At 45.6% G+C, this 41,372-nt stretch carries 36 protein-coding genes (1 of these 36 cut by a window edge); 6 read left to right on the top strand and 30 right to left on the bottom strand.

The window, feature by feature from the left end:
* The first annotated feature begins 206 nt into the window (after nucleotides 1–206).
* The 4 genes from ABVF09_RS09660 to ABVF09_RS09645 all read left to right on the top strand — a co-directional run bounded on the left by ABVF09_RS09660 (nucleotide 207) and on the right by ABVF09_RS09645 (nucleotide 3,818).
* Nucleotides 207–1,244, top strand: a complete 1,038-nt coding sequence (locus tag ABVF09_RS09660) for an aromatic acid exporter family protein (RefSeq protein WP_035427038.1) — start codon at nucleotides 207–209, stop codon at nucleotides 1,242–1,244.
* Between the two features lie 158 nt (nucleotides 1,245–1,402).
* Nucleotides 1,403–2,116 (top strand): 5-oxoprolinase subunit PxpB, encoded by a 714-nt coding sequence (gene pxpB / locus ABVF09_RS09655; protein ID WP_371069091.1) that lies wholly within the window; start codon nucleotides 1,403–1,405, stop codon nucleotides 2,114–2,116.
* Nucleotides 2,107–3,075 carry a 5-oxoprolinase subunit C family protein gene (locus ABVF09_RS09650; RefSeq protein WP_026772231.1) on the top strand — a complete coding sequence of 323 codons (969 nt, stop codon included), beginning with the start codon at nucleotides 2,107–2,109 and terminating at the stop codon, nucleotides 3,073–3,075. Before pxpB ends, ABVF09_RS09650 begins: the two co-directional genes overlap by 10 nt.
* On the top strand, nucleotides 3,072–3,818 hold the full coding sequence (locus ABVF09_RS09645; RefSeq protein WP_026571020.1) for a 5-oxoprolinase subunit PxpA: 747 nt from the start codon (nucleotides 3,072–3,074) through the stop codon (nucleotides 3,816–3,818). Before ABVF09_RS09650 ends, ABVF09_RS09645 begins: the two co-directional genes overlap by 4 nt.
* A 343-nt stretch (nucleotides 3,819–4,161) precedes the next feature.
* Here ABVF09_RS09645 and ABVF09_RS09640 read toward each other — a convergent pair whose 3' ends face one another.
* From ABVF09_RS09640 to xylA, 12 genes are all read right to left on the bottom strand, one after another.
* The gene (locus tag ABVF09_RS09640) at nucleotides 4,162–4,896 is read right to left on the bottom strand and encodes a SurA N-terminal domain-containing protein (RefSeq protein ID WP_026571021.1); all 735 of its coding nucleotides are present in this window, start codon (nucleotides 4,894–4,896) and stop codon (nucleotides 4,162–4,164) included.
* A 203-nt stretch (nucleotides 4,897–5,099) separates the two neighbouring features.
* A complete protein-coding gene (locus ABVF09_RS09635; protein WP_371069090.1) occupies nucleotides 5,100–6,443 on the bottom strand; it encodes a GH1 family beta-glucosidase in 1,344 nt (447 codons plus the stop codon).
* A 129-nt stretch (nucleotides 6,444–6,572) separates the two neighbouring features.
* On the bottom strand, nucleotides 6,573–7,184 hold the full coding sequence (locus tag ABVF09_RS09630) for a YesL family protein (RefSeq protein WP_371069089.1): 612 nt from the start codon (nucleotides 7,182–7,184) through the stop codon (nucleotides 6,573–6,575).
* 18 nt (nucleotides 7,185–7,202) lie between these two features.
* Nucleotides 7,203–8,234 (bottom strand): LacI family DNA-binding transcriptional regulator, encoded by a 1,032-nt coding sequence (locus tag ABVF09_RS09625; RefSeq protein ID WP_371069088.1) that lies wholly within the window; start codon nucleotides 8,232–8,234, stop codon nucleotides 7,203–7,205.
* 34 nt (nucleotides 8,235–8,268) lie between these two features.
* Entirely contained in the window at nucleotides 8,269–9,117 is an 849-nt protein-coding gene (locus ABVF09_RS09620) for a carbohydrate ABC transporter permease (protein WP_371069087.1), read from the bottom strand.
* A gap of 11 nt (nucleotides 9,118–9,128) precedes the next feature.
* Complete coding sequence (locus ABVF09_RS09615; protein WP_026571026.1) at nucleotides 9,129–10,091, bottom strand: carbohydrate ABC transporter permease; 963 nt, start codon at nucleotides 10,089–10,091, stop codon at nucleotides 9,129–9,131.
* A gap of 64 nt (nucleotides 10,092–10,155) precedes the next feature.
* On the bottom strand, nucleotides 10,156–11,445 hold the full coding sequence (locus ABVF09_RS09610) for an ABC transporter substrate-binding protein (RefSeq protein ID WP_371069086.1): 1,290 nt from the start codon (nucleotides 11,443–11,445) through the stop codon (nucleotides 10,156–10,158).
* Nucleotides 11,446–11,993: 548 nt separating this feature from the next.
* Entirely contained in the window at nucleotides 11,994–12,356 is a 363-nt protein-coding gene (locus tag ABVF09_RS09605) for a DUF779 domain-containing protein (protein ID WP_026571028.1), read from the bottom strand.
* 34 nt (nucleotides 12,357–12,390) lie between these two features.
* Nucleotides 12,391–13,911, bottom strand: a complete 1,521-nt coding sequence (gene adh / locus ABVF09_RS09600; RefSeq protein ID WP_371069085.1) for an aldehyde dehydrogenase — start codon at nucleotides 13,909–13,911, stop codon at nucleotides 12,391–12,393.
* A 268-nt stretch (nucleotides 13,912–14,179) separates the two neighbouring features.
* Nucleotides 14,180–14,362, bottom strand: coding sequence for a cold-shock protein (locus tag ABVF09_RS09595; RefSeq protein WP_026571030.1), 183 nt, complete (start codon nucleotides 14,360–14,362; stop codon nucleotides 14,180–14,182).
* Between the two features lie 1,031 nt (nucleotides 14,363–15,393).
* The gene (gene xylB, locus ABVF09_RS09590) at nucleotides 15,394–16,893 is read right to left on the bottom strand and encodes a xylulokinase (RefSeq protein ID WP_371069084.1); all 1,500 of its coding nucleotides are present in this window, start codon (nucleotides 16,891–16,893) and stop codon (nucleotides 15,394–15,396) included.
* Nucleotides 16,894–16,925: 32 nt separating this feature from the next.
* Nucleotides 16,926–18,251 carry a xylose isomerase gene (gene xylA / locus ABVF09_RS09585; RefSeq protein ID WP_026571032.1) on the bottom strand — a complete coding sequence of 442 codons (1,326 nt, stop codon included), beginning with the start codon at nucleotides 18,249–18,251 and terminating at the stop codon, nucleotides 16,926–16,928.
* A 263-nt stretch (nucleotides 18,252–18,514) separates the two neighbouring features.
* On the opposite strand from xylA, the gene ABVF09_RS09580 reads away from it, so the two are divergent.
* A complete protein-coding gene (locus ABVF09_RS09580; protein ID WP_026571033.1) occupies nucleotides 18,515–19,117 on the top strand; it encodes a YesL family protein in 603 nt (200 codons plus the stop codon).
* A 441-nt stretch (nucleotides 19,118–19,558) separates the two neighbouring features.
* Here ABVF09_RS09580 and ABVF09_RS09575 read toward each other — a convergent pair whose 3' ends face one another.
* The 3 genes from ABVF09_RS09575 to ABVF09_RS09565 form a co-directional block, all read right to left on the bottom strand.
* Nucleotides 19,559–20,380, bottom strand: coding sequence for a carbohydrate ABC transporter permease (locus ABVF09_RS09575; protein ID WP_026772227.1), 822 nt, complete (start codon nucleotides 20,378–20,380; stop codon nucleotides 19,559–19,561).
* 20 nt (nucleotides 20,381–20,400) lie between these two features.
* Nucleotides 20,401–21,279, bottom strand: coding sequence for a carbohydrate ABC transporter permease (locus ABVF09_RS09570; protein WP_026571034.1), 879 nt, complete (start codon nucleotides 21,277–21,279; stop codon nucleotides 20,401–20,403).
* Between the two features lie 326 nt (nucleotides 21,280–21,605).
* Complete coding sequence (locus ABVF09_RS09565) at nucleotides 21,606–22,907, bottom strand: extracellular solute-binding protein (protein ID WP_026571035.1); 1,302 nt, start codon at nucleotides 22,905–22,907, stop codon at nucleotides 21,606–21,608.
* A gap of 151 nt (nucleotides 22,908–23,058) precedes the next feature.
* Here ABVF09_RS09565 and ABVF09_RS09560 point away from each other — a divergent pair, with 151 nt between their 5' ends.
* The gene (locus ABVF09_RS09560) at nucleotides 23,059–24,243 is read left to right on the top strand and encodes an ROK family transcriptional regulator (protein WP_371069099.1); all 1,185 of its coding nucleotides are present in this window, start codon (nucleotides 23,059–23,061) and stop codon (nucleotides 24,241–24,243) included.
* Between the two features lie 585 nt (nucleotides 24,244–24,828).
* On the opposite strand, the gene ABVF09_RS09555 is transcribed toward ABVF09_RS09560, so the two are convergent.
* The 15 genes from ABVF09_RS09555 to gntK all read right to left on the bottom strand — a co-directional run.
* Complete coding sequence (locus tag ABVF09_RS09555) at nucleotides 24,829–25,944, bottom strand: Gfo/Idh/MocA family protein (protein ID WP_026571037.1); 1,116 nt, start codon at nucleotides 25,942–25,944, stop codon at nucleotides 24,829–24,831.
* Nucleotides 25,945–25,967: 23 nt separating this feature from the next.
* Nucleotides 25,968–26,618: a ThuA domain-containing protein gene (locus tag ABVF09_RS09550; RefSeq protein ID WP_026772225.1), complete on the bottom strand. Its 651-nt coding sequence runs from the start codon at nucleotides 26,616–26,618 to the stop codon at nucleotides 25,968–25,970.
* 86 nt (nucleotides 26,619–26,704) lie between these two features.
* Nucleotides 26,705–28,285: a glycoside hydrolase family 43 protein gene (locus ABVF09_RS09545; RefSeq protein ID WP_371069098.1), complete on the bottom strand. Its 1,581-nt coding sequence runs from the start codon at nucleotides 28,283–28,285 to the stop codon at nucleotides 26,705–26,707.
* Nucleotides 28,286–28,524: 239 nt separating this feature from the next.
* Nucleotides 28,525–29,373: an SDR family oxidoreductase gene (locus ABVF09_RS09540; protein WP_026571040.1), complete on the bottom strand. Its 849-nt coding sequence runs from the start codon at nucleotides 29,371–29,373 to the stop codon at nucleotides 28,525–28,527.
* A complete protein-coding gene (gene uxuA / locus ABVF09_RS09535; RefSeq protein WP_371069083.1) occupies nucleotides 29,357–30,448 on the bottom strand; it encodes a mannonate dehydratase in 1,092 nt (363 codons plus the stop codon). The genes ABVF09_RS09540 and uxuA overlap by 17 nt, the downstream gene beginning before the upstream one ends.
* Before the next feature lie 20 nt (nucleotides 30,449–30,468).
* Nucleotides 30,469–31,869: a glucuronate isomerase gene (gene uxaC, locus ABVF09_RS09530; protein ID WP_371069082.1), complete on the bottom strand. Its 1,401-nt coding sequence runs from the start codon at nucleotides 31,867–31,869 to the stop codon at nucleotides 30,469–30,471.
* Nucleotides 31,870–31,906: 37 nt separating this feature from the next.
* Entirely contained in the window at nucleotides 31,907–32,995 is a 1,089-nt protein-coding gene (locus tag ABVF09_RS09525; protein ID WP_371069081.1) for a Gfo/Idh/MocA family protein, read from the bottom strand.
* A 35-nt stretch (nucleotides 32,996–33,030) separates the two neighbouring features.
* A complete protein-coding gene (locus tag ABVF09_RS09520; RefSeq protein WP_026571044.1) occupies nucleotides 33,031–34,170 on the bottom strand; it encodes a Gfo/Idh/MocA family protein in 1,140 nt (379 codons plus the stop codon).
* A 191-nt stretch (nucleotides 34,171–34,361) separates the two neighbouring features.
* Complete coding sequence (locus tag ABVF09_RS09515) at nucleotides 34,362–35,039, bottom strand: GntR family transcriptional regulator (protein WP_371069080.1); 678 nt, start codon at nucleotides 35,037–35,039, stop codon at nucleotides 34,362–34,364.
* A 473-nt stretch (nucleotides 35,040–35,512) separates the two neighbouring features.
* Nucleotides 35,513–36,661: a galactonate dehydratase gene (gene dgoD / locus ABVF09_RS09510; protein ID WP_026571046.1), complete on the bottom strand. Its 1,149-nt coding sequence runs from the start codon at nucleotides 36,659–36,661 to the stop codon at nucleotides 35,513–35,515.
* Between the two features lie 22 nt (nucleotides 36,662–36,683).
* Nucleotides 36,684–37,676 carry a 2-dehydro-3-deoxygalactonokinase gene (locus tag ABVF09_RS09505; RefSeq protein ID WP_161993071.1) on the bottom strand — a complete coding sequence of 331 codons (993 nt, stop codon included), beginning with the start codon at nucleotides 37,674–37,676 and terminating at the stop codon, nucleotides 36,684–36,686.
* A gap of 23 nt (nucleotides 37,677–37,699) precedes the next feature.
* Nucleotides 37,700–38,338, bottom strand: coding sequence for a bifunctional 4-hydroxy-2-oxoglutarate aldolase/2-dehydro-3-deoxy-phosphogluconate aldolase (locus ABVF09_RS09500; RefSeq protein ID WP_051382206.1), 639 nt, complete (start codon nucleotides 38,336–38,338; stop codon nucleotides 37,700–37,702).
* Between the two features lie 24 nt (nucleotides 38,339–38,362).
* Nucleotides 38,363–39,259 (bottom strand): phosphogluconate dehydrogenase (NAD(+)-dependent, decarboxylating), encoded by an 897-nt coding sequence (gene gnd / locus ABVF09_RS09495; protein WP_026571049.1) that lies wholly within the window; start codon nucleotides 39,257–39,259, stop codon nucleotides 38,363–38,365.
* A 27-nt stretch (nucleotides 39,260–39,286) separates the two neighbouring features.
* Nucleotides 39,287–40,636, bottom strand: a complete 1,350-nt coding sequence (locus ABVF09_RS09490) for a GntP family permease (protein WP_026772221.1) — start codon at nucleotides 40,634–40,636, stop codon at nucleotides 39,287–39,289.
* 139 nt (nucleotides 40,637–40,775) lie between these two features.
* Nucleotides 40,776–41,372, bottom strand: partial view of a gluconokinase gene (gntK, locus tag ABVF09_RS09485; protein ID WP_026772220.1) — the 3' end only. Its footprint extends 951 nt past the window's final position; the window shows 597 of its 1,548 coding nt (coding positions 952–1,548); its start codon lies off the right edge, out of view; it ends in the stop codon at nucleotides 40,776–40,778.

Genomic DNA, 41,372 nt, shown 5'->3' with positions numbered 1-41,372 from the left:
CTCCTTTGTAGAAGATTTGGGAACTAGTTAGGTCTTCTTCTACAATAGGAGCAATTTTTATTTTTGTAAACAGATTACATATTCTTTCATTAAAGTAAAGATAACCCATTAATGCAACGCTAGTGGGACTGACCCCAACGCCCTTCTTTCTTTTTTTGCAGGTATGCTATAATTTAACTATCATTGGTATTAAGGGTGTATTGTTGATGAAAAGATTCAGATTCTTCGGCGGCCGTATTGTAAAAACGGGGATAGCCGTTTTTTTGACTTCATTGATTTGCCAATGGCTGGATTGGCCTGCTGTTTTTGCTGTTATCACAGCCATTGTCACCATCGAGCCGACTGCCGCCGACTCGATTAGAAAAGGATTGATCCGTTTTCCGGCATCCGCCATCGGATCGGCGTACGCTGTACTGTTCATCTTTCTGTTCGGAAATTCGCCGATTACATACACAGCAGCGGCTGTATGTACTATCGTTACTTGCTTCCGGTTAAAACTGCATTCGGGTTTGCTGGTGGCGACACTGACATCGGTGGCAATGATAGAAGTAATCCATAGCAATTTTCTCATTTCCTTTTTTATCAGGCTGGGGACCACGTCTATCGGTCTGCTGATTTCCACTGCTGTCAATTTGTTCGTGTTTCCGCCCAATTATTCGAAGTTGATTCTCAACAATATCCATTCGATGGCCAGGACAACCGGCATTGAATTGGAAAATATTCTAAAGGCAATTTTGGCGGAAAAAAAGCCGGATTACCAACAAATCCGGGATACGTTTTCACAGCTGAAGAGAAAGTTGGACAAAACAGATATGCTGATCCGATTTCAAAAAGAGGAATCAAAATACCACCGTTTCGACGAGCAGTCCAAGAAGGTTTTTCGCAGTGAGCAGGAGAAGCTAGCTGCATTGCGACTGATTCATTATCATATCGGGAACTTGATCAACACCCCGCTCAATACGCTGTTATGGACGGACCAAGAAAAACAAAAAGTATGCCAGACTGTCGAAAGCCTGGCAACTGCGTTGAAAAACCCAGACAAATTCAGCTCGGAGGCACATCGAAACCAAATCCAGTCTTTGATGACCCAGTTCTGGAAAAGTAAAAAGGATGCAGCCGATCCAAAAGAAAAGGACAGTCCGACCTTTTTCACTGCCGAAATCATCATTTTATATGAGATACTATCTATTTATAACCTTGTCGAAGACCTTCTTGATGAGGAGGATATTTCCCTCCCTGAATAAAGGCTTCTCCTAAATGCTTTCAACATCTTCCAAAAGGGACTATCCCCATATTTTAAGGGACAGTCCCTTTTTTCGTTATCGCCAAGGCTTCTTCCTTAACCTCTCCTCCCCGCCTGCGTTAAACTAGGTGAAAGACATGGAAAAAGAAGGTGACCCGTATGAATCCTACTCAAAAGCAGTTTTCCTTTTTCCCATTGAGTGAATCATCAATATTGATTGATTTCGGAGAGGAAATCTCTATTGAGAAGAATATGTATATCCACCAGTTGACTGAAGTCTTGAACGCTGAACCTTTTCCAGGTTTTACCGAAGCAGTCCCAGCCTACACAACATTAACCGTCTACTATGATCCTCTGGCTGTCGGAAGCTCCAACCCCTTTCAATATGCGTGCACGCGGATCGAGCATGCAGCCAGCACTTTAAGACCCGATAACTCTGAATCTAAAACAGTAGAGCTTCCCGTCTGTTACGATCAGGAATTCGCTCTCGATATCGAGGGAGTCGCTAACCAGAACGGACTATCCGTAAAAGAAGTGATCGAAAAGCATACAGGCCAGCTCTATCATGTGTACTTTATCGGATTTGCGCCTGGTTTCCCTTTTCTTGGTGGATTGGATCCGGAAATCGCAACTCCTAGAAAGCAGTCGCCCCGCCGTAAAACACCCGCAGGATCTGTCGGAATCGCAGGCAAGCAGACAGGTGTTTATCCTATCGATACTCCCGGAGGCTGGCAGATCATCGGCCGAACTCCCAGGCAGCTTTTACGTTTGAATGACCGAAATCCGTCTTTGCTGCAGCCTGGAGACAAGGTGCGTTTTTATCCGATAAGCAAACAGGAATACCTCAGACAGGAGGAAGCGGAATGGCATTGAAAATCATCGAGGAAGGCTTGCAAACATCGATTCAGGATATGGGCCGATATGGTTACAGGGCAGCTGGATTTTCCGTGAGCGGGACAATGGATGCAAAGGCAGCGGCATTGGCCAATATCGCCGTCAATAACGACCTGGGCCAAGCGGTTTTGGAAATGAGCTATGTCGGACCGAGTATTACGTTTGAATCCGATACAGTCATTGCCCTGGCAGGTGCTGACATGGCAGCAAAAATCAATGGCAAGCCCATTCAACTCGGAAAGCCTGTTTCCGTCAAAAAGGCAGATACGCTTCAGCTCCGGACAGCCCGGCGCGGCCTTCACTGTTATCTCGCAGTCAAGGGGGGCTTCGATGTCCCGGATTTCCTCGGCTCCAAAAGTGCCTCCTTGAAAGACCAATTAGGCGGCAGCTTTCATGGCAAGTTAAAAGCAGGGGATACCCTTCCCATTCATTTTTCTACGAAGACGATTGATGTTTCCTGGAGGCTAAGTCCTGAGTTATTTGATTATATCTCTGGAAAACAGACAACCATCCGTTTTTTAGAAGGCAGACAATATCATTGGTTTTCCGGACAATCGTTGTCCGATTTTACATCTACCGACTATACATCGACCCCTCAGTCAAATCGCATGGGCTATCGCCTGCAAGGAATTCCTCTAAAACGCCAAAATCAAGAGGATTTGGTCACTGAAGCTGCAGGATTTGGTACCATTCAAGTACCACCGGACGGTCAGCCCATTGTTTTGATGGCAGAAAGTCAGCCGACTGGTGGATACCCCAAAATCGGACAAGTCATCCAAAGCGACTTGTCAGCTTTAAGTCAAATAAGACCAGGGCAGCCCATTGTTTTTCAAAAGACCACTTTAGAAGATGCCCTGCTGGAAATGAATAATACCATCTCTGAGTTAACCATCTTACAGAGAATTGCGGGCAAAAAATGGAGGGAGTTGGAAACATGAAGTCTGCCGACATCAATTGTGACATGGGGGAAAGTTTCGGTGTCTACACCATCGGAAGCGACCAGGATGTAATTCAAGCGATCACCTCTGCCAATATCGCTTGTGGTTACCATGCCGGAGACCCTGCGACAATGGCGAAAACCGTCCGTCTTTGTATCGAGCACGATGTGAAAATCGGTGCCCACCCGGGGCTCCCCGATTTGAACGGCTTCGGCCGCCGCACGATGCAGATTTCACCAGAGGAGGCTTATCAATTGATCATCTATCAGACTGGTGCATTATCTGGGTTTGTTAAAGCTGCCGGAAGCAGTCTTTCCCACGTCAAACCACACGGCGCTTTATACAACATGGCTGCTAAGGACAAGTCGATTGCAGACGCTATCGCTCAAGCCATTTTCGATTTTGATCCCCGCCTAACACTTTTCGCTTTGTCAGGCAGCGCTCTGGCAAAAGCAGGTGATAAGACTGGATTGATTGTTGCACATGAAGTGTTTGCCGACCGGACCTATCAAGACGATGGAAGCTTGACGCCTAGAAGTGAGGCGAATGCTTTGATTACGGATGAAAAACTGGCCATCGATCAAGTAATTCAAATGCTTGAATTTCAAACGGTCACGACTGTGAGCGGCAATAGTATTCCCATCAAGGCAGATACAATCTGTATCCATGGCGATAGTCCACATGCTCCAGTATTTGCAAAAAAAATCCGGGATCAATTGCGAAAAGAGGGATTTCTGTTATAACGCCATGAAGAAAGGAAGGCACAATCATGAAAATCAATCTGATATTTTTCCTCGCTTCTTCTCAGGAGCCTGAAGCAAGCAACACACGGGTCCTGGCTTCGATTCCGACTTTCACAATGGCTATGAAGTCGTCAAAGTAACACTTGATTATAGCGCTGGACATTGTTGGGTATCCTTGGCCCCACTCCAAGTAGAACGAGAGGAGATGCCATGCCGACTATACAAACAAAAACTGGAAAAACACGGTTGGGAGGCTGTCACAAAAGAGGAAATGCTACACTTATGAAAATCATTGAAAAACCCCTCAAACTGTACATCAGTCTGAGGGGTTGCTTATGCCCTATTATATTTTCGTTTCCACTTCGCTGTTTTCTTTCAATTGAGCAAGCAATTCACTGATTTGTTCATTCTGCTTTTGCTGTACCAACAAATCTTTGATTTGATCTTTCACTTCATCATAATCTTGTATATCTTCCTGCTGGCTGGCCAATTGATCATAATATTCTTTCGCTTCATCGTCGGTTACTTCCGGCTCGGAAATTTCATTTTGCAAGTAAACTTGCATTTTCACTTCCTGAGCAAGAGACTGACGCAAATCTTCTTCCGTGTCACCATTTTCCTCTAAAGAAGCTTGATACTGTTCGTCATCCTCGAACTGAGATTTATACTGTTCCAGTGACTGATCCACTTGTTCCTCAGGAGCTTCAATTTCCTGCTTATCTATTTCCTGCATGACCAATTCCTGGTTGACCAGCATATCAATTGTTTGCTGTTTCACCATTTCCTCATCACTTGTATCCTGTCCGCTTTGCATCAAAGAGGAGAATGTCTGGGGCAGTGCTTCGTTGAAAGCGTCGCCTTTGATTTCTTCACCGTTGACTACGGCGACAAGCGCATCCTCTTCCACTTTCTGAGCCTCCATTTGCTCCTGCTGTTCTTGCTGCTGTTTAGCCAGTTCCTCTTGCGCTTGTTGCTGATCGGCATTTTGATCATTCTCCTGGGCACTGTCCTGATCATCACTGCACGCTGCCAACAAACTTACAAAGAGAGCCATCATTAAAAGTGTGAGTTTCTTCATTTGTCCATGCCTCATTTCTTAAATATTCTTCCCCCTTTATACATGGTTTTCTTTGCCATTGCAAGCGGTAAGGACAAACCGCCATTCCAGAACCCTGTCTATAATGGGCATGAAACAGACTATTACAGTTTATTTACATACCTGAATACGGTGGAGCAGGTATGTAAAAGGGCTGCAGTCTTGCAAAACCGCAGCCGATGACACTATACCTCCAACCAGTGATTGTCCACCAGCTTTTGATACCAATAAAAACTCTCTTTTTTTGTGCGTTCAAGGGTACGGTAATTGACGTGGACGAGACCAAATCGTTTGCTGTAACCTTCTGCCCATTCAAAATTGTCGAGCAGCGACCAAGTAATATACCCTTTTACATTGACTCCCGACTTTATACTGCGGGCCACAGCCGTGACATGCGCTTTTAAGTAGTCGATACGGCGCTGATCATCGACTGTTCCATTTTGCACTCCATCATTGATACAAATCCCGTTTTCCGTTATATAAATCGGGATGCTTCCATATTTATCAGCTATAAAAGTCAGTACTTTGTAAAATCCTTCCGCATTGATATACCAGCCAATATCGGTTTTTTTGTAGCCCATGTCGATTCCCTCTATCTGTAGCATACCGCTATCTTTGTCATGTCTTGCCACGTTGGATTCATAGTAGTTGATACCGATAAAGTCGACCGGCTGTTGAATCCATTCCATGTCTCCTTCTTCGATGGTCAAGGATGCCCCATGCTTGGAGAACCACTCCACCATGAACTCCGGATATTTTCCATTAAAGACTGGATCCAGAAACCAATCGATCATCCATCCCATTCCCCTGCGGCAGGCTTCAGCATCCTCCCCGGTGCGGCTATACGGTTCCAGCCAAGTGACATTTGGGGCAAAACCGATTTTTCCGCCTGTTTTCATTTCATGGAATTTAGCTGTGGCTTTGCCATGGGCAAGCAGCAAGTGGTGAGAGATAGTGACCGCCAATCCGAGATCCCGATTCCCGGGAGCATGCGCGCCGATATAGTTGGATAAAAAAGAGACACACCACGGTTCGTTTATCGTTATCCATGAATCGATTTTCCCCGAGAATTCCCGGAACATCAATTCAGCATAGGAAACAAACGCTTCCACCGTCTCCCGATTATTCCAGCCTCCTTTATCCTGGAGGGTCTGGGGCAAATCCCAATGGTAAAGCGTACACATCGGTTCAATTCCATTGGCCAGCAGTTCATCGACCAGTCGATGGTAATAATCGAGTCCTTCCCGGTTTACTTCTCCCTTACCTTCCGGAAAAATCCTTGGCCAGGATACCGAGAAGCGGTACACATCTACCCCCAGTTCTTTCATCAGTCGGATATCTTCATCAAAACGATGATAGCTATCACAGGCTACATCGCCATTATCTCCGTTAAGTACTTTTCCGGGTGTGTGAGAAAATGTATCCCAAATCGACGGGCCTCTCCCGCCTTCTGTAACAGCTCCCTCAATTTGATATGCAGCTGTTGCCACACCCCACCGGAAATCTTTGCCGAACTCAATAATCGCCATAAAACCTCTCCCTTCCCAATTGATTTAGGAGGGACTGTCCCCTGTCACGCTGCCCCTGTCACGCTAACACTCTACCAAGACGCATCGTTACTTCGGTGAGGGACTGTCCCCGATAATAGTGTCTTTTACTCAAGTTTCGTTTTTTGTTTGCATCCCGATCTGGATGATTAATTTATCAAAGATATGGTACATGATGAACGCCAGCAGACTGCCGATGATTAGTAGAGAAAACGGGAAATAATAGACGATTGCCAATCCAGCTGCAAAGATGATCGCATAGGAAAGCGTATGCAAAATTCTGCTAATCGAAAGCAGTAAAGCATTTTTCATTACATCCAGAATCTTCAATTCATAATTTACCAGCATGAAAAACAGATTGGGCATAATAAGGCCATACAGGATTGCGCCAAACATGGTCATTCCAAACAGGAAGCTGCTCCCCGGAAAAGAATAGTTTAGAAGAATCGAGGCATCGAAATAAAGTATCACTCCTCCCGCTTGCCACAAGAGACCAATAACAAAGCTTTTTCTGAAATTCTCCTTGAATTTGTCTATGTAGTTTTGGAAGACGCCTGACTCCATTCCTTTTTGCTGCCATTGCCGGACGACGGCAAACATGGCTGTTGTTGCCGGAAAAATCGTAAAAACCGGCAGGCAACAGACAAGCCATATGACATTCAACAATAAAAAATGGGTGAAAATATCCATGATACGGTTAAACGTACTTTGCGTTCGCTGCATGGCCCTCACCTCCACCGTTTAAATAGAAAGTTTTTTTGTATCCACTGCAGATGATTCCCTGATCACCAGTTCAGGGTCCACCAATATCGAACTCGGTTCGGTATCTCCGTTGATCAAATCATTTAGCATATAAGCGGCCAATCTGCCCATTTTGTCCTTATCCTGCTTCACGGTACTCAAAGCCGGATCACTATAGCGGCAGGCTTCAATATCATCACAACCTACCAGCTTTATATCCACAGGAATGTTCAATCCGGCATCCTTGATCGCCTTCATCGCTCCCAATGCCATCATATCCGAAGCAGCAAAGACCGCCTGCGGATATGGCCTGTTGGCGAGAATTGACTTCATCGCTTGATAGCCACTTTCCTCGAAGTAATTCCCATATTGGATCCAGTCTGGCTTGACGGTCATTCCAAGCTGATTCATGCTTTGCAGAAATCCTTGTTTACGAATGTCCGAAATAACCGAATCCTCAGGTCCGCCGATAAAGGCAACTTCTTTTATAGAGTGTAAATAAAAATACTCGACTACTTTGGCTGATGCTTTGCTATTGTCGGTTGTCACATAGCTGGAAGATGGTCCTGTCAGTTCAATATCCACTCCCGAACAAGGGACTGAACTTTGATCCAATTCGTAAATAGAGTCTTCTATATAATCCCCTGCTACGATCAAACAACCGTCCAGCTGGAAATGCTTACATCTAGCCAGATAATCCTGATTGCTTTTGCTGAACTGATTGTTCGAAAACACCAATATATCGTAACCCATTTGGCCGATGGTTTTTCGAAAAGCGTTGATTACTTGGTTGAAAAAAGGGTGATTGAAATCGACATCGATTTCTCCCGCATAAATCAAACCGATTAAATTCGATTTTTTCGTGGCCAGCGATTTTGCCGAAAAACTTGGTTGATACCCGGTTTCTTCGATTATTTTCAATACTTTTTCTTTCGTTTTCCAGCCAATGCTGCCGGTGTCATTAATGATTTTAGATACGGTTCCAGGCGAGACGCCTGCCATTTTGGCAATATCTTTGATTGTCAGCTTCATAGGGATCCCTCAGTCTTATTGATATACTATTGTTTTAGCTTTTTACCGCTCCTTGTGTCAAGCTTTGAATGAACATCCGGTTGAATAACAGGAAGATGACAATCAACGGAACCGTAGCCCAGAACGTTCCAGATAAAATCATGCCGTTGTCCCGTACATAATTATCGATCAAATTCCGCAGTGCAATCTGGATGGTATAAGAAGATTCTTCACGCAGGACGACCAGCGGCCATAGAAAATCGTTCCACATATACATGAATTTGATGATCGCCAACGTTGCAAAGGCCGGGATTATCACCGGAACGGCAATGTTCCAATAGATGCGAAAATTGGAACAGCCATCGATTTTCGCTGCATCGATCAACTCATCCGGCACGTTGCTGCTAATGTACTGCCTCATCCAAAAAATGCCGAATGCATCAATCATTCCGGGCACAATGATTGCTTTTAAGTCATTTACCCAATCGAGCTTGGTGATAATGTAATATTGCGGAATCAAACCTAGCTGCGGTGGGACCATCATCGTCACCAGTAAAAAAACAAACAGCAGGTTTTTCCCTTTGAATTGGAATTTCGCAAACGCAAACCCAGCCAGGGAGCAAAGAATCAACACGCCCGCAGTCGTAACTGTGGCCACAATCAACGAATTCCACATGGCTCCAAAAAAGTCGATGTTGCTTAGCACATTTTGAAAGTTCGCCACCAGCTGTTTGCCGGGAATGAATGCAGGCGGTACAGCATTTATCGCACTATTATGGTTCGCTGCCATCACGAACATCCAGTAGAACGGAAACACAGAAAGAATGGCAGCTATGAACAGCAACAAATAGACAAACAGTTTGGAAATGGACACTTTTCTCGTTTTTCCTATGGTATTACTCATCTGCCACACTCCTATCTTCCGATTCGATTAGTAAAGAATACATTGATGCTGGATAATACGATGATGATGATAAACAAAATGATCGCTGTTGCAGAAGCAGTGCCGAAGGCCATATTGGAAAACGCCTCCCGATACAGATACAGGACCACGGTAATGCCTTCTTCTCTAAAACTTCTACCCAGGAACACCAATGGTTCCGTAAACAATTGCATCGCACCGATCGTGGACAAAAAGACGGTCAAAATGATAATCGGCTTCAGCATCGGAATGGTGATGTACTGGATTTGCTGCCGGATACTGGCACCGTCAATCTTGGCAGCCTCATACAAATCATTGGGAATTCCTTGCAGGCCAGCCAGATAAATAATCGTATTGTACCCGACCCAGCGCCAGAAGACCATGGTGGAGATCGCTATTTTCACTCCCCATTCCGAGGTGGACCAGCTGACAGAATCAAATCCCAGCCAGTTGAGCACGACATTCATCAAACCAAAATCCTGGCTGTTGAACATGACGCCGAAAACAATCGCTACTGCCACAGTAGACGTGACATACGGCATAAAAATCGAAACGCGGAAAAAGCTCTTGAACTTAAGCAGTGCAGAATTCAATGCATAAGCAAGGATGATGCCGATAATCAATTGCGGCAGAGTGCCGATGATTCCGATTGCTGCCGTGTTGAACAGCGACTTCCAAAAAATCGGGTCGCTTAATACAAAACGAAAATTTTGTAAACCGACAAATTCCATTTCTCCGAGTCCGTTCCATTTCTGAAAGCCGAGATAGAAGCTGAACAACATTGGAAACAAACCAAAGACAGCAAACAGTACATAAAACGGAGAAATATACAAGTAACCGGACAACGCATCTTTCTTCCTTTCACTTAGATGAAAAAAAGGGCGCTTTTTTCCGGGTGAAGGCTTTGCCGGAACTGGCTTTGTCTCAGTTTGAGGCTGTAATTGCGGTTGGGCCATAACATTATCCCCTTTCATTGGTTAACGGTCCAGGCCGTAATGGCCCCGGACCGTTTGTCATACCTTACTGTCTGGCTAATTGATCTTCTATCCGTTTAACTGCTGCATCCCACTCTTTTTGCGGGTCTGCTCCTTCGACCGCCACGTTGGTCAGTGCCAGAATCAATTCATCCTGGACAATCGAATAATTGACTCCCATATAAATCGGTTTAACAGACTTTGCAGCTTCCGCGAACGTTTTGGCTGTCTCCGCACCGTTGAAGTATTCATCTGTAGTAGCTAAAAACTCTTCATCCTCATATACTTCCGGAGCCGAAGGGAACAACCCGTTATTGTGGAATGATTTCAATTGATTTTCAGGTGATAGAAGCCATTCAATAAATGCATAGGCTTCTTCCGGATGGTCGGACTCTTTCGGAATCGCCATGAAAGATCCTCCCCAGTTTCCGGCACCTTCCGGAATTGTCGTCAAGGACCATTTGCCACCAGCATCTGGTGCATTTCCTTTTACATTGGCAATCATCCAGGCAGGAGCACCGATCAACGTAGCATAGCTGCCATCCGCCATGGCACTTCCCCATTCAGGAGTCCATAGAGCATTTTGTCCGACCAAGCCTTCTTCGATCAACTTCGTCGTGTAATCGTATGCTTCTTTCACATAAGGAGAAGATTCAATGATCAACTCATCATCTTCATTGAAATATTGTTCCGGAGCCTGGTCGCGCAAAGCGGAGAACATTAATTCAGGACTATCGGTGATCGGCTTTCCGGTTTTTTCCTTGATTTGTTTCGCTGCCTCGTAATATGAGTCCCAGTCACTTATTTCTGCTGACAATTCTTGAGGATCAGTCGGTAAACCAGCTTCCTCCATTACATCCGTACGGTAAAACATGGTTGTCGGCCCGATATCAGTAGGAAGGCCTAGTTGAAATTCTCCATCTACACTTTGAGCCTGTTGCCATTTCCAATCTAAGTATTTATCCTGCACATCTTTTGCGCCATAATCGTTCAAATTGTAAAACTGATCCTTCGCCTGCATGAACTTGGCGATTTCACTTACTTCGATCATGGTGATGTCCGGCGCTCCGCTTCCGGCAGAGAGAGACGTGAACAAGTTATTATGAACGTCAGACATTTCTCCCTCATTGAGGTTAATTTTCACGTCGGGATGTTCTTTCATGTATTCATCTACAAATACATCGTACCCCGCACTCCCAAACACCCAAAAATCCAGTTCAACTTTGCCATCGCTTTTCCCTGATCCGCCATCCTCCGAAGCTTTGCTGTCATCACTACATCCTGCCAGTGCTAAAATCAGTGAAAAAAATGCCACCATGTAAAACAGTTTTTTCATTACTTTTTACCCCCGTTTTTTTGATATGGTTTATCCATGCAGCCAGGAAACTAACTTAATTCACCTCCGTTTCCCTGTTAGAAACCGCAAATAGAAAATCAGGAAACCGGTTTCTTAAACTGTCGAAAAAAATACATATAGATTTTCGTAAAAACTATATGTAAACGCTTTCTGATTTGAGTATAGTATGTTACTTAGGCAAAAGCAAGATGTTTTTTTCAGAATTTTTTCCATTTTCTCATACACTGAAGGAAATCGGTTTCACGGATATGAAAATACTGTTCTTGCCGGTATTGAATTTTTAGGGCGACCTACGTGAAGGAAGTTAAAGACTTCTCTCGTGTGAAAATTGTTTCTTTCGTTTCGGCAAGCTTCTCAGAATCCAGCTGAAATTTCATATTTCCAGTTGGCCCAACCTGTTCCTGTGGAAAATGAGGCATTATATCAAAATGGAATAGTCTACCTAAAAAGCAAACCGGACGGGTTCGAAAGCATAGTAATTCGAATTACGTCCGGTTTTCAGCTTTAAGCAAGCAGCCTTTCTATTGTCATACTTCTTCCGCAAGCTGTTTTCGTTCTAAGTCTGTAAAAACTCTGGACCGGGTTAAAAACCGTTTTCCTTCCGGTCCTTCCAACGAAAACATCCCTCCTCTCCCATTAACGACATCAATGATCAGTTGAGTATGTTTCCAATACTCATATTGATCTTTGGAAATATAAAATGGGGTCTCTTCAATGACCCCAAGCCGTACATCCGAACTGCCGACACGAAACTCGTCGCGGGGAAAGCACATAGGAGAACTGCCATCACAGCAGCCACCCGATTGATGGAACATCAATGGACCGTGTCGCCGTTTCAAGCGCTCGATTAAATCAGCTGCTTCCGCGGTTGCAGTAACTTTCTCGACCATGCTTTCACTCCTTTCCTGAGCAATCGTTTGAAGCCTAGAACAAACCCGCCGGATCCGTGCTATAACTCACAAGCAGGTTTTTCGTCTGCTGATAATGGTCGAGCATCATCCGATGATTTTCACGGCCGATACCCGACTTTTTATACCCTCCGAAGGCTGCGTGGGCGGGGTATTGATGATAGCAATTCGTCCATACCCTTCCCGCTTCGATTTCGCGGCCGAACCGGTATGCCGTATTAATATTCCGGGACCAGACACCGGCTCCAAGGCCGTACAGCGTGTCGTTAGCAATCCGGAGGGCTTCTTCATCGTCTTTGAATGTGGTGACCGACAGAACCGGCCCGAAAATTTCCTCCTGGAAAATCCTCATGTCGTTACCGCCTTTAAAGATAGTCGGCTCCACATAGTAACCATTGGCAAGCTCGCCGGACAAACGGTTTTTGTTGCCGCCGACAAGGACTTCTGCCCCTTCCTGCTTTCCGATATCCAGGTAGGAGGTGATTTTCTCCATTTGCTCTAAAGACGCTTGGGCTCCCATCATCGTATCCGTATCCAGTGGATGACCGATTTTGATCTCTTTTACCCGTTTGATCGCCCTCTCCATAAACGGCTCATATATCGATTCATGCACCAGGGCGCGGGATGGGCATGTACAAACTTCTCCTTGATTGAGCGCAAACATCGTAAAGCCTTCAATCGATTTATCGAGAAAGGAATCGTCGGCATCCATTACATCTTTAAAAAAGATGTTCGGACTCTTCCCGCCTAATTCCAATGTAACTGGAATGATGTTTTCGGAAGCGTATTGCATGATTAAACGGCCGGTTGTCGTTTCCCCTGTAAAGGCTATTTTAGCTATTCTGCTGCTGGAAGCCAGTGGTTTTCCGGTTTCCACGCCGAAACCATTGACGATGTTCACCACTCCCGGCGGCAGCAAATCGTGTATTAATTCCATCAAGACGTGAATCGACGCTGGGGTTTGCTCCGCTGGTTTTAAAACGACAGCATTTCCTGCCGCAAGCGCTGGCGCGAGCTTCCACGTCGCCATCAATATCGGGAAATTCCACGGGATGATCTGGCCCACCACCCCTAACGGCTCGTGGAAATGGTAAGCGACCGTATCGTCATCAAGCTGGCTGAGACTGCCTTCTTGGGCACGGATAACACCTGCGAAGTACCGGAAGTGGTCTATCGCAAGGGGAATATCTGCGGCAAGTGTTTCTCTGACAGCTTTCCCATTATCCCATGTCTCGGCGACCGCCAGTTTTTCTAAATTATCTTCCATCCTATCCGCGATTTTATTCAGCACCACTGCCCGTTCTGCAGGAGAAGTTTTCCCCCAGCTATTCTTGGCTGCGTGGGCGGCATCCAATGCAAGTTCGACATCATCCTTCGACGAGCGGGCGATCTGACAAAAAACTTCTCCGGTTACCGGGCTTATGTTATCGAAGTATTCTCCACCGACCGGTTCCTTCCATTCTCCGCCGATGAAATTTCCATACCTTTCCTTAAAATTCACGACTGCTCCCTTTGTATTCGGTGCTTCATACTGCATCGCAAAACCTCCTCGATAATTGTAATCGCTTTCATTTATGAGGTTGGAATCATGGAGATATGACTCTATAATAAAGTATAGCAAATGATTTCATTTTATTACAAATATTCTAATTTCTCTTTCGTCCAAACTTCATAATAAAACAGACTACCGAAAGTGCCAGCAGTCTGTTTCCATTCAGCAAAAGGCTTTCAACAAATCGTGCTCCCCCTGCCTCCTGCCAATTAAATAAACCAGGCTTTCCGTGAATGGTGGTGTCAGCCCGGCATTACTTAATTTGTGGTAATGTTTTTGTTTCTTTTTCCATTTTTGACTGGCACAGCGGACAACTTGGCGTTTCTTCAAAGGTGAAGTCTTCCCTCATCCAGCCTGCACAGTCCTCGCTTGTACAAGACCAAATAGTTGTTTCTACTTCCGGGGCTGGTTCTTTCTTGTTGTTGTAATAAGCCATAATATAATCCCCTTTCTGATTCTATCCTCATTATACCCTATTTAATGGAAAATTAATATAGGACAGAGGTTGCAGCCCCGAACTTTCTATGTTTAAAGCCTTTACCACGCCGGATACACAGAAGGCTGGAACCCTTGCAAAAATCCCTCTCGCAACTTTTTATAAGCTATTTGCAGGACCTTTTTGTTTTCATTTCGTTGCTATTTGATAGATCTGCCGCTTAACTCTTCTGTATTCGCTGAGTGGGGGGGGCATCGCTTCGGAAATACCCTGCGCTTTCCGCGGGCGGCTGGTGAGCTTCCTCGAGCTGACGCTCTGCGGGATCTCACCGAGGCCTTTCCTCCCGCTGGAGTCTCCGGGTATTTTCTTCGCTAGGAACAGATTCCTGTTTAAAAAAGCGTGTACTAGACATTTTTTTATTCATGGTCTCCATCCACCGTATCATCAAATGACAATGCTAGAAAAACAAGCAGAAAGTCCAAGACCAGGAGAAAAGGCGGAAATTCAATCTTTCTTTTTATGAAAAGAAGCACCTATTTCCTGACAAACATTTTTAAAACGGCTTGTTAGGTCTCAAGGAAAAAAGTCTACGCTTCCGTTAATCAGTATGCTCCTTAGCGCAGGGAGCATACGCAGACTCCAGCGGGAACAGCACGAGCTGAAGATTCACTTGGTAAAGCGGTTTTCTTTACCAAGTTAGCTGAAGCCGTGCCCGCGGAAAGCGAAGTATGCTACCGAAGCGGGGTTTCACACTTTACTTGAATAGGTAAATCGAACTTCCCATTTCTGATACTGCATTCTCTGCGTAACAGGCATCTTCTTTTGAAAATCGAATATTAAAATGATCGGGTAACCGGGGATCTCCCTTCTCCCCTGCTTTCGGTTTTTTAGAGTTTGAGATTTCCAGGATAATCTTTACCGTTTTTCTGTCTGGTTATCATGCTCCTAAACCTGAAAGTCTGTGAATACAAAAAGGCCGCCGATAAAATTTCGACAGCCTTCCCAGCTTAAAGTGCCGGTCTTGAAGTTTTTTATTTTCGATAGCGCATCAATACATGATTAATGTCTGCCGTATGTTTGTAAACAGCTTTATACAACTCGAACAATTCCCGATAGCGTTCTACATTTTCAGGTTTCGGCTGATAGGTTGCTGCTTCCTGTAAAAACTGATCGGCACAAGCAGAAAGTGAATCAAACCATCCGCAACCAGTTGCAGCAAGCATCGCCGCTCCCATGCCAGGACCTTGTTCGCTGGTGAGCTTGACGATCGTCGCATCGAATATGTCTGCCTGCATTTGCAGCCACGCCTCGCTCTTTGCTCCACCGCCGATTGAAACAATCGTATCGATTTGCTTGCCATTCTGCCGGAATATTTCAATGGACTCATTCAGTGAGAAAGTGATCCCTTCCATAACAGCCCGAACAAAATCAATGCGTCGATGCGAACTATCCATTCCGATGAAACTGCCACGGATAGACGAATCTGCATGCGGCGTTCTTTCACCGACCAAATAAGGTGTGAACAACAGGCCATTTGCCCCGACAGGGACTGACCCCACTTCCGCAACCAAGTCGTCAAAGTCGACTTGGTTGGCAAAGGTCTCCTTAAACCAGCTCAAACTGTGACCAGCGGACAAGGTGACGCCCATGGTATAATAGGCGTTTTCAGCTCCATGGTTGAAGTAATGGACCTTTCCCTGGAAATCTTTGTCCGGTCCCTGTTCATAGGACAGAACCACTCCTGAAGTACCGATACTGCACAACGTTTTTCCATCTTCCAGAATACCCGAGCCAATAGCACCGCACGCATTGTCAGCCCCACCAGCAAAAACTTTGGTGGCTGGATTCATCCCGGTTCTTTCAGCAAAACTCTCCGAAATTGTCCCCACTTCTGCAGCGGGGGCAACCAGTGGCGGACAAAGCTCCGTGCGAATGCCGACCGCTTCACATATTTCCTTACTCCATTGCTTTTCGGCAATGTTCAAAAGCAGAGTCCCGGCTGCATCGGAATATTCCATATGCAATTCACCGGTCATTTTGTATCGCAAATAATCCTTTGGCAATACAAACGTACTGGCCCGGTCATAAATCTCCGGTTCATTTTCTTTCACCCACAACAGCTTCGGCAGGGTGAATCCTTCCAATGCCGGGTTTTTGGCCAAATCCAACAGCCTATCTTCACCAACTTGCCGATAGATGTTTTCACATTGCTGTGTAGTACGAGTATCGTTCCACAAGATGGCCGGACGCAGCACGTCGTAATGTTCATCAAGAAGGACAAGTCCGTGCATTTGTCCGGAAAAACTTATTCCTTCCACTTCTCTCGCGTCGAGATCTGCTTTCTTCAGGAGATCAGACAACCCTGCGGCTGTCTGATCCACCCACACTTGCGGATCCTGCTCACTATACCCGGTTTTTTCTTGTATCAATGGGTACGATTTAGATACTTCATGTACTACACTTCCCTGCTGGTCTACCAGTAAAATTTTCACCGCACTGGTGCCTAAATCAACTCCGACGACATATTTCATTGATTCCACCTCGATTCGTACATTCAGTCGATTTATTGGTCGGCAAAAGTTTGCAACAAGTACTGGTTGATTGTCGCTTTGATTTTTTCCAAACGACCAGACTGATGCTTGAATTCGGTCTTGTCCAGCACATGCTCTTCAAGCTTATGAAAATCAGTAGCGTCGTTGACAATGTCCTTTCCGATTCCTTCTGTGTAACTCTTATAACGATTCTCCACGACGTCTTCAAGCACTTTGTCATCAAGAAGCTTCTGAGCAACTTTCAAACCAACTGCAAAGCTGTCCATACCTGCAATATGAGCATGGAACAAGTCTTCAGGCTCGAACGATCCTCTTCTTACTTTCGCATCAAAGTTGAGACCGCCTTTACCTAAGCCGCCATTCTTGATAATTTCATACATTGCCAAAGTGGTAGAATACAAGTCTGTCGGAAATTCGTCTGTATCCCAGCCGAGCAACGGATCACCCTGATTGGCATCGACAGAACCAAGCATACCGTTGACCCGGGCATAATGCAGCTCATGCTCGAACGTATGGCCGGCCAATGTTGCATGGTTTGCCTCGATATTGAATTTGAAGTGATCCTGCAAATCATAACGCTGCAAGAAAGCAAAACCGGTCGCTACATCAAAATCATATTGATGGGTGGTAGGTTCTTTCGGTTTCGGCTCGATCAGGAACTGGGCATCGAAGCCAATTTCTTTGGCATAATCGACGGCCATATGGAAGAACCGGCCCAAGTTATCCATTTCCAATTTCATGTCGGTGTTCAACAATGTTTCATAGCCTTCTCTTCCGCCCCAGAATACATAATTCTGGCCACCGAGCTCTTTTCCGATTTCGAGTCCTTTTTTAACCTTTGCCGCTGAAAAAGCGAAAATATCTGCATTGTTGGAGGAAGCAGCTCCATGAATAAACCGCGGATGGGTAAAGTTGTTGGCGGTATTCCATAACAGTTTTGTTTTGCTATCCTTCATGTAATCCTTGATCATCGCAACGATGGTATCAAGGTTTTTGTTCGTTTCTCTCAACGTATTGCCTTCTGGTGCAATGTCGACATCGTGGAAACAGAAGTATGGAACCCCAAGCTTTTCAAAAAATTCAAAAGCGGCTTCTACACGTGCTTTTGCCAGGTCCATTCCACTATATTTATCCCAAGGGCGTACCATGGTACCGGCACCGAATGGGTCGGAGCCATCCATCGTAAAGGTGTGCCAGTATGCCACCGCAAAACGCAAATATTCTTCCATTGTTTTACCGCCTACTACTTCTTCGGGATTGTAGTACTTGAAGGCATATGGATTGGATGACTTTGCCCCTTCAAAACCGATTTTGTTAATGTCCGTAAAATAAGCCATTTCGAAAACCTCCTAATATCATGAATGATAAGGCAACTAGCGGCACTATACGCCTTTGAACCATGGCAGCATAGTTATGTAGCTGTCTCGAAAATGTAACTGCTTTCATCCATTATTATAGCAATCTCTTTTTAGTTTGTCTATTAAATAAACAAAGTTTATAATGAATCTGTACATGCTAAATTGTTAGGAATCTGGGATAATAAACAGGACACGCTCCCCTTTTTTGCAAAATACAAGTATGGAAGATGGAGGAACGATAAATGAATCCAGGCGGTGCCATTTACACTACCTTAGAATGGATTACACGGTTTGCCTATATCAACTTGTTATGGATACTATTCACGCTCACAGGCGGAATCCTTTTTGGCTTTTTTCCGGCGACCATCGCCATGTTCGCTCTTGTACGCCAGTGGCTCCTTGGGAAAAGTTCTCTGCCTGTGATGGCTACATTCTGGTCTTATTATAAAAAAGAGTTTTGGAAATCCAATTTGCTCGGCTTGTTTGTCTGTTTTATTGTCGGATTGATTTACATAGATATCCAGTATATTCAAATGACAGATTTGGAGTGGACCTATATACCGCTATTCGCGTTTATGTTGTTGTTTGTGTTCTATTTGTTTTACCTATTTCCTGTATTCGTCCATTTCGATTTAAAAGTTCCCGGGCTGCTGCGGAATGCTTTTCTGATCATGTTGGTAAATCCGGTCAGCACCTTTTTCATGGTGATATGTCTCGTCTGCACCTTTGTCGTGATGCGATACATCCCCGCCTTGTTTTTCATCTTTGGCGGCAGTATTTATGCCTTCATCACCATGTGGATGAGCATGCATGCATTCCGCAGGATAGCCGGAAAATCACAGTAAAGTTCAGACCCTGACACGCCGTTTTTTAAAACCACCACAAATAGGTAGTTCATAGACTGTGAGTTGTTGCCATAAGCCCACTTCATTACAGGGAATTTCTCTGCAGTGATAGTCCTCATATTAGTTACAGAGTATAACAATACAGGACTCCTCCTCTTTTCAAAATCAAAACACTCTGACTTAGCGAAGGCAAGATGCAGAGACTCCTACGGGATAACCACGTGCTGAAAATCCTGCAAGAAAGCGGTTGGTGCCTTCTGAGGAAGTTGAAGCCGTGTCCGTGGAAAGCGCAGTGATACTTATCAAACAACAGAATATATGGAAGTTCCAGTTAAAGAATTGTCCACTATAAAAAAACCGAACGATTTCGAATGTGTCGTCTTTTCGAATCATCGTTCGGCTTTTGCTTTGGTCACTATGCTTTTGTCCCTGCCTCTCTTCTTACCCTTTTACCGCGCTGGAAGATATCCCTTCGACGACCTTGTTGCTGAAAAAGATGAATGCCAAGAGAATCGGCAGGACGCTTATGATCAGCGTAGCGCCGATCGCACCCCAATCGGTCATATACTGGCCGATGAAATTCTGAATTCCTACCGTAAGCGTTTTATATTTATCTGAACTAATAAACGTATTCACAAACACAAACTCGTTCCAATTGTAAATCATGTTGATGATGACCGTGGTCGACATGATCGGCGTTGTCATCGGCAGGATGATTTGAAAAAACAGCCGGTGAATCGAACTCCCGTCGATGATTGCAGCCTCTTCGATTTCCCGTGGCAACGTGTAATAAAAGCCAAGCAATATCATCATCGTAATCGGAAGATTGTACGCCGTATAGGTGATCACAATCGAAAGCGGATGATCGATCAAATTGACATTAAGAAACATGCTGAAAAGTGGAATCAATGCAGAGTGAATCGGAATCATCAGGCCGACCATGAACAAACCCAATACGAAGCCGCTCAGCTTCCACTTCATTCTCGTAATCGCAAACGTTGCCATGCTTGCAAGCAGCACTGTCAGAATGATAGCCAACCCGGTTATCCATACACTGTTGAAGAAGTAAATGCCGATTCCGCCTTCCCAAACCTTTGCATAGTTTTCCCATTTTAATTCAGATGGAAGTGCAAATGGTGAACCGGAAAATATTTCCCTGTTATCCTTCAGCGAAAACAAGAAAAGCCAGACGATCGGGAATATTTGAAACAAAGCAACCAATCCAAGACAAATATAAAGAACGGTATATCCAATGCGGTTCATCGGTTGTTCCTCCTTTGATTCTAGTATTGTAATTCGTCATCGGAAGCAGTCAGCTTACGAATAATGACCGTGACAATAAGCGTGATGATCAGCAGCAGGAACCCAATTGCACTCCCGTAGCCGAAATCGTTGGTAGAGAACGCCAATTTATACATATAAGAGGCCATTACTTCACTTGCCCCATTCGGCCCTCCGCCTGTCATGACATAAATAAGATCAAAATATTTCAGCGAGCCGACGATTGCCAGTACGATGGTCACTTTGATGACCCCCATGATCAGCGGCAATTTGATTTTATAGGCTATTTGCAGCGGAGTGGCTCCATCGATTTTAGCTGCTTCAATTAACGATTCCGGGATGTTTTTTAATGCAGCATAGTAAATCAAAATGTAAAACCCGGCGTATTGCCATAGAATCGGTATGAAAATGGCATAGAGAACAATCGATGGTTCTGCAAGCCATGCAGGTGGATGCTCCACTCCCAATCCCATCAAAATACTATTCAAAATTCCATTGTTCGGGTTATAGACTTTGATCCATAGTTGGGCAATCGCCACGGAAGACAACAGCATCGGTATCAAATAAATTTTCCGCAAAAGGTCCGCTCCTTTGATTTTAGAAGCAAGAATCAGCGAAATAGCCAAATAAATAACGAGACTAAGCGTAGAAAATACCGCCAACAGGAAAGAATGATAAGCACTCTCCCAAAACTTCGGATCTTGCAGCCCATTTATGTAATTTTCCAGTCCGATAAATTCCATGGTTCCGATCCCGTTCCAATCCATAAGTCCATAGTAACCTGTAAGGATCAACGGAATAAATATCAATATTGCAATCAACAAAAGCGCCGGCAATACATAAAGCGCAATCATCAACTTGTTGGACATCACTTTGTTCATAACATTCAACCCCTACTTTTTATTAGATAGAAAGGAAACATGTCACAGCAGTAAAATACGATCCTTCTCTTTTTTGCAATCATGCCACCCAGATAACGCGGGGAGCGAAATCGCGTGTCCATTCAAATGGTGATTTCCTAGCAAAAAGAGCAGATTGAAATCGCTTACTTTTTGTCGATTTGTGAGGACTACTCTTCCTGTATTCCCTATTAGAATAGCAAACTATCACTCGTTTGTCCAGTGGATGAACAAAGTTTATGGTCATGATTACACTTCTCTTTAAAGAAAAAGCCCCTCCATTGTTGGAGAGGCCATTTCTGTTTTACTTACTCCTCATTGGCAAGTGCTTCTTCATGCTTCTTGGCGAATTCTTCTGGTGACACTTCACCGCCAAACAGCGACTGAATCATATCGAGATGCACTTCCGCGACATCAGGACTCATTTGTACATCCGCAAATAGTGTGATATTCGATGCATTGTTCAATTCATCCAACACATCCAAATACATATCCGGCAGGTCTACTTCGTCAGGATTCACTTTCGTGGCCGGAATAACGCCGGCCTGTGTTACGGATTTTTCACCCCAGTTTTCTGTAAAATATTTCACGAATTCCATTGATTCTTCTTTCACATCCGAATCTTCGGCAACAAACAAACCAACACCAGGTCCTCCGACAAAACTGTTCATGTCGCCTTGTCCATCAACTGTCGGGAAATTGAAGAATCCGACTGAATCACGGAATTCCTGCGGCACATCTTCGTTGGTTGTATAATTCGGCAGATCCCATGTCGCAATCAAATACATGGCAGCCTGTTCGTTCATAAACATGCTCTTCGCTTCTTCATCTGCCAGCCCGTTAAAACCATTGATAAAGGTATCATTGTTTACCAGCTCTTGTACTTTCGCAGCGGCTTCGACCAAGGCGGGATCTTCAAAGCTTCCAGAACGATCGATTGCTTTGTTCAGAACCTCTGCACCGCCGATTCTGTCGGCAAGGTACATGTACCATAACGAACCTGTCCATCTATCTTTGTTGCCCAATGCTACCGGAGCAACGTCATTCTCTATCAAGGTGTCGACCACGTTTTGGAACTCTTCATATGTCTCAGGAGCCTCTAAACCGTATTCTTCAAAAATTGCTTTATTGTAGAAAACGGTTGCAATATTGAGCTCCAGCGGAAGACCGTAAGTACTTCCATCTACTTGGTAAGCTTCCGTCGTACCTGAAACGAATTCATCCTTCAACCCGTCATCAAGGACATCATCAAGCGGAGCAAACATCTCCCCTTCTACATATGGTTCTAAGTAACCTGCAGGCCAGGTCATCCCGACATCCGGCAGTTCCCCGGAAGAGGACAATACTTTGATTTTATCTTTATACTGTTCGTTGCTTAATACTTCCAAATCCACCGTCACATCTGGATGTTCTTCTTCATAGTCGGCAATGATTTCATTTACAATCTCGTAGTGATCCTTTGAACTGCCTTCCGGCCATAAATGCATGAATTCAATCGTCTTTTTATCAGAATCACCACTTGCTGAATCCCCAGACCCTGAACAACCAGCCATCAATAACACCGAAGCAAAAGCAGCAGACAACAATGAAATCGCTTTCTTTTTTACCATCGGTAAACCCCCTCTTTTCTGAATAATAACAACTTCTGTTATCAATATATCAAAACAAACCTTGTTTGTCTACTGAATAAACAAAGTTTATTTTTATTCCCTAAATGTGATAAACTGAAAAGAAAAGGAAGAATGAGATGATGACATGAAAATGACGATGAATCAGACGTGGAACCAGCATGTAGTAAAAAAAGGAAATAAATCGCTTGTCCTTGAAACTATCAAAGATCATTCGCCGGTTTCCCGGGCAGAAACTGCCAACCTTACCGGTCTGAATAAAGGCACCGTCTCCTCGTTGGTGAGTGAGTTGCTGGATGAACAACTAATATCAGAATCAGGACCAGGCGTTTCAAGCGGTGGCAGAAGACCTGTCATGCTGCTTTTCAACCAGCTTGCCGGTTATTCTATCGGCATCGACATCGGGGTCAATTATCTGCTGGGCGTGCTCACCGATTTACAAGGTAATATTTGCGATGAAAAACGTGAGTCGTACACGGACTTGACGTATGAGGAAATTAAAGTGAAATTGTTTGATATCATCGATTACTTAATCCAAGCCGCTCCCCCAAGCCCCTACGGGATTGTCGGCATCGGGGTCGGTGTCCCCGGAACGGTCAGCAATACCGGAGAAATCTTGCTGGCCCCTAACTTGGAGTGGAAAAACATTCACTTGCAGGCCGTACTGGAAAGGAAGTACCAAGTGCCGGTCGTCATAGAAAACGAAGCTAATGCCGGTGCTTACGGCGAGAAGAAATTCGGGGCTGGAAAAGATGTTGATGATATCATTTATGTCAGCGCAGGAATCGGTATCGGTGTCGGGTTGATCCTGAATGGTTCGCTTTATAAAGGCAACAATGGGTTCTCTGGAGAACTCGGGCACATGACAATCGAAGTAGATGGGAAAAAGTGCCGGTGCGGAAATAAAGGCTGCTGGGAGCTTTATGCCTCTGAACAGGCATTGTTAAGCAGTGCTTCCAAACTGCCCGATGCCCATGGACAGCCATCTCTCGAGCACCTTTCCGACCTGGCCGATGAGGGGGATGAGCAGGTGATTCGCTTGTTCGAGCAAATCGGCGACTACTTAGGCGTCGGATTAAACAATATCATCAATATTTTCAATCCGCAGCAAGTGATCATCGGAAATCGGATGGCTTCTGCCAAAAAGTGGCTGCGTGATCCGTTGATCAACAGAATGGTCAACCAAACATTATGGTTTCAGCAAAAAGACTTACAGATTCAGTTCTCGGAATTATCGACACATTCTACGGCACTTGGAGTGGCAGCCTTTTCTGTCGAAAACTTTTTCAAGGTTGATTTGCAAAGTCAAAGTGTTTAAGGTTCGTAAAATTTGCAGTACAACGAGGTTTCAATCGTTGTACTGCTTTTTTGCGGGCAGGAAGTTATAAAATGAGGCTCTATACTGAATGTGCGGTGTCTCCTGTCGTGATGGGTATTCCTGCATTGTGCAAAAAAACACACTCTTTCCCTTCTTCTTTTAAACGGGGATGGATCTGTAGAAGCTTTTCCACCTTTTGTCGCCCTACTTCTGACAGTTTGGAAGCCGACTTCCACAACAGCTTCTTGATGGCGGCAAGCTGTTAAAAAGGCTCTATAGAGCGAAATAGCGTAGCAGAGGAAATAAGCGAGACTCCTGCGGAAAAACGATCGGCCAAGACCCCACAGCGGGCTTTGCGAGGAGGCTCGGGCGTTCGTCCACAAAAAGCTAGTTTATTTCCTCTGCGGTCTGAGTAAAATAGCTTTTTTTGAATGAGCCTTTCAATAAAAAGAGGATGGAAGTAAAATCACACCACCACATTTGACAGAGAACCTAAAATGAATGCCTGGGGAGCAATATTTACAGGAACAGTCTCATCCAGATCCGGCGCCTGCCCTCAAGCATCATTTTCATTCTTCTTGGCTGCTAGATTGACATCTTTTTATCAAAGTTCTGCTGAGAAACTCCTGTTGGCAGCAAATCAGGCTGGCTGCAGCTGCTGGACATGATGACATGTTTTCCGCTTTGCGATGACTCGAGAAAACCATGCATGACCTCTAAAATGTGATAAGCCATTTCGCCGTCCGCCCGCGACTGCCTTCCAGCCAGAATCGAATAAGCCATTTCTGCAACGCCAATCCCCCTGCTGTTTTCCGCAAAGCCATGGCTCAATGGCACTTCTGTCCACTGTTTATCATCCTGTCTTCTGAGAAAGACGGGACCTCCAAATGTATTTGGATCCGGAACGATCATGCTGCCTTCCGTACCATAAATTTCAATATGCGGCAGCTGATGATGCCAAGTGTCGAAGCTGGTTATGATCGAAGCGATAGCTCCACCGGAAAAATCCACGACACCATTTATCTGTGTTGGAGTGGTTACCTGGATTTTTTCCCCGAATTTAGGCTTACTGGTTATGGTTCGCTCCGGGAATGTTATGCTGGCCGATCCGGTCACCCGGCTTACCGGACCCAACAAAAACGTCAAAGCTGTCAGATAGTAAGGCCCCATATCAAACATCGGTCCCCCGCCCTCCTGATAATAAAAAGCAGGATCCGGGTGCCAGCGCTCATGACCGGGAACCATCATGAACGCAACTGCAGATACAGGCTTGCCGATCCAACCATCATCCAGTAACTTCCGGGAAGTCTGCAGTCCGCCGCCCAAAAAAGTATCGGGGGCATTGCCGACATGCAATCCTTTGTTGCTGGCTGTTTCCAGAACGGCCCGTCCCTCTTCTTTGCTGACAGCAAGCGGTTTTTCTCCGTATACATGCTTGCCTGCCTGCAGTGCCTTTTGCGCCACCTCGGCATGGACAGCCGGAATAGTCAAGTTGATCACGATGTCTATAGCAGGATCTGCTAAGAGTTCTTCCGGTGTATAGGCATGAGGAATTTGATATTTCTCCGCTTTTGCCCTCGCCCGTTCGATATCCAAATCTGCGCATGCAATGACTTCGACCACCTCGAATTTTTTCAAATTTTCAAAGTAAATACTGCTGATATTGCCGCAACCGATAATACCTGCCAGCATTTTTCCCATTCTGAACCCTTCCCTTCCTTGTATCATCGTGCAGCCCAGTTAAACCCATTCCTCATCATTGCCGTTACTTCCGGCATCCTGACAATATCCGCAGCATGGCCGAGAGAACAATAGAACACCTTCCCGCTTCCCCACTTTTTTGTCCAGACAACTGGCATGTCTACTTTTCCATTCCCTGCATGCGGTCCGTCTGCCACCGGAAAAGTAGTGACGGCGTGAACATTCACTGCTGGATCGACATGCATATAATATTGTTCGGAAACGACGGTGAAATCCTTCATTCCATGGGTTAGTGGATGGCCTGGATCGTTGATGCGAACAATGTATTCTACGCCGTCGTTCCCAGGATGGGCCACCCACTGCCCGCCGACCATGAATTGGTAATCGGTCGCCCTGCGGAAAGAGTCACCCAATCCGCCATGCAGTCCTGCCAGTCCTGTTCCGGATGCCACCGCTTCCAGTAGAGGCATGAGCTGCTCATCGTCAATTTCCCCCTGCGTCCAATTCGGCACGATCAAGTCATAGCCGCTTAAATCATCTCGTTCCAGCGTTTGCAACGAACCGGTGATTTTCGTTTCGAACTTTTCTTCTTGTAGAATGTCTGCCAAAATTCCAGCGACCTCGGCCGGCTCATGCCCTTCCCATCCGCCTTGAAATATCAATGCTTTTTTCATTTCTCATTTCCTTCCTTCCTATAGGACATACATAAGGAACAATCACAAATTAGATGCCGGTGTCCGTGGTGTGTTTGAGTACATGCTTAGATGTCCTGTTCAGTATAATAAAAGTGATGAAAATCGGCAGAACGATTCCCTCCACTTAAATCCTGACAGCACATGCCTACAAACGTCCCCGTAAAGCGAAGTGAATTCAGCTCAGTAGCATCATCAGAAAGATGACTGATATCCACTACATCACCGATTTTATTCCATGTATTCTGGTCTAGAGAGTAAGCGAATTGCAGGTCTTTCCTGTCTATCTCGACTCGCAGGTAATAAAGTGCTTGGTCTGGGAGCGGAATATCTTTTGGCAGCGGTTCATCATATATACCGTATTTGCTATGAAGGATTCCGAGACATTTGCCCAGTTGTTCATCACGGCTGATTCTTAGATAAACATAGTCATCCGTGTCATAGTACACAATCAAACCTGCCATTTGTTGAAAAGTTTCCGGCCGGAAATCGACAGCGGTTTCTACGATGGCATGAAAACTTTCCAGCCTGCGGGCTATCAAGCTCTGACGATGCAAGGAGTTTAATGATTCGCCCCCTTTCAACCGCAGATATCCCTCTCTTTCAGTTAACGAAATCCAATTCTCGGAAAAAGGCTGTCTTAAAGCGTTCCAATAACGCTTCAACTCCTTTTCCCGAAAGTCATCATGTTTGCTTTCTACTTCGACCGGCGCCTTTTTCAAGGCAGGTCCTTGCACTTGCCATTGCGGGTTGGGCCCACTCTCCACGCGAAGCCAGCCATCCTTTGTCCAGTAGCATTTTTGCAAACCTGTTTCCCTTCCGAGAATGCACTTGTGATCTCCAACCGGGCGTGCGCAAAGATGGGCTAGGTACCACTCACCGTTTTGTGTTTCCACTAAACTCCCGTGACCCGCTTTTTGAAGTTCATCGCTCTTGCTTTTATCCGAAGTGAGAATTGGATTGTCCGGGTCCGGAAGATACGGCCCCGTGATAGATGCCGCCCTTGCCATGGTGACAGCATGGTCATAGCTGGTTCCTCCCTCAGCCATCATTAAGTGATAGTAACCATCCTTTTTGTATAGGTGAGGTGCTTCCGTTGCTCCCAGTTCCGTTCCGGAGAAAATATTCCGAACGGGGCCGACCAGCTTGTTTTCCTTTGTGGAAAATTGCTGCAGGGCAATGCCGGCAAAAGAATTCTTCCCTTTGCGATGATCCCAAATCATGTTGAGCATCCACTTTTTCCCGTCCTCATCATGAAACATCGAAGGATCGAAGCCACTGCTGTTCAAAAATATCGGATCCGACCACGGACCAGTAATTTTTTCTGCTGTGACCAAATAATTATGTGTGTCTTTGAAGGCGCCTTTGCGGCTTTTCACATCGGTAAACAGTAAATAAAAGACGCCATCCGAGTAACTTAAGCAAGGCGCCCATACTCCACCCGAATTAGCATTGCCTGTCAATTGAATCTGGGAGCTTCTAGTAAGTGGATGAGTCAACAGCTCCCAATGAAGTAAATCCCTCGAATGATAAATTTGCACCCCAGGAAACCATTCAAATGTCGAAACTGCTATGTAATAATCATTGCCTACGCGCAGAATCGACGGATCTGGATGAAAACCAGGAAGAATCGGATTGGTTATCTGCATGCCTTTCCCCCGCTTTCTTCTTTTTGTTAGCGTTTTCAAAAATATTCACCTTTGTTTAACGTATGAACTAACTAAAGACATCTTATCAATCCTGTCGCGATAGTGGCAACTATTTTATCCGTTCCGCATTTGTTACCCTGTCAAATAAACAGCAGGGGGTTAAAATGAAATTACAGGCCGATTGTCCGATAAAACGAAGAAACTGCCGGAGTGAATTCTCCGGCAGAGCTTTTACCGTCTTATACACCCGAATAAGCCATAAATCCTCCATCAACCGGGATAGTGGTGCCTGTTACAAACCCGGATAGATTTTCATCCACCAACCATAACAAAGTGCCGAGCAGGTCTTCTGGTTCTCCAAAACGCTTCATGGGGGTTTGCGACAATATTTTGTTTGATCGTTCCGTCAGTGATCCATCACTGTTCGTCAATAAGTTTTTGTTTTGCTCTGTCAAGAAAAAGCCCGGGGCGATGGCGTTCACTCGGATGCCGACATCGGCCATGTGGACAGAAAGCCACTGGGTAAAGTTGTCGATGCCGGCTTTGGCTGCACTGTATGCCGGCACCTTCGTCATCGGAGAAGGCGCACTCATGGAAGACATATTGATGATGACTGCGCCTTTTCTTTCGGCCATTTGTTTTGAAAAAATCTGAGTGGGAATCACCGTTCCGATCAAGTTCAAATTGAAAACGTACTGAAAGCCTTCGATGGTTAAATCAAAAAAGGTCAGCAAATCATTGCTTTCTAAATCCTCCACTCGAAAGTTTTCCTTCGTGGTTGTTCCCTCCGGATGATTTCCGCCCGCCCCGTTTATCAGAATATCACAAACGCCGAATTTTTCACGGATGAATTCCTCGGCACGTTCCACGCTTTGTCTGTCCAAGACATCACAGGAGACAGCCATTGCCTGCCCTCCTGTTTCCTTAATCTCCTGTTCTACTTTTTTTCCATTTTCTATTTGCCTGTTGAGGATGGCGACTTTCACTCCCTGCCTGCCAAGTTCCCGTGCCATGGCACTGCATAATACGCCGCTTCCTCCGGTGATCACAGCTACCTTTCCTTTTAAATTATCATTTACCGGCAGCATATAGATTGTCCTCCTCTCTAGTCCGTAGCAATGAATCCCAAATGCCCCATAAATACATAATCCCGAGTGCACGATCATAAAGGCCATAGCCTGGCCTGCAAGCTTCATCCCAAATATGTCGTCCGTGATCGGGACGGACATAACCCGAATATCCTGTCTCCTTGTATGCTTTCACGATATCGTAAATATCGACAGAACCATCGGAAGTACGGTGGGAGGTTTCGATAAAGCTGCCATTGTCCATTGTCTTGACGTTGCGGATGTGGGCAAAATGGATACGACCGGCGAATTCCCGGACCATGTCCGCAACATTGTTATCCGGATTGGCACCGAGAGAACCGCTGCACAACGTGATCCCGTTGGCTGGACTGTCCACCAGATCCAGCAGCCGTCGGATATTTTCCTTACTGGTGATGATTCTCGGCAGTCCGAATACCGACCATGGTGGATCATCCGGATGGATCGCCAGCTTGATATCGTGTTGCTCTGCCGCTGGTATTACTTTTTCGAGAAAATAGCGCAGATTGTTCCACAAGTCTGTTTCCGTCATCCCACGATACTGGTCAAAAAGCTTCGTTAAATACTGAAGCCTTTCCGGTTCCCACCCCGGCATCGTATAGGCGGCATTATCGGAAATTGTCTCGACTAGCTCCAATGGATCCAAGTTCCGGATTTTCTCGTTTTCAAAATACAGTGCCGTCGAACCGTCTTCATGCTGCCGGAACAATTCGGTCCGTGTCCAATCAAAAACCGGCATGAAGTTATAGCAAATCACCTTTACTCCGGCTGCAGCCAAATTTTTGATTGTTTGAATATAGTGATCAATAAACTTATCTCTTGATGGCAATCCCAATTTTATATCTTCATGGACATTGACACTTTCTACTACATCTATATGAAACCCATGATCCTCTGCCTGTTTTTTCACTTCTTGAATGCGATCCGTAGGCCACACCTCACCTACCGGCAGATCATGCAATGCCCATACAATCCCCTCAACTCCCGGTATCTGTTTGATATGTTTCAACGACACACTGTCGTTTCCTTCGCCAAACCAGCGGAATACCATTTTCATGTCTAACACGCCCTTATCTATCAATCTATGTCTAAATAATGACAAACATTGTGGTATGAAATATCCTGTACCACCTTGCCCAGCCAGTCGATATCAGCCGGCATTTCACCGTTTTCCACCCATTCCCCGATCAAATTTGCCAATATCCGCCTGAAATATTCATGTCTCGTATAGGAAAGCAGACTCCGGGAATCTGTCAACATTCCGATAAATCGGGAGAAAACCCCGACATTGGCTAGCGTCTTCATTTGATTTTCCATTCCCTCGATATGATCATTGAACCACCAGGCAGTCCCGAATTGAATTTTCCCTGGTACATCCCCCTGAAAGTTTCCGGCCATCGATGCAATCATATAATTGTCACGCGGATTCAAATTATATAGTATGGTTTTCGGCAGACTCCCTGTTTTATCGAGTTCATTCAGAAAGTTAGATAAATCGGAGGCATACGTAAAATCAGCAATCGAATCAAATCCCGTATTCTGTCCGATTTCAGCTTCCATCCTTTTGTTATTGTTGCGCAGTCCGCCTATATGAAGCTGCATCGCCCATCCTTTTTCAGCGTAGTATTTCCCCAAGTGTACCAGCACCGCTGTTCGGAATTGAGCGGCTTCTTGTGTGCTGATCCGCTCGTTATTGACGGCTCTTTTAAAAATATAACTACACCTTTCCTTGGTTGCAGTCAAAAAGAAAGGAGAATCCAACCCATGGTCTGACAGCCGGCAGCCGGATTCGTGAAAGTAATCGATTCTTTTTTCCAGGGCATGCAAAAAGTCCTGGTAACTGGTGATGTCACCGCCCGATGCTTTCTCCAACCGCTCCAGCCATTCCCTGAATCCTGCCCCTTCAATATGCAGCGCAGCATCCGGCCGGAATGTCGGCAAAACCTTAAAGTCTATGGAAGGGTCCTGTTCAATTTGTTTGTGATATTCCAGTGAATCCACCGGATCATCGGTCGTACACAGTCCCTTCACATTAAAAGAACGGACAATTTCCCTTGCGCTAAACGATGGAGACTGTATTTTCTGATTGCATGCTTCCCATATCTTGTCAGCAGTTGCCGTGGAAAGCGTGTCGGTTACTCCGAAGCACCGCCTCAATTCCAGATGTGTCCAATGATACAGTGGATTACCGATTAAATGCGGAATTGTTTCTGCCCATTTATCGAATTTTTCCCGTTCCCCTGCTGATCCGGTTACATATTTTTCCGGCACACCATTAGCCCTTAGTACCCGCCACTTATAATGATCCCCTTCCAGCCATAATTCCGTCAGCGAAGAAAAACGTTTATCCACGGCGATTTCCTCTGCTGTCAAATGACAATGGTAATCAAAAATCGGCATCGCTTTTGCATAGTCGTGATAAAGCTGTTTTGCTGTTTCGGTTTCCAACAAGAAGTCCTCATCCATAAATGCTTTCACTTTATCCCTCTTTTCATTTCGTTGGTTATGTACCGGTTTATTTTGCTCCACCTCGATGGATGTGCACTGCCTGTTGTTGTGCTTCGATACACAGCTCGGCAGCCCGGAATGCATGCTCCTGGGTCATGGAATTTTCCGTCCCGTTCAGACAATCGAGGATGAACGACCCGAAAAATGGAAAACCCACTTTTCCGTTCAATTCGAAATGTTTCTCTTCTTCCTGATTGACTAAATACAAATGATCCGAGGCAGCGTCCCTAGCGACGTCGATGTATTTCCGAATTTCGATGTACCCCTCTGTCCCGAGAATAAATACCCGGCCGTCTCCCCAGGTGCCAAGTCCATCCGGCGTCAGCCAGTCAACCCGGAAATAAAAGGTTGCTCCATTGTCGGCAACCAACGTTGCATCGCCAAAGTCCTGGAATTCGGGATGATTCGGGAAAGAATAGTTGGCCACTTTACTATGAAGCACTTCCGCATCTTCCGCACCTGCAAAATGGAGGAACTGTTCAATTTGGTGACTGCCGATGTCACACAAAATACCGCCATACCGTTCAGGATCGAAGAACCAATCCGGTCTGTTGGCTGGATTGGCGCGGTGCGGACCGGTACCGATCACCTGCACCACTCTGCCGATTGCTCCTTCTTCGATCAGCCGTCCGGCATATACCGCGCTCTCCACATGAAGACGTTCGCTATAATAAATGCCCCACTTCAACCCGGTATCAATCGTTTTTCGACGGGCTGCTTTTACCAGTTCCAAGGAAGTGAAAGCAGGCTTATCGATGAAAAAATGCTTGCCGTGACCCAACACTTCCAGACCCCAAGCACCACGGTCTGCCGGAATATTGGCACTTGCCACCAGGTGAATTTCCGGATTATCCAGCACGGCTTGTTTAGATGGAGCAGCCTCTGCCCCTGGAAACTTTTGTTGAAATGCAGTCACTTTATCGTAATCCGGATCATAGACAGCAACCAACTCTGCACCTGATTCGATTAAACCGTTGCACATACCGTAGATATGACCATGATCCAGTCCGACTGCAGCGAACTTGAATTCTCCTTTACCCACTACTTGTTCGGCCGCCCCTGTAGGAGCATAATTCATCCCGTCCTGCTTATTCATTTACCCCTCTCCTCCTTTTTTTCCGTTTCTGGTTGTCATGTTGTAATGGTATTATCATCAAACCCTTGTACAGATGTCGTTTTCTCGTAAAAACGAGGAACATGCTGCATGACACCGTCTCTTGTATAAAAGGGATCATCTTTTGCCAAAGGGAGGCTGACTGTTTTTTGTAAAGTTGCAGAATGATAGATTGCCATAATCAATTCAAGCGTCTGCCGTCCCTGTTTGCCATCGACCAATACTTGTCTTCCCTCTTCGATACAGGAGAGCACGTCTTGAATTTGTCCAGTATGCCCCTCGAATTCTAAATCGGGGAGTTGGTTGTATACCGATTCAATTTTTTCTTCAAGCTCCGCATCTTGAAGGGGAAAACCATTTTCTTTTGACCGGGAGGCGACTACCTTCCAGGGATAGGAAACACGAGCGTTTTTTCCTTGGAAAATCAATTGCTGTTCCTCCCCATGATGGACAACCGAACTGGTGATCTGAGCCAGGTTGCCGTTTTGGTAACGACCGATAGCTATTGATAAATCTTCCACTTCTGCATTGTCATGAGCCGTATTGCTGGTCACAGCTGTGATCTCGGAAGGAACTCCATTCATCCACTGGAAGATATCGATATGGTGGACTGCATGATTCAATGTGCATCCACCGCCTTCTTTTTCCCATGTCCCTCTCCACCATAAGTCATAGTAGCTGTGTCCCCTCCACCAAAAGGAATCGACCTGGGTATGTAGCACCGGTCCAATCAAGTTCTTATCCAGGATCGCTTTCAACTTCATCAAGTCCGTGCGGAAACGGTTTTGAGCAACGACAGACAGGATCTTGCCGCTGGCTTCTGCCGCCTTGATCATCTCGTCGCATTCTTTCAAGGAGGAAGCCATCGGTTTCTCCACTAAAACGTGCTTTCCCTGACGTAAAAAATCGATCGATATGGGAGCGTGTGTGTAGGGAGGCGTACAGACGGAAACCAAGTCAAGTTCCGGCAGTTTGGCAAGTTCCTGATAATCAGAATAAACATCGGCAGATATGCCAAATGACTTTACTGTGTTTCGGGCTTTTTCAATATCCGGATCACAAACCGCTGTGATTTTACACCTTTCCGGAAACTGCAGGTACCCTTTGATATGAGAAGGCGCAATCGCCCCCGTCCCGATGATCGCAACATGAATCATAGTCAAACCCCTTCCTTTTACATTTTATTCAACAACAACCATGATATTAATATGGCAGTTCAAAATAGCTCTTCCATCAGTGGATGCGAGTGCGGATTTATATTTCGCTTAAATCGAGAGTGATGATACCGCTTTCAAATTATATAAAAGAATAGCTATCCTCTATTCTTCTTTTTCAGGGATAACCAACCTTATTTAAAATAGCTTGGATAGCGTTCTTTCAGCTCTTCTTTTTCAAAATCGACTAGATGCAGATGTGTTTTCATAGCTTCCTCGGCCAAATCTTCCTCTTTCTTGGAAATGTATCCGAAAATATCTTTATGTTGGGAAACAAGTACATCCCAATCCGGATTGGACGCCAGTCTCAGCATCCGCAGACGATCAAAATGGGTGTTCATTTTTCTTATCATTTCCCATGTCCGTTTTTTGCCGCTCCCTTCAAACAACAAACGATGAAACGCATCGTCCAGCTCGAAAAGTCGGTGGTGTGTCCCTTTTTCCAGACATAGGTCCTGCATCGTCAAATTCGTTTCTAACTGAAATAATTGATCTTCCTCAAAATTCTTGCAGGCCTCTTTCACGATGGCTCTTTCAATATTCTCTCTGACAAAACGACCTTCTTCCACTAGGCTTAAATCGATTTGCGAGACACGTGTGCCGCTTTGCGGGTAGACACCGAGCAATTCCTCCTGCGCAAGATTCATAAATGCTTCTCTGACAGGCGTACGGCTGACTTCCAGCTTTTCAGCCACTTCCTTTTCCGAAATCTTTGTTCCCGGCTCTAATTCCCAATTGATAATTTGCTGCTTTACTGTTTCATAGACAAAATCTCTCGTTGATCCGTTGATACGTTTGATAGTAGAAATCATCCTCACCTCCATCGGTAAGAAACCGAAGATTATAATACTAGTATGGTAGTTAGATTAATTATATAGAGAAACAACGTATTTTTCAACTTTCTGGAGAATATTTTTATCTCTTTCCTCATGTGGTCTATACGGATTCGTAAATGTGGGCTCATTTCCAACTTCAAGCAATGGATGAAATGCATTTGAAGGGCGTTTCTCCCGCTCCTGCGCCTGCCGGAAATAAAATGCGAGATATGGAAATCCACTTGTCAACCTTTTCTTTGGCAAGTTAGCGGAAACCGCGCCAGGAAAAAGCGAAGTACCTGGCCAAAGGGTATGTTTGCACTATTTATAGGAGCAGGATCGAACGGTTTTTTCGCCAAGGTTTTCCGCAAGAAAAGAAAAACCGAACGCGTTCAAATCCTTGAGATTTTGAATCATCGTTCGGCTTTGTCTTCTATTCTTTTCGCCCGATTACCGGAAATTATACAGACTTACCACTCGGCAAGGCTTCCGTCCCGATGCCGCCAAACAGGATTACGCCAATTGTGGCCTTCTTTAGCACGTTGACGGACATAGTCTTCATCTACTTCGATGCCAAGACCGGGACCGTCCGGAATGGCGACATAACCATCCTTATAGGCAAACACACTGCGATCCTTGATATAATCCAGGATGTCATTTTCTTTATTGTAATGAATCCCAAGACTTTGTTCTTGAATGAAAGCATTATGTGAACTGGCGTCTACCTGCAGACACGCTGCCAGCGCTATCGGTCCCAGCGGACAATGCGGCGCCAGGGCGACATCGTATGCTTCCGCCATCGATGCAATCTTTTTGCATTCCGTTATGCCTCCAGCGTGTGATAAATCCGGCTGAATGATATCGACATAACCGTCGGCCAGAAGATTCTTAAAGTCCCAACGGGAAAACATCCGCTCACCTGTGGCAATCGGAATATGGGTAGTGCGGGCAATCTCCTTGAAAGCTTCCTCATTTTCTGACAGTACGGGTTCTTCGATGAACATCGGCCGGTAAGCTTCCAATTCTTTTGCCAGGATTTTCGCCATCGGTTTATGGACCCTGCCGTGAAAATCGATGCCGATTCCGACTCCTTTTCCGACTGCATCCCTTACGGCGGCAACTCGTTCGACCGCCTGATCGATTTTTTCATAAGAATCGATATACTGCAATTCTTCGGTTCCGTTCATTTTTACTGCAGTGAATCCTGTATCGACTGCCTGTTTGGCAGCTGTGCCGACATCGGAGGGCCGATCGCCGCCGATCCAGGAATATACTTTGATGGTATCCCGACAACGGCCGCCCATCAGCTGATGCACCGGGGCGTTATAATATTTCCCTTTCATATCCCACAACGCCTGGTCGATACCTGCGATGGCGCTCATCAGTATGGGACCGCCTCGGTAAAAACCTGCACGATACATGACGTTCCAATGATCCTCGATTTGCAGAGGATCTTTACCGATCAAGTATTCCATCAATTCCTCTACGGCCGCTTTCACAGAGTGCGCTCTTCCTTCGATGACAGGCTCTCCCCATCCGACGACTCCTTCATCCGTGCTTATTTTCAAAAACAGCCAGCGTGGCGGTACTTGGAACAGTTCATATTCGGTTATTTTCATCACGATTCCTCCTCTACTAATTTTATTCCGGAAATTTTACAGAAGCGACTTCCCAGGCACCCAGGACAGAAGAACGGTCGACCTGTTCATCGGTTGCTTCCATCACATGCCAGTCGGTAAAATGTGTGTTCAACAGCTGAGAGAAAGCCTTTCGCAGCGGGTCGGATCCTCCGACAATGACCCAGTCAAGCTGTGATTTTTCAAGAACGATTGTTTGGAGAGACTTCATATCTTCATACAGAACAGCCCCCACAAGATAGTTCGCTCGTTGATTGATTGTCCATTCGGAAAACAAGTCCAACAGCCTTACCTGATAAAGACTGCGGGTTAAACCGTATGTAGAAGCTGCCTGAAACCCTTTTTCCAACGCTTCGGCATCGACTGTCTTTATTAACTGACTGTCAAGAGAGCCGGCCAGGATGGTATGCTCGCTGATTGCCTGCAGCATCTCCCCTCCCAGCGTGGACATGCAGGAACGAATCGTTTGCTCTTCCTCCACAAATACGTACTTTGTATGGGAGCCGGGCAAAATCATCAGCCCCTTTCCTTCCGGGAGAATTTGCTGCAACAACCCGTAGGTTTCCACTTCTTCCCCTCGCATGACGTCATAGTCATTGATATCCGCTAATCCATCGATCCTGTTTTTCATACCTGGAATATAGACAGTTGGGATCGATAAAAAACACTTTTCCTGCTTAATCTCTGCATTGGAAGCAACCTCGGACAATGTGGCGGGTGCTTCCACATGGGGGACTTCATGCAAACCAAGTCCAGAGGTGATCATGCCGGACGCTGCAATGAAGCGGATATCTGCTGCTTGGAGCTGATTGTTTTCGAGCAACTGCTTGATTCCATCAGCCAATTTTTCCTTCAGTATCTGATTTGTCCCTGCAACAGCTGCGTTTTTCACACCGATTGCAAGTTTATACGTATCCATTATCTTTCCGTTTCTACTGTCAAGGAGCCGGATCCGGGAGTTTGTTGTGCCTGTATCGATAAAAATACGATGATGCAATGTCTCCTCCCCGCTTTCTATTTCTATGACTGATTCGATTTGTCTCTGGCTTGTACCAATTTTTTAGCTTCCGTTTCAATTTCTTCAAACCGTTTTTCCCTGACGAGCTGCGGGTTGACCAGGGAACCGCCGATTCCGACGGCATCCCAGCCAGCTTTGAAAAATTCCCCGGCATTTTCTGCTGAAACGCCCCCGACCGCCATCAATTCAGTCTGTGGCAATGGACCTTTTATGTCTTTGGCGAAAGCCGGTCCGAGTGAACGGACGGGAAAAACCTTGACCATCCTGGCACCAGCCTCGTGAGCAGTAAGCGCCTCCGTGGGCGTCATCACTCCAGGTATGACCGGCACCCCGTAACGGTTGCCCGTCTTGATTGTCTCTGTATTCAAGGTAGGGGCAAGCAAAAACTTGGCGCCGGCACGGATTGCCGCATTTGCCGAGGCAGCATCCAGGACAGTTCCCGCACCTGCTAGTATCGCTTCCGGCATATGGTTTATCGTACGTATTGCTTCCAGTGCCCCTGGAGTGTTCATGGTGACCTCGATGATTTTGATGCCGGCCCGATAAAGACTTCGTGCTACTGCTTCCACTTGATCTGCTTGTTCTAACCTGATAATCGAGACGATTTTTTCTTGTTTCACCAAATCTATAGCATTATTCATCTGCATTCCTCCTTCACACCGTTACTACTTTTTTTCGACCGCATGGCCGCCGAATTCGTGCCTCAGTGCCGAAACAACTTTTCCAGTGAATGTATCCGTTTCCTGTGAACGGTAACGCATCATCAAGGAAAGGGCGATGACCGGTGCTGCCGTTTCGAAATCCAAAGCCGATTCTACTGTCCATTTGCCCTCTCCGGAAGAATTCATGACACCGCGGATATCATCAAGTCTTGCATCCTTGGAGAAGGCGCCTTCCATCAATTCCATCAACCAGCTTCTGATGACGGAACCATTGTTCCACACCTTTGCAACTGCCTGGTAGTCATAATCAAAAGGACTTTTTTCCAGGATTTCAAATCCTTCTCCGATGGCAGCCATCATGCCATACTCAATTCCATTATGGACCATTTTCAAAAAGTGGCCGCTGCCGCCTTTTCCGGCGTAGTGATAACCATTCTCTACAGCAAGTTCGCTGAATAATGGCTCTATCCGCTCAAATTGCTGCTGATCACCGCCTACCATGAAACAGGCTCCATTGCGAGCTCCCGATACGCCCCCGCTCGTACCGCAATCGAAAAAGTGGACCCCCTGTTTCTTAAAGCTCTCATATTGGGCAAGTGTATCTTTGTAATGGGAGTTTCCCGCATCGATCACGATATCGTCACGGGACAACAAAGGTTTCAATTCATTCAGGACACTTTCCGTGATTTCGCCGGCAGGCACCATCACCCAGATAGTTCTCGGAGCCTCCAGAGTGTCGATTAATCCGGATAACGAATCAGCTCCTTTTCCACCCTCCTGCCGGAACTTGTCCACTTGCTCTTCAGCCACATCATAAGCTGTTACTTCGTGCCCTTTCTCTAGCATGTGTGAACCAATTTCATATCCCATTTTTCCAAGACCGATTAGTCCTATTTTCATGATGTTTCCTCCTTCATTCGATTCCCGTTAAACAAACAAACTTATCAGTAGTGCGACTCCAAAGCCTACCAGACCAATGATTGTTTCCATGACTGTCCAGGATTTCAATGTCTGTTTTTCTGTCAGTCCAAAGTAACGGTTGACGAGCCAGAATCCTGAATCATTGACATGGGAAACCACTGTGGCACCAGAAGCAATGGCAATGACGAGTAGACCTAGCATCGGTTCACTGACATTGAAAGAATCCAGCAGCGGCGACACTAAACCTGCAGCAGTGATCATCGAAACGGTAGCAGAACCTTGTGCAATCCGGACGACGGTAGCTGTAATAAACGCGAAGACAATCAATGGCATGTTGGCATCTTTCATGGCATCGGCCAGGATATCACCGATCCCGGATTGGATGAGCATTTCGCCGAATACACCACCTGCCCCTGTCACCAGGATGATAATACCTGCAGGCTCCAATGCTTTGGTTGTAATTTGCTGTATCTCTTCTTTTTTGTATCCCCTTTTATAGCCAAAAATATAAAACGTCAATAAGGATGCCACTGTCAATGCTACGAACGGGTGACCGATAAACGTCAAGACTTCTCTCACGGTACTTTCTTCTGCAAGCACCAAATCTGCTGTCGTGTTGATCAGGATCAAAATCAATGGAAGCAATATAATAGAGACAACGCTGCCAAAGCTGGGCAATTCGCGGTCATAGTCTACTTCTTTCATTTGCTCCATCATGTATTCTGGTACACCGATATGAATTTTATTGGCGATATATTTACCAAACACAGGACCGGCCAAAATCATGGCAGGAATACCTGCTATAGCACCGAACAAGATAACCCAGCCCAGATCTGCATCAAGCAGGGACGCAACGGAAATCGGACCCGGGGTCGGCGGAATGAATGAGTGTGTTACAGCCAGACCGGCCATCAATGGAATTCCGAAATAAAGCAAGGATTTTTTCGTTTTTTGTGTCAAGCTGTATATAATCGGAACGAGAATGACGAGTGCGACGTCAAGAAAAACAGGAATCGAAACGATAAAACCAGTTAAACCCAATGCCCACGAAACATTTTTTTCACCGAATTTGTCCATCAGTGTCAGTGCTAGACGTTCCGCCCCGCCGGAAACACGGAGCATTTCACCGAACATGGCTCCAAGGCCGATGATGACAGCAATGAAACCGAGCGTTCCTCCCATTCCTTCTTCAATGGTCGTAATAATGTCGGCAGGTGACATTCCCACTGCCAGTCCCACTAGCAAGCTGACTACCAATAGTGCGATAAACGCCTGCAATTTAGTGCGCATGACTAGAAACAACAATAATACGACTGCTAATACTGCTACAATAATTAATCCTGATGTAGATGTCATATACATTCCCCTTTTTCATGTAATATTGCTTCCTTTTATATTCAGGAAAGCGTTTACTATTGTTTTCAAAAGAAACTGTCGGAACAAATTCACTGTCCCGGCAGACTCTTTCGCGGTGACTTCTCCCGTTCACTGCCTTTTAGGCTTGTTCTTCAGCATACTGGCGTTGAATATCTGCCATCACCTCGAAATCGCTCTGTAAATCCCTGGCCAGGCGGATGAACAATGGCTTCAATTTGTTATAGGCATCACTGTTCGCTTTGACTGGTTCATGTTTCACTTTTGTTTTGACTAGTTCTTTGATATCTGATAGCCGCTCGACCATCCCCAGCTTGTACATAGTCAACCATGCAGCTCCCATACAAGAGGATTGATGGCTTTCCGGAACCATGATTTCCGTTTCGAATATGTCAGCCATAATCTGCCGCCACAACTCCGAACGGGCGAAACCACCATTGGCGCGGAATTCCACCGGTTCCACACCGGCCTCAATCAAAGCGATGACCACCGTGTACATTTGGAACATGACTCCCTCCAGCACACTGCGAATCATTTGATCCCGGCTGTGATCCAATGTCAGTCCGAAAAATACACCCTTCGTGTCAGCATTCCAGTAAGGAGCCCGTTCCCCGGTCAAGTAAGGGAAAAACAACAGGCCATCCGACCCTGGTTTCACCTTGGAAGCAATCTCAGCCAGATCATCGTAAGGGTCTCTTCCAGCTTGCTTTGCTTGTTG

The organism is Sediminibacillus sp. JSM 1682029, from assembly GCF_041366435.1.
Lineage (GTDB): Bacteria > Bacillota > Bacilli > Bacillales > Amphibacillaceae > Sediminibacillus > Sediminibacillus terrae.
The sequence above is the reverse complement of the archived record's forward strand: the minus strand, read 5'-3'. Positions and strand labels throughout refer to the sequence as shown.

Excerpts from the sequence above, each read along its gene's own strand:
- ABVF09_RS09660 (WP_035427038.1), top strand. The coding sequence starts at position 207 with ATGAAAAGATTCAGATTCTTCGGCGGCCGTATTGTAAAAACGGGGATA.
- pxpB (WP_371069091.1), top strand. The coding sequence starts at position 1,403 with ATGAATCCTACTCAAAAGCAGTTTTCCTTTTTCCCATTGAGTGAATCA.
- ABVF09_RS09650 (WP_026772231.1), top strand. The coding sequence starts at position 2,107 with ATGGCATTGAAAATCATCGAGGAAGGCTTGCAAACATCGATTCAGGAT.
- ABVF09_RS09645 (WP_026571020.1), top strand. The coding sequence starts at position 3,072 with ATGAAGTCTGCCGACATCAATTGTGACATGGGGGAAAGTTTCGGTGTC.
- ABVF09_RS09640 (WP_026571021.1), bottom strand. The coding sequence starts at position 4,896 with ATGAAGAAACTCACACTTTTAATGATGGCTCTCTTTGTAAGTTTGTTG.
- ABVF09_RS09635 (WP_371069090.1), bottom strand. The coding sequence starts at position 6,443 with ATGGCGATTATTGAGTTCGGCAAAGATTTCCGGTGGGGTGTGGCAACA.
- ABVF09_RS09630 (WP_371069089.1), bottom strand. The coding sequence starts at position 7,184 with ATGCAGCGAACGCAAAGTACGTTTAACCGTATCATGGATATTTTCACC.
- ABVF09_RS09625 (WP_371069088.1), bottom strand. The coding sequence starts at position 8,234 with ATGAAGCTGACAATCAAAGATATTGCCAAAATGGCAGGCGTCTCGCCT.
- ABVF09_RS09620 (WP_371069087.1), bottom strand. The coding sequence starts at position 9,117 with ATGAGTAATACCATAGGAAAAACGAGAAAAGTGTCCATTTCCAAACTG.
- ABVF09_RS09615 (WP_026571026.1), bottom strand. The coding sequence starts at position 10,091 with ATGGCCCAACCGCAATTACAGCCTCAAACTGAGACAAAGCCAGTTCCG.
- ABVF09_RS09610 (WP_371069086.1), bottom strand. The coding sequence starts at position 11,445 with ATGAAAAAACTGTTTTACATGGTGGCATTTTTTTCACTGATTTTAGCA.
- ABVF09_RS09605 (WP_026571028.1), bottom strand. The coding sequence starts at position 12,356 with ATGGTCGAGAAAGTTACTGCAACCGCGGAAGCAGCTGATTTAATCGAG.
- adh (WP_371069085.1), bottom strand. The coding sequence starts at position 13,911 with ATGCAGTATGAAGCACCGAATACAAAGGGAGCAGTCGTGAATTTTAAG.
- ABVF09_RS09595 (WP_026571030.1), bottom strand. The coding sequence starts at position 14,362 with ATGGCTTATTACAACAACAAGAAAGAACCAGCCCCGGAAGTAGAAACA.
- xylB (WP_371069084.1), bottom strand. The coding sequence starts at position 16,893 with ATGAAATATGTCGTCGGAGTTGATTTAGGCACCAGTGCGGTGAAAATT.
- xylA (WP_026571032.1), bottom strand. The coding sequence starts at position 18,251 with ATGGCTTATTTTACGGACATTAACAAAATCGGTTTTGAAGGGGCAAAG.
- ABVF09_RS09580 (WP_026571033.1), top strand. The coding sequence starts at position 18,515 with ATGAATCCAGGCGGTGCCATTTACACTACCTTAGAATGGATTACACGG.
- ABVF09_RS09575 (WP_026772227.1), bottom strand. The coding sequence starts at position 20,380 with ATGAACCGCATTGGATATACCGTTCTTTATATTTGTCTTGGATTGGTT.
- ABVF09_RS09570 (WP_026571034.1), bottom strand. The coding sequence starts at position 21,279 with ATGAACAAAGTGATGTCCAACAAGTTGATGATTGCGCTTTATGTATTG.
- ABVF09_RS09565 (WP_026571035.1), bottom strand. The coding sequence starts at position 22,907 with ATGGTAAAAAAGAAAGCGATTTCATTGTTGTCTGCTGCTTTTGCTTCG.
- ABVF09_RS09560 (WP_371069099.1), top strand. The coding sequence starts at position 23,059 with ATGACGATGAATCAGACGTGGAACCAGCATGTAGTAAAAAAAGGAAAT.
- ABVF09_RS09555 (WP_026571037.1), bottom strand. The coding sequence starts at position 25,944 with ATGGGAAAAATGCTGGCAGGTATTATCGGTTGCGGCAATATCAGCAGT.
- ABVF09_RS09550 (WP_026772225.1), bottom strand. The coding sequence starts at position 26,618 with ATGAAAAAAGCATTGATATTTCAAGGCGGATGGGAAGGGCATGAGCCG.
- ABVF09_RS09545 (WP_371069098.1), bottom strand. The coding sequence starts at position 28,285 with ATGCAGATAACCAATCCGATTCTTCCTGGTTTTCATCCAGATCCGTCG.
- ABVF09_RS09540 (WP_026571040.1), bottom strand. The coding sequence starts at position 29,373 with ATGCTGCCGGTAAATGATAATTTAAAAGGAAAGGTAGCTGTGATCACC.
- uxuA (WP_371069083.1), bottom strand. The coding sequence starts at position 30,448 with ATGAAAATGGTATTCCGCTGGTTTGGCGAAGGAAACGACAGTGTGTCG.
- ABVF09_RS09525 (WP_371069081.1), bottom strand. The coding sequence starts at position 32,995 with ATGAATAAGCAGGACGGGATGAATTATGCTCCTACAGGGGCGGCCGAA.
- ABVF09_RS09520 (WP_026571044.1), bottom strand. The coding sequence starts at position 34,170 with ATGATTCATGTTGCGATCATCGGGACGGGGGCGATTGCGCCTTCTCAT.
- ABVF09_RS09515 (WP_371069080.1), bottom strand. The coding sequence starts at position 35,039 with ATGATTTCTACTATCAAACGTATCAACGGATCAACGAGAGATTTTGTC.
- dgoD (WP_026571046.1), bottom strand. The coding sequence starts at position 36,661 with ATGAAAATAACCGAATATGAACTGTTCCAAGTACCGCCACGCTGGCTG.
- ABVF09_RS09500 (WP_051382206.1), bottom strand. The coding sequence starts at position 38,338 with ATGAATAATGCTATAGATTTGGTGAAACAAGAAAAAATCGTCTCGATT.
- gnd (WP_026571049.1), bottom strand. The coding sequence starts at position 39,259 with ATGAAAATAGGACTAATCGGTCTTGGAAAAATGGGATATGAAATTGGT.
- ABVF09_RS09490 (WP_026772221.1), bottom strand. The coding sequence starts at position 40,636 with ATGACATCTACATCAGGATTAATTATTGTAGCAGTATTAGCAGTCGTA.